A 55304-nucleotide genomic window follows, 5' to 3' on the forward strand; every position below is an offset into this window, starting at 1 on the left:
AGAATCTCCCGTTCAACTGGCAGCCGAAACCAATTTGCGGGATATCCTCACCACGCTAGAGGCCGAAAAACCCGGCCTCGCCATCATCGACTCGATCCAGACCATGTGGGCAGACAATGTAGACAGCGCACCAGGCTCAGTTTCACAGGTTCGTGCCGCCGCGCATGAACTGACCACTTTTGCCAAACGCCACGGCGTTTCGATCATCATGGTCGGCCATGTCACCAAAGAAGGCCAGATCGCAGGTCCGCGTGTGGTCGAACATATGGTCGACACAGTGCTCTATTTCGAAGGCGAACGCGGCCATCAATTTCGTATTCTGCGCGCGGTAAAGAACCGCTTTGGCCCTGCAGATGAGATTGGCGTTTTTGAGATGACCGGCAAGGGCTTGGCGCAGGTCACCAACCCCTCGGCCCTCTTCCTTTCCGAACGCGGCACACCGAGCCCCGGTTCGGCGGTGTTCGCAGGCATTGAAGGTACCCGCCCCGTGCTGGTCGAGTTGCAAGCGCTGGTTGCTCCATCGCCTCATTCGCAGCCCCGCCGTACCGTTGTGGGCTGGGATAGCGGACGTCTTGCGATGATCCTTGCGGTGCTCGAGGCCCGCTGCGGCATCCCCTTTGCTGGGCTCGATGTCTATCTAAACGTCGCCGGAGGACTAAAAGTCAGCGAACCTGCCGCAGACCTCGCCGTGGCCGCAGCGCTGCTAAGTGCCCGTGAAGATACTGCCCTACCCGCCGATACCGTCGTTTTCGGAGAAATCTCGCTATCTGGGGCACTTAGACCGGCCCCTCAGACAGAAAACAGGTTGAAAGAAGCGCAAAAACTTGGTTTCACAGCGGCAATTGCTCCGGCGGGTGGCAAAACTGGCACTGTGGCAGGTCTGACACTCACCCGACCCTCTGATTTGGTGGGGTTTGTTGGCGAAACGTTCGGAGCAGGTTAAAGTCGCGCCTTGAGAGGCAGAAAACGAACAGGCGAGGGCCATGGAAGGTTTTACAATAATTGACGGGGTTGTGGCCCTGATCATCGTGCTGTCGGGCTTGTTGGCCTATTCGCGTGGTTTCATGCGCGAGGTTCTCGCCATCGCTGGCTGGGTTGCCGCTGCCGTCCTGGCCTTCATCTTCGCGCCGCAGGCCGTGCCACTGGTCAAAGAAGTGCCCGTCGTCGGAGAATTCCTGCGCGACAGTTGTGAGCTTTCGGTTATCACCGGCTTTGCCGCCGTTTTTGCTGTTGCCTTGATCGTGGTCAGTATCTTTACACCGCTGTTCTCTTCTCTGGTGCAGCGTTCGGCGATCGGTGGTCTGGATCAGGCACTTGGGTTCTTCTTCGGCATCGCACGCGGCATCCTGCTGGTTGCGATTGCCTTTTTTGTCTACGACACCGTAATGACCGGCCAGTCTTACACGATGGTCGACGAAAGCCGCTCGGCAAAAGTCTTTGAACAGTTCAGCGGCAAGATCGAAGAACAAAACCCCGAAGCCGCGCTGGGCTGGGTCACCGCTCAGTACGAGGAGCTGGTCGCAAGCTGCACTGCAGATAATTCAACGGACGCATCCGACGGCTGATCACGCCATTTAGGCCTGTAATAAGGAACGAAGTGATTAATCCACCCCGTTCCGGCTCTTGTCACAGACCATGCTAGCTGGTCTACGACAAGTGCGCAGTGTAGCTGTGAGCTCAATTGGACCAGTGTAGCGGTTGGTATTAGCGACTGCTGCACGTAATAAAGCGGACTTTTGAACGTCAAAGAAATAACCCTAACTGTTCAAAGCTGGCAGTTTGCGTTTTGGCTGCGGTTGTTTTGCCCTTCATTCGAAGGAAAAAACGGGTGATTTGTGAATTTCTACCTCCCAGTGGTTCAACAACAAGTGCTACCCTTCAAGAAGTTCACGAATATTGGCATCTAGCTGCGTCGTGAAGTCCTTGTCACTTCTTGGGTTTGCAGCGCAATGGCCCCAGGGCGAATGATGCGGGCGAAAGATGGCGTTGGGCATGAAGCTGGCTTCAATTTCATTGTCTTCTGGTGGAAAATATAAATCCTGCGTGCAAGGCATCAGGATGGCACGAGCTTTGATGGCACCCAGTGCCAGTTTGTAATCCCCATTGTAAAGCGGTCCGGCAGAGATATCGCCTGCCTGCCAAGTTGCAAGCTTTGCCAACAAATCGTTGGCATCCCAGCCCTGCTCATGATCACGCTCCCAATCCTGCAACAACTCCTCGATAGTTTCGAAACCCATCTGCCGATAAAGTCCCTCGCGATAAAAGGTCTGAGAGAAAGCCCAGCCTGCGTAAACTCGACCAAAGGCCTTCAGCCCTGCTTCGGGTGGGCTGTCATAATTGCCACCGTTCCAATTTTGATCCGCGCAAAGGGCAGCCTTAACCCCTTCGAGAAAGACGAAATTGTGTGGAGAAGTTTTGGCTGAGGCACAGAATGGCAGAATCGCCTGAACCATGTCCGGGTATTGCGCTGCCCACTGGTAGGACTGACAGCCCGCCATAGACCAACCCGCAACAAGGGCGATTTTTTCGATCCCCAGATGTTCGTGGACCAACCGGTGCTGGGCAGCAATGTTGTCCCACATCTGTACCAGTGGAAACCGCGGCCCGTCCTGCGGTGCAGGCGTATTCGATGGTGATGACGAACGTCCATTGCCAAACAGGTTGGGGCTAACGATGAAATGCCGCACCGGATCAATCGCGCGACCCGGACCAAAGAAGCCTTCGTTGCGGGTATTTGTGCCGGTGTAAAATGTCGGCAGAACGATGACATTGTCACCTGCCGCAGACAATGTGCCGTAGGTCTGATAGGCGAGCTTGGCATCCTTGAGCATCTCACCCGACAAGAGCGGAAGGTCACCCAACTCGTAGATCTGATAATCCGCCATTGTCTGGCACTTCCCGCTTTTAGTAGAGCCGAAGGTATTCCTGCACTTCCCAATCGGTGACCGATTGGTGGTATCGCTCCCACTCATCATTCTTGTATTCTAGGTAGGACTGACGCATCACGGGGCCCATCACATGTTCTGCCATGGTGTCGCCCCGTAAAGCCTCGATCGCATTGAACAGAGTGCGAGGCAATCGACGGATCCCCAGTTCAGCAAGTTCAGCTTCGGTTTTTGAGTAGAGATCAAAATCCGTTGGTTTGCCTGGGTCGATCTTGTGTTTGATCCCCTTAACACTGCAACTCAGATGCATCGCCATTGCCAGATAGACATTCATGGTCATATCGCAGGCGCGGTTTTCGATGCAATGGCGGCTTTGCGGCAGGCGGAACTGGGCAGAGCGATTGTTGAAACCATAGGTGATATTGGTCGGAGCCCAAGTGACAGTGCCACCCTCAAATCCACCTACGCGAGGCACGAGACCATTATAGGAATTCACGGTCGGACAGGTGATCGCGGTGATCGCTTCGGCGTGCTGCATCAACCCGCCAACGGCCCAGCGGCTTTCGTCGCTCCATTCCCCGTCGGGGGTTTCAAAGATGTTTTCACCGGGGCGGCTCTCATGTTGCATCGACATGTTGATATGCGCACCCGATCGCCAGTCGCCAACTGTCGGTTTTGGCATAAAGGTTACGAACATCCCGTGCTTTTTTGCCACCTCTTTCAAGGTGATCCGCAGAAACGCCAGACGGTCGGACATCTCCAGCATGTTGGTATAGTGAAAATCCAGTTCGAATTGTGAATACGCACCCTCGGCGACTACGTCATGCAGGTTCCAACCCAGACCTTCGATGATGTCGATCATGTCTTTCAAAAATGCCATCGAGTCGATCGAGTATTCAACGTCATAGCCAAATGCCTGACGGCGTGGACGGACCCCGATAGCAGGGTCGTCGTCAAAGGCCTTCACTGGTTGGCCGGCATCGTCATATTTCATCACGATGAACTCGGGTTCGACACCGGCATAGCCTGTGTATCCTTCCAGCGCAGCCTCGTGCATGGCGCGTTTCAGGGCCTGACGCGGGCAGACATTGTAAGGTGCGTCTTCCCAATACAGATCGGAGAAGATGATTGCCATCGATGTGTCCCACGGACAGACGTAGACGGCGTCAAGATCCGGCACCACCACCTGATCGCTGTCAGCGGGGCTGAGTTCGGGCACGTAAGAAATCGAATGCACCGCAAATTGCGGTCCTTTTCCAAGGCAAAGCGGTTCAAAATCGCTCATCGGGACGGGCTTGGTTTTTGGAATGCCGTGCAGGTCGATCCAGGCAGCCATCACATATTTGACGCCAGCCTCTTCCAAACGTTGTTGAACTTCTGGGATACGCGGGCGATTCCGCTCCACAGCGTTGTGAAATGTCTCGTAGTAAATACGGGCGTTGGCATTGTCCTTGGGCATTCGGCGTCCTCCCATCGAATAGCAATCGGATTTGCTTCACCGAGGTGACACCTCGGTGTTGGTTCAGGTTTCGTTTGCTCGGTCACACGGCGGAAAAATGTTCAGCCGGGAACAAAATCGTCAGGGTCGATGCCGGGAACTTGTGTGATCCCCGCCAGTTGTTTCCAGTTGTGTGGGTAGGCAGCATAGAAGATCACGCATTTGCCGTCCGCCTCGTAGGAAATGTGATTGTCCTTGGGTACAAACAGCACGTCACCACGATTGCAGACATAGCTTTTGCCGTCGCAAACCAGTCGGAAAGTCCCTTCAAGGCAATAAATGATCTCGTCGCAGGTCAGATCCCACGGCACCTTGATGTTGTTCAGAACGTTTATGCCACCGCACATCGACTTGCTGAACTCGCTGGTCACCATCGGTTTAATGTACGTATCGCTGTCGCCCATCGTGTCGTAGCGTTTCTGAACCAGGTCGAATTTAAAAAGTTGAGGTGTATCACCCATTGGGTCAGCCTTCCTGCGCCAAGTGTTTCAGTATGGATTCGTTCAATTCGACCTTGTAACCGTCAGGATCCTCGCAGAAGGCGATGACCCTTGTACCATTTTTCATTGGCCCCGGCGGGCGAGTGATGTTCACACCGGCTGCTGCCAGTTGCTCGCAGGCGGCGTAAACGTCTGGAGTTTCAATGCAGATATGACCCCAACCGTCGCCCTTGTCATAAGGCGTGTCCTGATCCCAATTGGCGGTCAGCTCCAGCGTAGGAAACTCCGCCTCGGGCCCATAACCGATAAACGTGTTGGTGAATTTCCCTTCGGGATAATCCGTGCGCCGCAGCACCTCCATGCCCAAGATTCTGCAATAGAAATCCAGCGACTTCTCCATGTCTGTGACCCGCATCATCGTATGGGCCAGACGAAACCCTTTGGATATGGAGTTGCTCATTGATCTTGTTCCTTCTTACTTATGCGCCGGCCACGTCACGCTCGATCAAATCCTGAAAGGCACGCACGCTATCTTCCCAGGCAGGCGATAACAGGCCCCCATCTTCGGCGACCGGGGATTTGCGGCCCTCAAACATGCGTTCAACCATCTCGTGATCTTCCTTGTGGACGTCCCACCAGAGGTCTCTGAGGGCCTCTATTTCCTCAGCGCTCAACTTTTGGCCTTCAGTGGTGTAAAGCGCTCGGTACTGGCGCATCTTTCCGGGGCCGACGGGCACGTTAAGATAGACGCCCAGCTGATCCGGGAAATAGCGACCCAGAATAAAGTTGGGATACAGCGTCAGATAGCGCGAGCTCACACCCAAGCTGCCGGATGTGCCTAATTCTTCCTCAAGGTCCACTGCGCTACCGATGCAGGTGCCATCAATGATAGTATAGTGATCCTCCAACGGCTGATCTGTCGTCGAGGAATGTACAAACTGGACGTGGTAAGGCTCGATAAAGTTCTCCATTATCAGCTTCCAGTTGGTGTCGATCTCACCAAAATCGAGCAGGCCAATGGGTTCTAATTTGCTGTAATCCATCCCCGACAACTGGTTGATCAATGGCGCGGCATAGTCTTCGAATTCTGACGCGCTCCCATCCAGATTGACGAAAATCCAGTCATGCCAGACATAAGTGCGTACGGGTTTCAGCCGATGCTCTTTGATGTCAAATCCGTCGAACTCTTGCTTGCCGGTGCCTGCAAAATGTGGAGCGGCCCGCAGGCGGCCATCCAGATCATAGGCCCAGGCATGATAGGGGCAGCGGATCAGTTTGCCGACATTCTTGGGCCTGTCGACCAGTGTCATGCAGCGGTGCAGGCAAACATTGTGAAACACCTGAATGTCGCCATCACGACCTCGTACCGCCAGCAGTGGCAAACCAGCACAGGTGATAGGTTGTGCATCGCCTGGGTTACTCATCTGGTGGGCAAATCCAACAAACACCCAGTTCTTGGCCAGAACCGTCTGGCATTCCCGTTGCCAGAACTCCTCGCTGCGATATGCGTCGGCGGTCAGACCATGCTGAGGCCCGCAAGAAGCCTGTGCTTTTCGCTCGGCAATTGTCATTTATCCTCCCTTCGACACTGACACCAGCGTCCGCCGGTCCAACGGCATGCGCATGGATTCACCGTTTCTCGCGGATGGCCTGTTTGCAGGCTCTGTACCGCCGCGACGGGCTTAGATTTTCAATCTACGAATATCGCATTATTTTGGCTATTAAACTTCGATATTCGCTTATGAATTGGAGTATCGAGTAAGAATCAGAAGTGATCTGGTCAAAAAACGGCATTGCGATACGAATTTCGAATATTTTGGTTGCTTTGGCTGTTAGATCCACAAATTCAGCATTAAATTATAGAAATTTCGGCGATCTGGCCTTCGGAAACTGTGGCGAGAAGATCAAAGCATGTCGTTTTCCGCACTTCCTTCCAGAGGATTCCTAAGAGTTAATTGCGGATTTCGATGCGCTCTCTTAACCTTGACTGCGAATACAGCAATCGAGCATCAGGCCTATGTCAGTCAAAAAGCAACCGAACGCGCGTGCCGCCCAGAGCATTCGATCCCCCAAGGATGATTTAAACCAGCAGATCATCCGGCTCTTACAGCAGGATGGTCGGATGGCATTTTCTGAAATTGCGCAGCAACTGGATGTGTCGGAGGGAACTATTCGCAACAGGGTGAGCGGACTGCGAGACAACAACATGCTGCGGATTGTTGCGATGTCGGATCCGGTGGCAACGGAATACACGACTGACGCGATGATTGGCTTGAACGTGGCGACCGGCGTGACCCCAAGACAGGTGGCCGAACGACTTGAAAGAAACCCACGTGTTGTTTTCATCCTGTGGGTCGCAGGTCGTTATGATCTGATTATCGAGTTGGTGAGCGACGATAGCGACGCACTAGAAGATTTTCTGGAACATGAAATCCACGGAAGCAACGATATTGCGAATGCCGACGTCATGCCGGGGCTGAAGAATTTCAAGAACCAGTTCCTCCTAAAGCAGGGTGCAAAGGAGTGATTAGGAAGAAGTCGATCGCTAAAAGTGATAGAGCGAGAGGACTTCAACAAAATTCTTTTTCTAGGTACTCAGCGCTGATCATAGTGCCGGCCCCGACAATAGCCGGTTTTTGAATTTTGCGTTCGATTTTTGCCAAACAAGTCATTTTGAATGTCGAAGCCAGCAGCAAGCAACTGTTTCGCGTTGGCGAGTGGTCATCGAACTAAAGCAAGTGAACAGCCGGTAAGCGCAACAATGCGGATATCAATTGCTGAACTTGGATCACCAGATCTCCCAAAGATCATTCCAGCGTTTGGGCTGGACTCATTTGTAAGAAAAACCTGTCGGAAACGGAAAAACAGCGCGCCTTACAACATTCTCAGCATTAAAATTCGGCGCTCGCATATTCTGTGTCAGATTCATCCAAAATCAAACGAACCCTTCACCGCCGCAGATATTGCAGCGAATGGCTTTCAATCCAAAGCACCCGTCGCAGCGGCTTGAGATTGGTTTGCCATACTGGTCGCGGCTTTTGACGACCATTCCAGATCCTTTGCAAATCTCACAGGGTGCACGGCCTGATCCTCGGCATCGGTGACACCGACGCTTGACGGGCTTTTCCTTGGGATTGTTTTGCTTGTGCTGCCACATGGCTATTTTCCATCCCAAACTATCGGGCATCTGGAGCAGACACCTGACCTAAAGCACAGCACAGGTCGGCTCATTTGTCATCTTAAACCCGCGAGCGGCGCATTTCAGGCCTGCGGCAAATCGCGAATGTGATCCTTTGGTGACACGCGCGGCAATAGGCAGTATGTCGGAGCCGAACCGACATGGAATCGGAGCTGCCGATCTTGCTGTATTTGTTCTATTCTGCATTGGCCGCTTTGGCGCTTGTGCATGCATGCCATACATTCCGGCTGCAACAACCCAATCAGATACGCAGTAGCAGTCGATCCGACCTGAACACCAGCCAGATCAAGTCATAGAAATTGGAGCCCGTGTATGTGTGGGATTTTGGGGATCGCAAGCCGGACACATGATGTCTTTGCGGAAATCTATGACGGGTTGCTGATGCTGCAGCACCGGGGTCAGGACGCCTCGGGGATCGTCACCTACAACGGCGAATTCTTCCGCGAGAAAAAAGCCAATGGTCTGGTCAAGGACGTCTTCAACGCCAGCGATGCTGAAACCCTACTGGGCAAGATCGGCATGGGTCACGTCCGCTATCCCACCGCAGGATCGCTGAGCGCCACCGAGGCCCAGCCTTTCTTTGTGAACGCGCCCTACGGAATTTACCTTGTCCATAACGGCAATATCACCAACACCGAAGAACAGCGCGAAAAAGTGACCGCGAAATACAGCCGTCACCTGCGCACCACTTCGGATTCCGAAGTGTTGCTAAACGTGTTGGCCGACAAGGTAGCGGACGCCATCAAGGTCAATGGCAACGCCGATCCGATCCGCAACTTGTTTGCAGGTGTGAAGATGACCATGGAGCGGGTGCAGGGTGCTTATTCTGTGATCTGTCTGGTCGCCGGTGTTGGTATGCTCGCCTTCCGCGATCCGTATGGTATCCGGCCCCTGTCGGTCGCCAAACGAGAAGCGCCCGGTGACGGTGATGATTTCGCCTTTGCCTCGGAAGACGTAGCGTTTGGCATCAATGGTTTCGACAAATTGCGCGATCTGCGACCCGGTGAGGCGATCCTGATCGATCTCGACGGGAATATGCATGAGTTCCAGGCCGTCGAAGGCAAACTGACGCCCTGCATTTTCGAGTATGTCTATCTGGCACGCCCGGATTCGCTGCTTGATGGCGTGTCGGTATACAAAACTCAGATGCGCATGGGTCAAACACTCGCCAAGCAGATTCAGGATTCGGGGCTAGATATCGACCGGATCATCCCTGTGCCAGATAGCGCCCGCCCCGTCGCACTTGAAGCCGCCAAGATTACCGGCATTCCCTATCGTGAGGGGCTGGTCAAGAACCGCTATGTAGGCCGAACCTTCATCATGCCAGGTCAGGCCGAGCGCCAAAAATCCGTGCGCCGTAAGCTGAACGCCGTGCCGTTGGAATTCGACGGACATAATGTGCTGCTGATCGATGACTCGATCGTGCGCGGCAATACGATCAAGAAGATCGTCCAGATGTGCCGCGAGGCTGGTGCAAAGAAGGTGTACATCGCCAGCGCTTCTCCACCAGTGAAATACCCCAATGTCTACGGAATCGACATGCCCACCAAGGCCGAACTGGTTGCCAATGGTAAAGAGATCGAAGAAATCCGTGAAGAGTTGGGTGCGGATGCGCTGTTCTACCAGAATCTAGACGATCTGATCTGGGCCGCCAAGGAAGGCAATCCCGAGATCGAATCCTTTGACTGTTCGTGCTTTGATGGAAACTACATCACCGGTGTAGATGAGGACTATCTGGACAGTCTTGAAAACAGCAGCCGAGTCAGCAAGAAACGCGAGGATATGCAGGTCGTTGGCGGTTCGTGGAACGCAGCCAAACTGGCGTCGGGCTGATCAGGCGAATCAAATGATAGCGACAGGTCATTTCCCTGAGGTGGGGCGGCAGTCATAGGTCAGAATCCGCCGACAACTCTCTGTTGAACGAGATGCGTTTGCAAAGGGTTGGGCGACCTCGATTAGCGACCTATTGAAAATGGGATTGCAACCCTTTTGGATCGAACGGCCGCATGATACCTGATCGCCGAAAACCACTCACAAGGCAGGGCCCGGGCACACGATCCGGCCACAGATCATGGCAAATTCAACGGTCAAAAGCGCCGCAACGCAAGCGGGTGCGCTAAAGAAAAACTCGGTCTCTGTGCTGGGCATTTTTGGCCCTAAGTCCGAGTTGCGCGCTCTGGTTCGTCTGTCCTCGGGGCGGGTAAAGAAAGTAAAGCCAGGCAGCCGTGTCGCCTCGGGCAAGGTGATCGCCATTGATGAGGAAGGTGTCGTGCTGCGACAAAGCGGCCAGAACCGCAGGATCGACATACCTGGCAGTTGATCCAGACTTGACGCCTTGTGCGCACGGGTTCAAACCCCACCTATGACCGATCAGACCAAAATCGCCCTGATTACTGGGGCCTCACGCGGGCTGGGCGCGGCACTGGCCGAAGCCCTTTCCCCCGAGTATCACATCGTTGCCGTCGCCCGCACCCAAGGCGGACTGGAAGAGCTGGACGATCGCATTCAGGCCAAGGGTGGCTCGGCCACTTTGGCCCCGATGGACATCACCGATCCCAATGCAATGGCGACACTTTGCCGTGGCATTCACGACCGCTGGGGTAAGGTTGACCTTTGGCTGCATACAGCTGTCCATACCTCGGCCCTGACACCAGCAAACTTTGTTGACCCCAAGGAATGGACCAAAGCGGTCAGCACTAACGCGACAGCCACCTCGGTTCTGATTCCCTATGTGTCGCCCCTTTTAGGCGATGCAGGTCACGCGGTGTTCTTTGATGATCCCAAGGCAGGTGAAAAGTTCTATGGCATCTACGGTGCCACCAAAGCCGCGCAAATGGCTTTGGCCCGTAGTTGGGCAGCCGAGACAGCTCGCACAGGTCCACGGGTTACGATCCTTGAACCCGCGCCGATGCCTACAGCGGTGCGTGCACGATTCCATCCCGGTGAAGACCGCGAGGCGCTGACCAGTCCCGCGGATGAGGCGGCGCGGATTGTGGCCGGGTTTTGATTGGCCCTGACGGGCCATGCCTCCGGCGGGGATATTTGTGGCCAGTTGAAGCAGGCGGTTTACGCGATGTGGACACCGTTGCGCCCGGCGAGATCGACAAAGAACTGCCAGGCCACGCGACCTGATCGAGCCCCTCGCGTGGCTTGCCATTCGATGGCCTCGGCGCGCAGGATTTCCTGGTCGATCGTGACGCCATGGGCGGCACAGTAGCGGTCGATCATGGCGAGATATTCGTCCTGATCGCAGGGGTGAAAGCCTAACCACAGGCCGAAGCGGTCCGACAAGGATACCTTTTCTTCAACAGCCTCAGACGGATTAATAGCGCTGGAGCGTTCGTTTTCAATCATGTCGCGCGGCATCAAGTGGCGGCGGTTGGAGGTGGCGTAAAACACGACATTCTCCGGGCGACCTTCGATGCCGCCATCCAGTACAGCCTTAAGCGATTTGTAATGCTGGTCATCGTGGCTGAACGAGAGGTCATCGCAAAACAGAATGAACCGATGACGAGCTGATCTAAGGTGGTTCAGCAGACGCGCGACTGAGGACATGTCTTCCCGTTGTAGTTCGACAAGTTTCAAATCCGGGTGATCTGCTTGCAAAGTGCCGTGCACTGCCTTGACAAGGCTGGATTTTCCCATACCTCGCGCGCCCCAGAGCAGCGCGTTGTTGGCCTTGTACCCAGCCGCGAACCGGCGGGTGTTGTCTAGCAGCGTATCGCGGGATCGGTTGATGCCGACCAACAGATCCAGATCGACGCGGTTAACCTCAGAGACGGGCACCAGCCGGTCCGGATCCACATGCCAGACAAATGCAGGGGCCGTGTTGAAATCGGGTGCGTCCAGCGGCGCGGGCGCCATGCGTTCCAACGCGTCGGCGATACGGTTCAGGGCTTGATCGTCCATCGGCTCCTCCGGGTATTCCGGCGGAGTTGAACCATGTTCCGAACTACACAACAAGGCCCGCGCATGAAAAAGGCGCGCCGAATGTGGACGCGCCTTTTGAAATCAGGATACAGGCTACTTTGTCTCGTCGTAATCCTGCATCATTTCCGCATCCGCCTCGGCCTCTTCATCGTCATAGTAGCCGTCGGCGCGCAGTTGTTCTTCGCGCTTTCTCTCGACGCGGGCGACAAGGAAGATTGACACTTCGTATAGTCCATAGACCACAGTGAACAGGATCAGCTGCGTGATCACATCTGGTGGTGTCACTAAAGCAGCCAGAACCAGAATACCGACCATCGCGTATTTGCGAACGGCACCCAGACCCTCGGCCGAGACCAGCCCAGCCTTGCCCATCAGTGTCAGCAGAACCGGCAACTGAAAGCACAGGCCAAAGGCAAGAATAAACTTTAGCGTAATATCCAGAGATTCATTGACCTTCCCGAAGAAGGTGATTTTCACGCCTTCGGTTGTTTCGGGAACAACAATGATCTCTTCCGGGACATCATCGGCCGCCGGGGCCAGCAGGTTTGCAAAGATCGAACTGACATCCGCGAACCCAAGAAAAAACTGCATTGCCAACGGTGTCACAACAAACTGCGCAAAAGCCGCCCCCAACAGGAACATAAACGGCGATGCGATCAGAAACGGCAGGAAAGCTCCCTTCTCGGACTTGTAAAGCCCAGGAGCTACAAACCGCCACAGCTGATATGAGATCACGGGGAATGCCAGTGCAAACCCGAAGACCATCGATATCCGAAACAGTGTGAACAGGTATTCCTGTGGAGAGGTGTATTGCAGTGTTGGTGACGGATCACCAAGCTCACGCAGGGTCGCCTCGATCGGACGCACTAAGAACTGCAGGATCGGTTCGGCCACTATGAAGGCAAGAACAATCCCCACGATAAAGGCAAGCACCGACCGGATCAGCCGGGTACGAAGCTCGGCTAGATGCTCGATCAGAGGCGCCGAGCTGTCCTCGATCTCGTCGGTTTTAGTCATGACTTGCTTTCAGTTTTCAACGCGGCTTCGGCCTCTTCCGCCTTTGCAAGCGCATCTGCGGCTTCCTTAGCCTTGCGTTCAGCGGCCGCACGGGCCGTGGAGGCTTGGATCTTCTTTGCCTGCTCTGCCCGTTCAGCAGCCAGTTTGCCGGTCTCGCTATCAGGGTCGAACTTGGTCGGGTCAATGGATTTGGCCACGTCACGCGCGGCCTCGTTGATCCCGTCCATCGCGGTACTAACCGGATTAGTCGCCGCGTTCAGGCCCTTCTTGATATCATTGACGCCAGCTTCATCCGCCGCTTCGTTCATCGCAGTGCTGAACTCACGCGCCATACCGCGTGCCTTGCCGACGAACCGCCCGACATTGCGAAACAGCACTGGCAGGTCCTTCGGCCCCACCACGATCAGCGCAACGATGCCGATGACCAGAAGCTCGGTCCAGCCCAGATCAAACATCTAAGCTCAGACCTTGTCTTTGTCGGTCTCAGGGGTGACGTCTTTAGCCAGCTCGGAGGCGTCCTGTTCCAGCTCTTCCGAACCTTCCTTGATGCCTTTCTTGAACGAGGTGATGCCTTTACCCACTTCACCCATCAACGAGCTGATCTTGCCACGTCCAAATAGTACGAGAACCACAACAGCAATGAGCAGGATACCCGGAAGGCCAATATTGTTGAGCATGTCTTGTCTCCTTCTACGTCGGCGCAGCGCGCCGGGAATATGTCTGGCCCCGTGTCTACGCCCGTAAGGGCCATTGCAAAAGTGCGCCAGATCAAATCCGCGTGCGAATTTGAACGGATCGCACATTTTTTGCGGGCTGGCATTTCTCAACTGACAGGTTTATGTCAGTTGTAGTGGCCTAGAAGGACGATATCGAAACTTGGTCAACGGAGAACCAAATGACCCATGTCGCAGAAATCGTCACTTTCACACTTGCCGAGGGCACAAAACCCGAACAGTTCGTGAAACTGAGCCAAGCATCCGAAGCATTTGTCCGCGCCGCCCCCGGCTTTGCCCATCGCCAACTGAGTCAGGGCGAAGATGGACGCTGGACGGATTATGTTGTCTGGGCAGATATGAAATCCGCCAAAGATGCGGCTGCTGCTTTCATGCAACAAGATTTTGCACCCGCTCTGATGGCGGCAATCAATCCCGAAAGCGCTCAGATGCGCCACGAGACCGTACTATGGAACATGACCGCCTAACCGCGGCTCAGACGGCGTGTCATGCGCCGTACTGACCGCCTGTTCGATATCATCCAGATCCTGCGCGACGGCAAGCTGCACCGCGCGCAGGACATAGCGGACCGGCTCGAAGTGTCGGTCCGTACGATCTATCGCGACATGGATACGCTGGTAGCCTCGGGCGTTCCGGTCGAAGGCGAACGCGGCGTGGGTTACATGGTGCGTGAACAGATCACACTGCCCCCGCTGAACCTGACACCCGCCGAGCTTGAGGCTCTGAACCTCGGCATGGCCATCGTGGCTGAAGCCGCCGATCCCGATCTCAAGTCCGCCGCTGAATCTCTGGCCGACAAGATTGACGCCGTACTGCCCACTCAAGTCTTGGCAGAGGCCGACACCTGGAAATTCGCCGTCTACCCGTTTGCCGATGCTGCGCGCGGATTGGCCCACATGGCCCCGATCCGCGCTGCGATCAAATCGCGCCAGAAATTACAACTGAGTTACCGCCGCATTGACGGGATCTTGACCGACCGCACCATCCGCCCGTTGCACATGGAATACTGGGGCCGCGTCTGGACCCTCACCGCATGGTGCGAACTTCGCAATAGCTTCCGCGTCTTCCGCATCGACCTGATCGAGGCCATCACACCCTTGCCAGAGCTCTTTTCAGACGAACCCGGAAAACGGCTGAGCGACTATGACCCCTATGGGTGAACCGACCTTCATCTGGCCACAAATATCCCCGCCGGAGGCATGGCCCGGAACGGGCCATTCAGGTCACTTCAGATAGGGCTCAGGATCAACCGACTCGAACCCCTGACGCACCTCAAAATGCACATAGGCATTATCGCCACCACGCAGCGCGGCGATTTTCTGACCCCGTCGCACCCTGTCACCCTTCTTCACGGTGATATTGTCGACATTGGCGTAGACGGTCAGTAAATCATTGTTGTGCTTGACCACAATGATCGGAACCTGATCGGCGTCTTCCGTAATCGCTGCAACTGTGCCCGCCTCGGCCGCCGTTACAGAAGCACCTGGAGACGCCGCAATGTCGATCCCTTCGTTCTTGCCTTTGGCATAAGTGCGAATGATCCTCCCGTTCACAGGCGCTGCCAATGCTGAACTGCCTGAATTCGTAGGGGCTTCGGCAGTTACATCTGGTGCAGGTGTTGCAGCGGCAACCTTCTCATCCGGCAATGGCTGTGTCGCGCTTGGCGGTGTTGGCGTCGGAGAGCCCTCTCCCGGCTGTGTCACAGCCGTCGCGGTTGCTGCTGGTGCGGCAGCGCGCGGCGCTGCCTGATCCTTGACGGGGATCAGCAGATACTGGTCCTCACGCACGGTGAAATCCGATCCTAACCCGTTCCATTCAGCAAGCGATTCTACAGACACCTGATAGAGACGCGAAATCGTATAGGCGGTTTCGCCTCGTTTTACCTTATGCCGAATGGGCTCTGGCCCGGATGCAGCAGGCGCAGGGGTCGCGGCGGGTTGCGCAGGTTGCAGGGTGGATGTCTGAACCGAACCGGTATCGGGTGCGTCATCAATCGCAGTCCCAGCTATGGTTGCAATATCAACACCACTCGAAGCACCGACTGAACGCGGCAGTGCAAGCACTTCGCCGTCCCGTAGAGAGTCATTCGGCTGCAAACCGTTAAATCGCGCCAGTTCGGCCACTGGCATGCCGATACGGGCAGCGACATCACCAACCGTATCCCCCCTGCGAGCCACTGCCACTTGATAGTTTGGATAGGTTATCACTCCCCGTGCATCCGGCGACGGTCGGCTGGCGGTGGCTGCGAGAGCGGCATCTGTCGTAGAAAACCCGCCAACATTCCCGCGCAAGTCATAGTCGAACGGTCCTTCGCACCCGGCCAGAATTGCCAGCGCGGCCACGCCCGTTACACAACGGCGCATTGCTGAATTGGAAACTGCTCTCATTTTTTTGTCCTCAACACCTGCCCCTGTTCTCCGGGGTTCCGGCGCCTTTTAATATACCTTTACGCTCCGTCTTTTCCCAGCCCCTCAAGCAGAGGCACAAAACGGACCGGCAACAATTCGTCGTAATCCAGACCGGTCTCGGTACGCGTGACCCGGATCAGGGTCTGCACCGCATCCGACTGGCCCACGGGTAACACCATGATACCGCCGATTTTCAACTGCGCCAAGAGTGGCCCCGGAGGATCTTCGGCGGCAGCGGTTACAATGATACGGTCGAACGGTGCCTGTTCGGACAATCCAAAAGAACCATCCGACAGCATCGCCGTCACATTTGTCAGCCCCAACTCACGAAACAGCTCACCAGTTTCACGCACCAGCCGTTTATGGCGTTCAACAGTATAAACCCGGCGCGCCAGTTTGGACAGAATCGCCGCCTGATAACCCGATCCAGTGCCCACCTCCAGAACCGTGTCACGCGGGCGCACTTGCAAAGCTTGTGTCATCAGACCCACAACCGACGGTTGGCTGATGGTCTGACCACAGGCAATCGGCAACGGTGTGTCCTCATAAGCCCGCTGGGCAAACAGGCCCCTCACAAACTGCCCCCTGTCGATTTGCTCCATTGCGGCCAGAACGCGCGCATCAGTGACCCCGCGCGAACGCAGCGCAAATAGGAACTGCATGATGGTTTCAGCGCTTGGTCCTGTCATTCGATGACCTTCAACGCCTCAAGCGTGTCGTGGGCGGTCAGATCGGCTCGCATCGGTGTCACCGAGATATACCCTTCAAGGTTAACGGCGGCATCCGTACCCGGAGCAGTTGGGTTGTGCTGATATCCGCCCTTGATCCACAGGAACCGCCGCCCCGACGGCGAGCTGTGGGGTTCGACCGAGAAATGCGTATCGCGGCGGAAACCCTGCGGTGCTACCCGGGCACCCAGCACTTCATCAGCGGGAACCGGTGGAAAATTTACGTTGTAGAACAGGCGGTAATCGCCCGATTCTGGCGGGGTGGCATCCAAAATGCGCCGAACAAGCCCCGCTCCATAACGGGCTGCTGCCTCAAACGGATCTTCCAGCCCCAAATTGCGCGGGCCAAAATACTGTGACAAGGCAATCGCGGGCAGACCCTGCAGGGCAGCCTCCATCGCCCCACCGATCGTACCGGAATACAAGGTGTTTTCAGCCGAGTTATTGCCCCGGTTCACCCCGGACAACACCAGATCGGGCGGAGCGTCTTTCATCACGTCGTGCAGGCCGGCCAAAACGCAATCCGCGGGAGACCCTTCGGCGGCAAAGCGACGCTCACCCAGTTTGGCCACCATCATCGGGTGGGTATAGCTGATGCAATGACCGACGCCCGATTGCTCAAATGCAGGTGCGACCACCCAAACCTCGCCTTCGGGGCCAGCCAGTTCAGCTGCAATCGCTTCCAGCACGATCAGTCCCGGCGCGTTGATGCCGTCATCATTGGTCAGAAGAATTCGCATGCCCGGTCCACCCCTCGTTTTGCCCTTGATAGACCCGCCTCTGCGCTGCGACAAGCAATGCGCATACGCAATCTGAGGCTTTCACGCACCACTTGGGTGAAAATGCAGGGTCTGAGCGTCAGGCCGAGAACACAAAACACCGGTCGCGGCGAATTGTCAGCCACATGACCCGGCCCTCTTTGGGCACAAACACGTTCGGAACCGTGGCCTTCAGGATCGAGCCATCGTAGTCCATGCGAAACTCGACAAGGCTTTCATTTCCCAGAAATCGAGCACGCTCAACCACGCCTCGGGCTGCAACACCGTCTGTAGGTGTCGGCGCAGGCCCTTTGCCATTGCGGTCGAAATCCAGTTTGACATGCTGGGGCCGGAACACGATTTCAACATCGGTTGCGTCCGGCACACCTGGCGCGAGAAAACGGCCAAACGGAGTATGCGCCAAAGCACCATTAACTTGGGACTTCAACACATTGACATCACTAAAGAATGCAACTGCAGCCTTGTCTGCAGGACGGGTATAGACATTGTACGGCGCCCCTTGCTGCACAATCTTGCCGCGCCGCATCAGCGCGATCTCATCGGCCATCCGCATCGCCTCGTCTGGCTCATGCGTGACCAACAGAACGGCAGCATCCTCTTCCTTAAGGACTGCCAGCGTCTCATCTCGAATACCGTCTCGTAGGCGGTTATCGAGGCCCGAGAACGGCTCATCCATCAACATGATCCGTGGACGTGGTGCAAGCGCCCGCGCCAGAGCCACACGCTGTTGCTCCCCTCCCGACAACTGATGCGGAAATCCATCAATAAACCGCATCAAATCGACTTTGGTCAGCAACTCTTCGACCCGTGCGCGTTTCTGTTCTTTGCTGCCCTTCAGGCCAAACGCGACGTTGTCTGCCACGCTGAGGTGCGGAAACAGGGCAAAATCCTGAAACATCAGCCCAATCTCGCGCCGCTCAGGGGGCACTCGAAACACAGTGTCGCAAATCAATTTGCCATCGACATAAATCTCGCCCGAGGTCTGCATCTCGACGCCAGCGATCATGCGCAAGGTGGTTGACTTGCCACAACCCGACGGCCCCAGCAGACAGGTCACCTGCCCTGCCTGAACGGTCAAGGACACATCATCCACAACCGTCCGCCCAGCAAAGCGCGCAACCAGATTGCGGATTTCCAATCGAGGAGGAGTTGTCGTCACTGTCACCGATGGACCCCGTTGCCTTTCCCGATCAATTCCATCGGGCTTAGGCGGGGATAGCAACCCCGCCCTTCAGGCGCAAGGGATCAGCAACACCCAGTTGACGCAGCTTCGCCCTGTACAACAAACGGGCTATCACCACCGCATCCTTCGAAGATCCCATAGTGGGTTGAGAAATCGCCGATGAATTCGAAATGTCGTGCAAAACGAGTGTCTTGCAACATCATCCATGTATTGCCACAGACCGGGAACACTTTGCCAGCCTCAATCGTGTGGTGATCATCCAGCACAAATTCATGCGGCGCATGCAGCACTGTGCCCTTGTAGATCACAGCCTGACCGTAGTCTTCGCAAGCCGGCTCAAGCTCGGGCAGCTTGAACAGACGGTATGTGGCCGAAATAAAGCTGAGCGGTGCCACCCTTTCCTCCAGAGCAGAGTTCTCGATCGTCAAAGGACGATGCGTGACCCTACGCGGATCACCAAACCCGGCAGCGCGCGACATCGACAGGAAGTCATTCCAATAGAGCGCCCCCGACAAGCACTCACCGTACAGCACCTCATCTTCGGCCATGGCTTTGGGCACCCGGCGGTCGGCATAGACGTCCGAGAAATACATCTCACCGCCTTTTTTCAGCAAACGATGGGCCCCGCGCAGTACAGCAGCCTTGTCAGTCGCCAGATTGATTACGCAGTTCGAGACAATGATATCGAACGATCCCGGTTCTAGGTCCAGCTCATCCAGCTTTTCGATAAAACCGTGATGAAACTCTACATTGCTTTTGGAATGCCCAAATGCCTCAGCGTGATAATCCTGTTGAGCGCGCGCAACATCCAACTGTTCTGGCGTCATGTCGACGCCGACAACACGGCCATTCTCACCAACCATCGCCGACAGAGCATACACATCCCGCCCCGCACCACAGCCCAGATCAAGGATGTGCATTCCTTCCAGATCCAGCGGAGCAATTAGCCCACACCCATAGTAACGTGTCAGCACATCATCATGAATTTGCGATAGAATTTTCTTGACGTGATCCGGCATATCATCCGGGGTACAGCATGCATTTGTTTGCAAATCCGCACTGCCTTGCAGCACTTCGCCATAGTAGTTCTGCACAGCTTCATGCTTCATCGCGGCATTCCTTTTATCACTGGTTGCACTGCAGTTAATGCAGCAAGCCGAACCGTGCAATCCAACACCATCCGATTTGACGATACCGTGACTGCGCTCAGCCCAGCAGTTCGAAATCCACGCCCGTACGCACCCGTCCGTTCACCTGAATCTCTAACCGATGTGGCCCGGGCACCAGTTTGAATGTGGTCGCGTTGCCCTTGAGCTTGTGGCGCTTTGTGACGACCAATCGTCCTTCTTCCAAACTGGTTTGTTTGAACTTGTGAACTTTAGGTGAAACCTTCCCCCCAGGCCTTTGAAAATGTACGATATAATCGATCAACACAGGCTGTCCGTTCGCACCCTTCAATCGCGCTTCGAAATCAAGCGCCTCACCAATCCGAGCCGGACCATTCACCTGAACTTCGACCGCGATATCAGCATCGGGATCATACCCAAGAGCTCTCATCGCGCCCGGGTGCCCAGACTTTACCAGACCCCGCAAAGCGTGCGCTGTCATCCACTGCAACTCTTCCGGATCCTGTTGCTGTTCCTCCTCCCACTTACGCAGTCGTTCCAGCACCAGACCGGGGTCTTTCTTGGTGATGTCATTCAGATGGTTGGCGACTGAACGTGTCACGTACCGCGTCTGATCCCCATGCAGCTGGTCAAGCAACGGCAAAGGATCGGACACGTCCAAGCCAACGGCCTGCCCCCAAGGCAAACGTGGTCGCGTCCCTTCACTGACCAAACGACGCACGTGGTAGCTGGGATGGCAACACCAGTTCTGCATACGCTCAAAAACTTTCTCGGGATGGTGGTTCAGGAAAGGGCGGATCGCCCATTCCATAGAAAAGCGTTGCGTAAGCTCTTCCAAGACGTCCAGCGACAATTCAGGGTGATCCAGCCCGATCGCGCAGACCCAATCGCCCAGAGGCGCAAAAATGAAATCGCCGAAGTCATTATCACTCTGGCCGGGATCAAGCGGCGGCGGCAGCGCATCCAAAATGACCGGGGCAACCGTTGGAAGATCACCCGGAACGGTTTCTTGCAAACATTCTGCAATCCAGGCCATCCGCTCTTTCAATTCCAGCTCAAGCAATCGCGACATTATTCGTGCTTCGAGTGCACCTGCGTCGAAATGAGGGTCAGCTTCCGCGAACAAACCCGCAAGATAGCTTACTTTTTCAGCGTTGAAGAGTTGATCTTTCAGAGAAAAGTTTTGCGCCATGCTTACATCGTCAGATTAGTGCCCCCACCATCCAGCAAAATATTCTGCCCGACGATGAAACCGGCATGTTGTGAACATAAAAACGCGCAAGTCGCCCCGAATTCTTCCCGCGTTCCATAGCGGCGCGCTGGAATGGTCGCGGCGCGCTCTGCCCGTGCATCATCGATCGAGATCCCCTTCTGCGCCGACACGCCGCCATCCAGTGCGTCCGCCCGATCGGTTGCATGGATTCCTGGCAGCAGATTGTTAATTGTTACCCCATGCGGGGCCACCTGACGCGAAGTGCCCGCCACGTATCCGGTCAGACCAGTACGCGCTGCATTTGACAAACCCAAAACAGCGATCGGTGCACGTACGGATTGTGAGGTGATATTCACCACACGGCCCCAGCCTTTATCCATCATTCCCGGAAGCAGAGCCTTCATGAACGCAATCGGTGTCAGCATGTTTGCATCCAGCGCTTTGATGAAGTCGTCGCGTTCCCAATCAGACCAAAGCCCCGGAGGTGGCCCACCTGCGTTTGTAACAAGGATATCAACTCCCTGCGCGGCGTTTATCACCTCAGCCTGACCCTCAGATGTAGTGACGTCACAAGCGACGGTCTGTACGGCAACGCCATATGACGACCGTAAACGCGTTGCCTCGGCTTCCAGCGCCTCAGCCCCGCGTGCGTTCATCACCAGGTCGACACCGGCTTCGGCCAACGCCTCGGCGCAGCCCAGACCCAAACCTTTGCTGCTGGCGCAAACCAACGCACGTTTTCCACGAATTCCAAGATCCATTCTGACCCTCCCTATCTTTGCCCTCATTTAGCATCGGCCCGACAAGGAAGGCCAGAAACGGATCAGTGGCTCAATAGAAGAACTCTTCCCGCACGATCTTGCCGTCGGCGACGTGATAAACAGCAACTTCGCGCATATCAAAGCTCTCACCAGACTCCTTCACCTTGCCCTGAACTTCGAAGATGACGGCAAAGCGGTCTTCGCCATGCGGGAACGGATCACTCACCGACGCGCCTGAAACCTCGTGTGCGCCTTCCCACCACTCATGTTTGCCTCGTATTGCGTCACGGCCATGAGTTTCACGCCCCATGCCCATTGCATCCGCAGCCTCGACCGAGACAGCATCCGCTGCGTAAAGCTTGTCCAGATTTTCTTTGGCTCGGTTTTCTCGGCAACCCGCAACCAATTCGTCTGCGATTTCTTTCAAATTCATTGGTCCACTCCATATTTTGTTCACTATATGTTCTTATTGCCATACCCCCACGATTCGAACCACCCCCTTTGTCTTGCCTCGGCAGGATTCCCCGCCTATACGCGCGTTTATGCTTGATACCTCGAACCAACCCTCCCTGCCGCCCGAGATTGCCCGACGCCGGACATTCGCGATCATCTCGCACCCGGATGCAGGCAAAACGACGCTGACTGAAAAGTTCCTGCTGTACGGCGGTGCGATCCAGATGGCCGGACAGGTCCGCGCCAAAGGTGAGGCGCGGCGCACGCGGTCGGACTTCATGCAGATGGAGAAGGATCGGGGTATCTCGGTCTCGGCCTCTGCGATGTCGTTCGACTATGGCGATTTCCGGTTCAATCTGGTGGACACGCCCGGCCACAGCGATTTTTCGGAAGACACCTATCGCACCCTGACTGCCGTGGACGCGGCGGTGATGGTGATCGACGGTGCAAAGGGCGTGGAAAGCCAGACGCAAAAGCTTTTCGAGGTTTGCCGCCTGCGCGATCTGCCGATCCTGACCTTCTGTAACAAGATGGATCGCGAAAGCCGCGATACGTTCGAGATCATCGACGAAATTCAGGAAATGCTGGCCATCGATGTCACACCTGCATCATGGCCGATTGGCGTGGGTCGCGATTTCATCGGCTGCTATGACATGCTGCGCGACCGGCTGGAGCTGATGGACCGCGCCGACCGTAACAAGGTGGCCGAGAGCATTCAGATCGACGGGCTGGACGATCCAAAACTGGCCGAGCACGTCCCCGAACATCTGCTGGACAAGCTGCTGGAAGAGGTCGAGATGGCGCGCGAATTGCTGCCCAAGCTTGACCCGCAGGCGGTTTTGGAGGGGCACATGACCCCGATCTGGTTCGGCTCGGCGATCAACTCGTTTGGCGTCAAGGAACTGATGGAAGGCATCGGCGCTTATGGCCCGCAACCTCAGGTTCAGTCGGCTGAACCGCGTCAGATCGCGCCCGATGAAAAGAAAGTCGCCGGTTTTGTTTTCAAGGTGCAGGCCAACATGGACCCCAAGCACCGCGACCGGGTGGCCTTTGTTCGCATGGCGTCGGGCCATTTCAAACGTGGCATGAAGCTGACCCATGTGCGGTCAAAGAAGCCGATGGCAATCTCGAACCCTGTGCTGTTCCTCGCTTCTGACCGCGAATTGGCCGAAGAGGCTTGGGCCGGTGATATCATCGGCATTCCCAACCATGGCCAGTTGCGCATCGGTGACACGCTTACCGAAGGCGAAGCGATCCGCGTGACTGGCATCCCTTCCTTCGCACCGGAATTGCTGCAAACGGTGCGCGCGGGTGATCCAATGAAAGCCAAGCATCTGGAAAAAGCCCTGATGCAGTTTGCCGAGGAAGGCGCGGCCAAGGTCTTTAAACCCTCGATCGGCTCAGGCTTTATCGTCGGGGTTGTCGGTGCGCTGCAATTCGAAGTGCTCGCCAGTAGGATCGAGATGGAATACGGTCTCCCTGTGCGGTTTGAGGCGTCTCAATTCACCTCGGCCCGCTGGGTCAGCGGTGACAAGCCCGAGGTCGACAAATTCGTTAACGCCAACAAACAGCACATCGCGCATGACCATGACGGCGACATCGTCTATCTGACGCGTCTGCAATGGGATATTGACCGGGTGGTTCGTGACTATCCAGCGCTGAACCTGACCGCGACGAAGGAAATGATGACCTGACGGATTCCGCGGCCAATCCAGATAAGACCACATGGGGGATTGTGTCCACGATCCGCGCCCCGCGTGAAGATATTCTGCGCTTTGCCGCCCACCACCTCGATATCGGCGCGGACCGGATTCACATCTTTCTGGATGAGCCGGTCCAAGGCGACATCACCGCCCTGCGCGAACACCCCCGGATCCGGGTGCGTACTTGCGATGCGGCGTTCTGGAAACGACGCGGGCGCGAGAGGCCGGACAAACATCAGGTCCGGCAATCGTCGAATGCCAATTTGATCTATAATCGGACCGATCTGGACTGGGTCGCGCATATCGACGTCGACGAGTTCCTTTGGCCGATGTCCCCGATCCCAGATCTGCTGAGCCAAATTCCGGATGACACCCCCGCCGTCCGCGTCCGCCCGATAGAGGCTCTGGCGGGGGGCGAGGACCTCTACAAAGCCTTCATTCCCGAAGGAAAGAACAGACAGGCGCTGGTCGAGTCGCTCTACCCCAAATTCGGCGCTTATGTTCTGGCCGGTTTCATGAGCCACATTCAGGGCAAACTGTTCGTGCGCAGTGGCCTCAAGAAACTGAGCGACCGCATCCACAATCTTTATCAGCACGGCGAATTTCTACCGGTCAGAATAGAACTGCCGCAGATCGATCTCTGCCACCGCCACGCCCCGGATTGGGAGCATTGGCTGGCGCATTACCGCTTCCGCCTTGAACGCGGCTCGTACCAGGCCAGCCCGGATCGCCCGCGAAAGATCGGCGCGCTCGACAGGTTCGAATTGTTCACACTTCTGGAAGCCGAATACGGGCTAGATGGTCTTAAGGAATTCTATGATGAAATCAGTGCCGCTGACCCTGAGGTTCTAGAACGGCTTGAAGATAATGACATGATGCGCCACCGCCCGCTGGATCTGGACCGGAAAGTCGCGAAACACTTTCCCGGAAGCATCTGAATTGTTGCGGAAATCCCTGTTATCGGCGGATATGGAACAGGTTAAGTCGACTTCATTTGACCCTGCCCCACGTTTTTGTTATGCCCGCGCCACAGCCGAAACGCGCATGAGGCGCATGGCCATCCGGGCCCGGCATATTCTGACGCGCGGGCCAGGTCGAGTGTCCGCATGAACCGGACATACATGACAAAATTTAACGAACTGAACCTGAACCCGAAGGTCCTCAAAGCCATTGAGGAAGCCGGATACGAAACTCCGACCCCGATCCAGGAAGGCGCAATTCCAGCCGCACTGGAAGGGCGCGATGTTCTTGGGATCGCCCAGACTGGCACCGGCAAAACCGCCAGCTTCACCCTGCCGATGATCACTCTGTTGGCCCGTGGGCGTGCCCGCGCACGTATGCCTCGCTCGCTAGTGCTGTGCCCGACTCGGGAACTGGCGGCACAGGTGGCCGAAAATTTCGACACCTACGCCAAGCACCTTAAGCTGACCAAAGCGCTGCTGATCGGTGGCGTTTCGTTCAAGGAACAAGATGCCCTGATCGATCGCGGTGTTGACGTGTTGATCGCCACTCCGGGCCGTCTGCTGGACCATTTCGAGCGTGGCAAGCTGCTGCTGACCGGCGTTCAGATCATGGTGGTGGACGAAGCCGACCGGATGCTCGATATGGGTTTCATCCCTGATATCGAACGCATCTTTTCACTAACGCCATTTACCCGCCAGACCCTGTTCTTCTCGGCCACCATGGCGCCCGAGATCGAACGGATCACCGACACGTTCCTTTCTGCACCGACCCGGGTCGAAGTTGCGCGTCAGGCCACTGCCTCGGAAACCATCGAACAGGGAGTGGTGATGTTCAAAGGCGGTCGCCGGGATCGTGAGGCCAGCCAGAAACGCAAAACCCTGCGCGCTCTGATCGATTCCGAAGGTGAAAAGTGCACCAACGCTATTATCTTCTGCAACCGCAAAACAGATGTAGATATTTGCGCCAAATCGCTGAAGAAATACGGCTATAACGCTGCCGCGATCCATGGTGATCTAGACCAGTCGCAGCGAATGAAAACACTGGACGGGTTCCGCGATGGATCGTTGCGGTTGCTTGTTGCATCAGACGTCGCGGCGCGGGGCCTGGATATCCCCTCGGTCAGCCATGTGTTCAACTTCGACGTTCCCGGCCATGCCGAGGATTACGTCCACCGCATCGGCCGCACTGGTCGCGCCGGGCGCGAAGGCAAGGCAATCACGATTTGCTCGGGCCGCGATGAAAAGGCTCTGGCCGCGATTGAAAGCCTGATCCAAAAAGACATTCCGCGCATCGACAATCCGGTTAAGGCCGATGAGCCGAAGCCAGACGCGCCGAAGCCCGAGAAAAAGGCCAAAACCTCGGAAAGCAAGAAAAGCGAAAGCCGTAAAGAGCGTGAGCCGAAATCCCGTGGCCGTAGTCGTCGCGAAGATGGCGGGCCAGCAGTTGTGGGCATGGGCGATCACCTACCCAGCTTTATTGCGCTCAGCTTTGATGAGCGTCGCGCTGGCTAGATCGTCAGCACAAGCGCCAGTATCGACAGGCCAAGTAATGTCATCCCGGCGACCTCTCGCCGGGTAATGGTTTCGCGGAAAAACAGCAGCGATGCGAACAGGCTGAGGATCAGTTCGATCTGACCCAGCGCCTTCACATAGGCCGCGTTCTGTAGTGTAAATGCAAAGAACCAGCAGAACGAACCGCATAGGCTGGTCAGACCTACGAAGATCCCGGTCTGACGGGTTTCCCACACTGCGCGCAGCTCGGCCCGGTCTCGCCACAGCAGCCATAGCCACATGCTGAGGAACTGGAACGTGACCACCGCAGCCAGCGTCACCAGTGCCCGGAACCACGCGTCGATATCGCCCAGTTGCAGTGAAGCACCACGATAGCTGACAGAGGAAAAGGCGAACAATACGCCTGAGCCCAGACCAAGGCGCGAGGCTTTGTTTGTTAGATGTTGCCACCAAGCCCCGGTGCCTCCGGGTGTTTTTGACAGCAGCAGAACGGCCAGCAATCCAAGCAGAATTGCTCCAAGCGCCCCGGTTGACACCTGATCGCCGAGGATGAGGAACCCAACGATAGCAGTTTGAATAACCTCGGTTTTCTTGAACGTAATCCCAACTGCAAAGTTACGCTGCTTGAACAGCGCCACCACGCAGATCGTGGCCAATATCTGCGAGGTCCCGCCGATTACCGCAAAGATCCAGAACTTCGTCGTCAACGCTGGTAATTCGTACCCTGTCGCGCCCAAGGCTATAATAAGCCCCAGCAAGGCCAACGGCATCGAATAGGCAAATCGTGCAAATGTCGCCCCGGCAGCCGTAAGTTTCGCACTGCTCAGCGATTTCTGCAGCATGAACCGCACCGTCTGGAACGATGCGGCTGCGATGGTGACGGGAATCCATAAACTCATGGTTTCCCTTCTGTCGTTAAATCAAGGCTTTGGCCAGAGCGGATGCGCCACCGGATCCTTGGCGCGCCAGAAATATTCCCGAAATATCTGCGCATATGAACGGTATACATAGGCCTCGTTACAAGCCAGATAGCGCTCTTTTCCTGCACGGTAGAGTGTCGGCAAACGGTACCACGGCGCGGCTGGATTCATATGATGAACGACGTGCAGATTGTTGTTAAGAAACAGAAATGCAAGGATGCCACGGTCTTCAACAATCACGGTCCGGGCACGGGATTTCTCATGGGCGCGATGCTCCAGGAATGTGCGGATCTTGACCAGACCCAGCCCGATATAGGCAGATAAGGCAAAGGCCCAAATCGGCATTTGCGAAAATGTGACGATCCAAAGCACCGCAACAACGCCGGGCAAATGTAACGCCCATGCCAACAGAATCTCCCGATCCCCGTGCAATGCACCTCGTATTTCATCCCTCAGGAACGCAATCTGCCCAATTGCAGGCCCCAGAACCATCCGCCCAAGCAGAGTATTGTTCACCTGATACATCCGCCTCTGCCAACCGGCCAGAGACGCCCAGACCTGCGGGTCAAGATAGTTGGTCTCAGGGTCATCGTAAGGATCGGTCAGGTTCGCATCACAGTGATGCGCCAGATGCAGGTCCCGAAACCGATTGTATGGAATGAACAAGGTCAGCGGCAGTGCCATCAGCGCCTCATTTAGCCATTTCTGGCGAAAGGGATGCCCGTGCAGCGCCTCATGGGTCAGCGAGGAATGCAAAGCGGCCACCAGCCCCATGACTGGGATTGCCAGCCAAAGAGACACATCAGCCAGCCAGAAGATCACGCCAAGCCAAACGGAATAACACGCGAGGATCAGGGCAAATGTCGCCCACTCGGGCGATTTGGGTGTGGTGGGATCAGCCATTGCGGCCCCACGAAATCCCGGCCCATACGCGTTCGTAAATCACGTACATCGTCAGACCAATGGCCGTGTTGACCAGAGCAACCATTCCCCCAAGCGCTGCCGAGCCTGTAGCGATCAAACCAACCAGCGTCATCATTGCCAGTCCCATCGCATTCCACACCAGCGCTTTCACGACCGACCTGCGTCGCGTTTCCATTCCAGACCCCATTCTTGTTTTTGTAACACCAGCGTTACAGACACATCCAAGGGTCGGGAATTCTGAATATGATTAACAATTCACAACATAGGTGATATAAATCACCATATGATTGAAAAAATCGACAAACGGGATCGTGCCTCGCAGTTCCGGCAGCGCCTGGCCAGGGCGATGCAAGATCGCGACGTCAGTCAGAGTGCGCTGGCACGTAGCATCGGTGTTGACCGATCAACTGTCTCACAATTGCTGACCGGAGCAGGCGCACGCCTGCCTAATGCGCATGTGGTTGGCAGCTGCGCCTCGGCGCTCGGGGTATCCGCCGACTGGTTGTTGGGCCTCTCCAACCGACCTGAAAGCGCGGCGGAATTGCTGGCCAGCTCCCTTACGCTGACTGAGGCTGCGCGAGCGCTTGTAGATGAGCGAATCTTTGAATGGCACCAAGAAGCCGCCGGCTACAAAATACGTTATGTCCCCGCCACCCTGCCCGACATGCTCAAGACCCGTGCAGTTTTGGAATGGGAATACGCTCCGCATTTGGGCCGTACTGCGGATCAAGCCATTGGCGCTTCGGCGGACCGGCTGGCCTGGATGCGTAGCGCACAGTCCGATTATGAAATTGCGATGCCGCTTTATGAGCTCCACAGCTTTGCTCATGCCACCGGATACTACGAGGGGCTGCCCCTGCAGGTCCGGCTGGATCAGATCGACCATCTGCTAAGCCTATGCAAACAGCTCTACCCCCGCCTTCGCATCTATCTATTTGATGCCAAACGGCTTTACTCTGCACCGGTCACTATATTCGGTCCGCTTCTATGTGTATTCTATGCTGGAAGCCACTATATGGCCTTCCGCGACCGCGACCGGATTGAGGTGTTCACTCTTCATTTCGATCGGCTTGTGCGCGAGGCGGAGATGACCGCCCGTGATTTCCCAACGCATTTGCAGCAATTGCGTGCCGAAATTACACAGACATGACCTGAGGGATATCTTGTTGTATAGTCACTTGGCGCGAACCCATAGACATTCCGATCTGAGATGGAGGATGACGGGAATGGACGCACTCAAAACCGCAGAATACGCACGTGCCCTTTACACGGCTCATGGAGATCGGGCCGAGGCCGAAGCTGCGCAGAAAATGCGCGAAAGCCAAGCCGCCGGAAACCAGCAGGAGGCGCAGGACTGGAAAGCCGTCCGCAGCGCCATCCGCCAGATCCGCGGCCCCAATCAGGGCTGATCTACAGTTTCGGGTCAGGATTGACTGTATGACCATCCACCGCGATCACCTGACCCGACACCAGCCGCGCCGCATCTGACGCCAAAAATACAGCCATGTTTGCAATGTCCCGCCCCTCGACGAAGCGGCCCATGGACGTGCCCGAGGCGTAACCGTTGTAAACCTGATCCCGGGTCATGCCCTTTGCAACGGCTTCGCGTTGCAGCACGCCCTCCATGCGTGGTCCTTCTACTGAACCGGGGCAGATTACATTACATCGGATTCCGTGCGGCCCCAATTCCATCGCCAGCGTTTTGCCCAAGCCCACCATGCCCCATTTCGCCGCCGCATAAGGTGCGCGGTTGGGATAGCCGTATTGGCCTGCAGTCGAAGACGTGATTAGGATCGCACCACTCCTCTGCCGCTTCATTATTGGAGCAGCATATTTGGAACACAAAAACGCCCCTTCCAGATTTACTGAAAGGCAAGAACGCCAATCAGTTAGAGGCACATCCTCAACCGCAGCGGTCGGCCCGGCGACCCCTGCATTCGCGCACAGCACGTCGAGCCCACCCCACGCGGCCTCAACTTCTTTGAATGTAGATGAAACAGCGGTTTCATCCGAAACGTCCAATAGGCTTTGCTTCCAGTCTGATGGGCATTCTGCCAGCGCATCTGCGTCAATATCCGCCACCCAGACCTGCGCCCCGGCAGCATCAAACGCTTCCGCCATCGCGCGACCGACACCCGAGGCGCCGGCAGTAATCAGAACCCGGCTGGTCATGCAGGCTTGCGGATCGCAGCGCCCGCACCTTCCGGATAAGGCAATCCGGCCTGCGCCTCAGCAATCCGCGCCATTGCGGCCTCGATTTCGGGTGATGGCGGGCTGGGGCGGCGGGTTTCAAGGCTGACATGCAGCAAAAAGCTTTCGCCCGTGGCCAACAACGTCTCACCTTCGTACATGCTGTGGAAGACATGCAGCTTTTTGCCCTGCCCCAACAGCATCTGTGTACGGCACTCGATCCGCGAACCGGCATGGGTCTCTTGCATATAACGGATGTGGTTCTCAGCGGTGAAATAGCTGCCGCCAGTCGAGATATACTCCATGTCGCAGCCAATTATCTCCATGAACCGATCCGTGGCGGCTGCAAAAGCTTCAAGGTATTTGGCCTCGTTCATATGGCCGTTGTAGTCCGTCCAATCCAGCGGCACGGCGCGCGATAGCGTCAGAATGGGCTGGCTCAGATCCGCTTGATCCAGGGTCGGCAAGGCTCCCGGTTTCAGCGCAGCGTCATGTTGGTTCAACACCGCCCCGGCCCCGTAGTTCTGCGCCTTCAACGCCCGCATCATGCCCACAAGGTTGTTGTCGCGAATGCGCTCCAACTCACGGATTGAGTGCATGCCCGATTGTGCATCCGACTGATCCGCGATCATGTCGACCAATTCATCGGTGAACTCGGGTACATCCATCAGCTTGGTCCAGGGCCATTTCAGCGCCGGGCCGAACTGCGCCATGAAATGCCGCATCCCGGCTTCGCCCCCGGCCACGCGATAGGTTTCGAACAGCCCCATCTGCGCCCAGCGGATGCCAAACCCCATACGGATGGCTTCGTCGATCTCCTCGGTTGTTGCGATACCGTCCTTGACCAGCCACAGCGCCTCGCGCCAGACGGCCTCAAGGAAACGGTCCGCGATATGCGCGTCGATCTCTTTTTTGACGTGCAACGGAAAGAACCCGACCGAGGTCAGCAGTTCCTTCGCCTTCGCGACCATCTCAGGTATATTTTTGTCAGTCGGCACAAGTTCGATCAACGGCAACAGATAAACCGGGTTGAATGGATGCGTGACCACGATTTGCTCGGGCCGCGACGCACCTTCCTGCAGCTCAGACGGTTTGAACCCGCTTGTCGAGGACCCAATGATGGCACCGGGGTCACATGCCTCCTGCAGACTTTTGTAGACCTTCAGTTTCAGGTCGAGCCGCTCCGGCACGCTTTCCTGAATCCATATGGCGCCGTCTACGGCGTCACCAATCTCATCATGAAAACTCAGCGCCCCCTCCGGCGGCAGGGGCACATCGCTCAAGCCCGGCAGAGAGCGGCGTGCATTGTCCAGCACCTCGCCAATCTTGCGTTCCGCCTCTGGATCCGGATCAAACACTCGAACATCCCAGCCATTCAGGAGAAACCGCGCAGCCCATCCGCCGCCGATCACACCGCCACCAATGATTGCAGCAATCTTTTTCATATCGCTTGACCTTACTCGTAGTGCGGGCCTCAGCCCGCCACTCCTGCCGGTGCCCGCTTGACCAGACCCAGTTTCTCACGCACTTCCTGCGGCCCGATCACGCGCGCACCCATGTTTTCGATGATGCTGCCCGCACGCTCGACCAACTGCCAGTTCTCGGCCAATACACCCTTCTCGAGCCACAGATTGTCCTCCAACCCGACACGGACATTGCCACCCGCCAGAACCGAGGCCGCCACATAGGCCATCTCGTTCCGACCCAAAGAAAACGCACTGAACGTCCAGTCTTCTGGCACGTTGTTTACCATCGCCATGAAGGTGTTCAGATCATCCGGCGCGCCCCAGGGCACACCCATGCACAGTTGCACCAGCGCATTCGGTTCCAGAACACCCTCTTTCACCAGTTGTTTGGCAAACCACAGATGACCGGTATCAAAGGCCTCGATCTCTTGCTTCACACCCAGATCGGTCATCATTTGCCCCATCGCGCGCAAAGCGCCGGGGGTATTGGTCATCACATAGTCGGCCTCGGCAAAGTTCATCGTGCCACAATCCAAGGTGCAGATTTCCGGCAAACACTCGGCCACGTGTGCCACACGCTCAGTGGCACCAACCAGATCGGTTCCGGCCTCCGCCAATGGCAGCGGATTTTCGATCCCGCCGAACACCATGTCTCCGCCCATGCCAGCCGTCAGGTTCAGCACTGCATCAACCTCAGCATCACGTATACGGTCCGTCACCTCACGATACAGCGCCAGATCGCGCGACGGTGCACCCGTCTCAGGGTCGCGCACATGGCAGTGCACCACCGCCGCACCGGCCTTGGCTGCAGCAATCGCGCTGTCGGCGATTTGCTTGGGTGAGCGCGGGACATGAGGGCTGCGATCCTGTGTTCCGCCCGACCCAGTCACGGCACAGGTGATAAAGACTTCGCGGTTCATTTCCAAAGGCATGGCGTTTTCCCCAGCTTATACCCGGTTTTACCTAAGGTTTTCCCCAGGCTTCTCCCCGGATTCCGATTTGCGTCAACGCCAACTCTGGCGCAGCCTTGGACAAACCACTTGGCAGAATGCGAATCAGACTTGATGAAATCCGCAAAAAACATACTCCAACCTGAACATCGCGCCCTGAAAACGGCGGTGCTGGTGCTGGACGAATGCAACACGCTCAGCTTTGCTGCTGCGGTCGACCCGATGCGCGCGGCCAACCGATTGGCAGACCGGCCCGCTTTTGACTGGGACTACGTCACCGCCACTGTCGAGCCCGCGATGTTGACGAGCGCTCTGAATGTACAAGGCATCCCATTGGCACGCCTGCAAGGCTGCGACCTGATGATTGTCGTTGCGGGCTTCCAACTCGCGCGTCACGCAACGCCTAGCCTACTTGCCGGTCTTCGCAGGGTCGCCGCCTCTGGCGCTACAATGGCTGGGATAGATGGCGGCCCCTGGTTGCTGGCCGAAGCTGGACTGCTGGATGGTCACGCTGCGACGACGCATTGGGAGGACTTGGAGAATTTTTCCGCCCGCTTCCCGAATGTCGATGTGCGACCCGACCGGTTCACCGTGTCCGAAAACCGCCTGACCTCGGGCGGTGCTGTCCCAGCGATCGATATGATGCTGCACATCATCGCCGCCCGCCATGGTGCTGGATTTGCTGCCCGGGTCTCCGGACTGTTCCTCTACGAAGGCACATCCGAACCCTCAAAACCGCAAAGCCGTACCGGAGCGCCGCATCGCCATACTGCCCTGACCGCCAAGGCAAACTCGCTGATGGAATCATCTCTGGACGAACCCCTTCCACTGGCTGACATCGCTGACGCTCTCGGCACCAGCGCCCGCACCCTACAGCAGCAATTCCGGCTACGCCTGAATACCACACCGCAAGACCACTACCTGCAACTCAGACTGGCCGAGGCACGCCGACTCGTAACCGATACCGACATTCCCTTGATGGATGTGGCACTCGCCACAGGCTTCGCGTCACAATCCAGCTTCGCCCGCGCCTTCCGCACCGCGCATGGCCTATCGGCCCGCGACCTCAGGCAAGACCGCACACAACCCACCCATCACTGAGGCGATCCAGCTTCATCTGGCCAAAAATACCTCGGGAGAGTAGCCAAAGGCGATGGGGGCAGAGCCTCTATCCCTTCAATATGGCATCGGAAACGCCCGGTGCGCCGCACTGATCTCGGCCATCACTTCGGACGACAGCTTCAGATCCTTGCCCACCAGAATATGCTCCAACTGCGCCACCGTCGTCGCGCCAAAAATGGTCGATCCCATAAACGGCCGGCTGCAACACCACGCCAGGGACATGTGCACCGGATCCAACCCGTGTCGCTGCGCGATATCCAGATAAGCAGCCACAGCATCATACACGCGATCCGTTTTGCGCCCGCCCATATTCGGGACTAACGCCATGCGTGATCCTTCTGGAATAGCACCACCTTGATATTTCCCCGTGAGAAAACCCGCCGCCAAGGGTGAGAACGACAGCAACCCGACATCTTCGAGCAGACACAATTCAGCCAGATCCGTATCGAACAACCGGCAGAGCAGCGAATACTCGTTCTGGATCGACGCGACCCGAGGTCCGCCGACCTCGTCCGATGCCCGCAACCATTGCGCGGTGCCCCATGCGCTCTCGTTCGACAGGCCAAAGGCGCGGATATTTCCTTTATCCACCTGTGCTTGCAGCGCCACCAGACTCTCGCGCATCTCGTCCACGATCTCATTTCGGTTGTGCCCCAAGGGCGCATAGTCCCAGTTCTGCCGGAACATGTAGCTGCCGCGATTTGGCCAATGGAACTGATAGAGGTCGATGACATCCGTCTGCAATCGACGTAATGATCCTTCAATCGCCTCAGGAATGGTTTCTTTCGAGATCGGAGCCCCATTGCGCGCATGCACGAACCCCTCACCGGAATGCTTCGTGGCCAGCACATAGTCCCCACGCCGCGAGGGATTGGCGGCATTCCAGTTGCCCAGAATCTCTTCAGTCCGCCCGATTGTTTCCTTGGAAATTGGATTCACCGGATACATCTCGGCGGCGTCGACAAAGTTGATTCCACCCGCAAGCGCCATATCCATCTGGCGGTGCGCCTCAGCTTCCGATGTTTGTGTGCCAAAGGTCATTGTGCCCAGACATAAATCCGACACCATGATCCCGGTACGCCCCAAAGGCTTCATATCCATTTAAAATCTCCCAAAAAAATTAATGCTGCCGATCAAGCCTCGGCCTTCTTCTCCCATCGTCCGGATTCCTCGGACCAATATTGAGCCGCGCATCCTGAGCCGGTCAGGGATTTCCATTGCCCACGCGCATGTTGCACCGCCTCCGGGTCGTTGCCGTCAAACAGAATACAGACACGCTCCAACGCCGAAACCTCTTCCGCCTCAATCGGTGCCCCATCGACGGCCATCACGCAAGTCGCCCCATTGGCGGCCTCTGGTCCGGTCGTCAGCAAAATCGGCTGCGCCGCGTCATGCGGGCCACCTTCACGGCCATGTGGCAGGAACCCCTCTTCGGGACCCAGCCACAGTTTTTCATCCAGCCAGTCCATCCGCGCTGGGTCAGTCCCCCGCACGGCAATCCGCCACCCGGCCTGCCGCGCCTTGTCCAACAGCACAGGCAGGGTGTGCTCCAACGGCTGACGAGTCAGGTGGTAGAAATAGACCGCGCCCACGGATCTATTCGCCCGTGGTCTCGAAATTGTCCTGTACGAAGCGGCTTAGCGCACGGACGCCCCAGCCGGTGGCCCCTTTGGGCGCATAAGACGTCTCGGAGGACACAGAGGCCACACCAGCGATATCGAGGTGAATCCAAGGTGTCTCTTCCTTGACAAAGCGCTGCAGGAACTGCGCCGCGGTGATCGAACCGGCTGGCCGTCCCCCTACGTTCTTCATATCCGCAATGCGTGATTTTAGCTGCTTGTCATAACCTTCGCCCAATGGCAGCCGCCATGCGCCCTCATCCTCGGCCTTGGCGGATTTCAGGAAGGCATCACAGAACGTGTCATTGTTCGAAAACACGCCGGCATTCTCATGCCCAAGTCCGATGATCACTGCCCCTGTCAAAGTGGCCAGATCGATCATGCCCACCGGCTGGAACCGATCCTGCGCGTACCACATGACGTCGCACAGAACCAAACGACCCTCGGCGTCGGTGTTGATGATCTCAACAGTGTCGCCTTTCATCGATTTGACGACATCACCGGGGCGTGAAGCATTGCCCGACGGCATGTTCTCGACCAACCCGACCAGCCCCACGACATTGGCCTTTGCCTTGCGCTTGGCCAGCGCTCGCATGGTTCCGGCAACAACACCCGCGCCGCCCATGTCCATGGTCATGTCTTCCATGCCACCCGCGGGCTTCAGCGAGATACCCCCGGTATCGAACACAACACCCTTGCCGACCAAGGCCAGCGGCGCGTCATCCTTGTCACCACCATCCCACTGCATCACCACAACTTTCGAGGGGCTGACTGAGCCCTGCCCGACGCTCAGCAGCGTGCGCATGCCCAGTTCGGCCAACTTGTCTTCTTCCAGAACCTCGACCTTCAGGCCCAGCGATTCCATCTCGACCAACCTGTCCGCGAATTCGGTTGTCGTCAGCACATTTGCGGGTTCATTTGTCAGATCCCGTGTCATGCGCACTCCATCAGCCACGGCATAGAGCGGCGCAAATTTGGCCTCGGCCTCTTCCGGTTTAGAATGACCGATAACGATCTCGCCTGTCGGATCAGAATCTTTGGTTTTGTGGACATCAAAATCGTAGGCCCTCAGAACCATGCCCAAAGCCAACTCTTCGATTCGCGCGTGGTTGGCGGCCATGACCAGCACGGATTTACCAGCAGACAGCTTTGCCAGATTAGCCCCGGCCTTTCGTGCTTCGTCGAAATCGGGTCGGCGCGGCAGGACCAAAATATCCAGCGCCTCCGCCTCCATTCCTGCCGGCCATGCCAGCGAAATCACATCACCCGATTTCACTTTGCTGAAACGCTCGCTTTCGACCAGCCGCGCAATACCACCTTTGGTCAAACGATTGGCCCGTCGCGCGGCAGGGCTCATCTTGCCATCGGCGGGAATGAGAATGGCCACGCGCCCTTCGGCCTGCGCCATCGCATCAAGGTCAAAAGGGGTGAAACGGACGGGCATGAGACTGCTCATATCATTCTCCTGAAAATTGCGTTGCCCAAGACCTAGCCCGCGCAGCCACCGTTGACCAGATAGCAGTTTTCCCCGCCGGGCAATTGCATTATGGTCGCGCGAAAACAACGGCAGGCTCGGGGGAGAGAACGTGACACCAATCGGCAGTTACAGGCCGTCGCGCATGATTCCATGCCCGATCGTGATTCTTGGATGCCGGGGTTTGACGGGGATGCCCACGTGATCCTCGACCGCTATTTTGCCCGCCGCTTTATCCAAAGCTTTCTCATAATCGGCGGAATCTTTCTGACTTTGATGATCCTGATCGATCTGATCGAGCAGGTGCGCCGGTTCGATGGTACTGGCCTGTCCTTTGGTCAGCTATTGCAGTTGACGCTTCTAAACACGCCAGCCGCGATTAGCGAGATGCTACCGCTTTTGATGATCTTGGCCACTATTGCATTGTTCGTTGGCCTTGCCCGCAGTTCCGAATTGGTCGTGACCCGAGCCATCGGCCGGTCTGGAATCCGCGCGTTATTGGCCCCGGTATTGCTGGCGTTGACAATTGGAACACTCGCGGTTGCTTTGCTGAACCCGATTGCCGCTGCCACCTCAGAAGAATTTCAGCGTCTGTCGGATGGTTACCGAAACCAAGGCAGTTCGGCCCTTTCGATCAGCCGCGAAGGGCTATGGCTGCGCCAGGGTTCAGCCAATGGCCAGTCAGTGATCCACGCAACCGGCACGGTCAACGGAGACAGGTTCGCCTTGAAAGACGTAACCATCACCACATTCGCACCCGACGGTAAACCGAACCAACAAATTTCAGCCCAAAAGGCCAATCTTGAGGATGGGTTCTGGACCCTGCATCAGGCCAAGATCTGGCCTATTCAGGATGACCTTAACCCCGAAGCAAATTCCAGCACGCACGAGGTACTGAACCTCCCGACAACGCTGACTCGAGAACGGATTCTGGACACTTTGGGGCAGCAGGATTCAGTATCCGTCTACGACTTGCCGCAATTGATCCGAGATCTGGAAGAGGCCGGATTTTCCACCAAACAATATGAAGTCTGGTTGCAGGTACAGCTCGCCCGTCCGCTGTTTCTGGTCTCGATGGTTCTGATCGGTGCGGCCTTTACAATGCGCCATGTCCGGTTTGGTGGCACGGGTGTTGCCGTACTAACTGCCGTTTTGCTGGGGTTCGGCATTTATTTCATTCGAAACTTTGCGCAAATTCTTGGCGAGAATGGACAATTGCCGATCCTTGTTGCGGCCTGGGCTCCACCTTTTGCGGGTATCCTTTTGTCACTGGGTCTCTTGCTTCATGCGGAGGACGGCTGATGCGCCCCATCCTCTCCTTACTACTTTCGACCGCATTGATCCTGTCTCTGCCTGCTGTTGCTATGGCACAGTCGGAAGTGTCAGGCGCCACCAACGACACCGGTGCGACTGAGCAAAATCAACCAGCCCTACTTGTGGCCGATGAGATTTTCATCACCCCGGACCGCAAACTGGTCGCCGAAGGAAATATCGAAGCTTTTCAGGGCGACGTGAAACTCACGGCCCAAAGCGTCACCTATGATCGTGAAACAGGTGAGCTGACTCTGGTCGGCCCGATCCGGATCGATCAAGGTGGGGACAGCACATTGCTGGCCGATTCTGCACAATTGGATAGCGGCATCCAGAATGGCCTGTTGATGGGCGCGCGTATGGTATTTGAGCAGCAGGTTCAGATCGCTTCGGTCCAAGCTACCCGCGCGGCGGGGCGATACACACAGTTCAGCAAAGTGGCGGCAACCTCATGTCATGTCTGCTCAAACGGCACCCCTCCGATCTGGCAAATTCGCGCACGCAAAGTCACGCATGATCAGCTCGAAAGGCAGCTGTATTTCGAAGGCGCCCAGTTCCGCATTCTGGATGTACCTGTCTTCTATTTCCCCACCCTGCGCCTGCCCGATCCAACTCTCGAACGCGCGACAGGTTTTCTGGTGCCATCAATCCGCACGACCTCACAATTGAGTACCGGAGTACAGGTTCCCTACTTCTTCAAGATCGGAGACCACAAAGACCTGACGTTGACCCCCTATCTGTCATCCAAAACCCGTACCCTCGGGTTTCGCTATAGGCAGGCCTTCAAAGCCGGCGGCATCCGTCTGAGAGGGGCCTATACCCGAGACGATTTGCAACCCGGTGAAGATCGCGGATACCTATTTGCTGATGGTCGCTTCAGCCTGGGAAACAGCTATCGACTGACGTTTGACATCAAGACAACCTCGGATGACTCATATCTGGCTGACTATGGCCTGCCCGATTTTGATCGCCTGCGCAGCGAAATCGCCCTTGAAAGGATCAAGCGCGACACTGCGTTCAAAACCGGCTTCATCCATTACAAAAGCCTGCGGGATAGCGAAAATGAGGAAGAGATCCCCTCTCGCGTCTTCGATCTCAACTATCGAAAACGTTTGTTCCCAAAGGCGCTCGGGGGCGAAGTTCAGCTGGCCTTTCTTGGCCACACTCACACACGCACCAGTGATGAAGATATTGTTGGGCGCGATGTCGCCCGCGCGACTTTTGACGCAGAATGGCTGCGCAACTGGACTTTCGCAACCGGGCTACGTGCCGAGGCCCAGCTGGGCGCAGCAATTGACACGTTCAACATCAGAAATGACAGCAGTTATCCGAACAATGTGACGCGCTCGACGCCGCGCGCGGCCTTTACTTTGCGCTACCCAATGTTGCGACGCGAGCAATCTGGCGCGACGCAAATCCTGGAACCTATTGCACAAATCGGCTGGACACATGTTTCAGATAACGATGTGCCCAACGACGAAAGCACATTTCAAGAGCTCGATCAGGGCAATTTGCTGGCACTTTCGCGATTTCCTGCGCCTGACCGGCGTGAAGATGGCACAACCGCCGTGGTCGGCTTGAATTGGTCCCGCTACAACGCTGATGGTTGGCGTGCGCTCGCAACAATTGGGCAAGTTTTTCGGTCTGACGCCGATCCGGATTTCACGCTGACATCAGGATTGCAGGGGACCAAATCGGACATTCTTTTGGCCGGTCAACTTAACAATGGCAAAGGTTTGACACTGGCGGCACGTGGACTGCTGAATAATGACTTCAGTTTTACGAAAGCCGAGTTGCGCGCAGCGTGGGTCAAAGGAGATACGGCACTATCTGGCGGCTATATCTGGCTGGAACCGGACCCGGCTGAAGCTAACAATGACGAAATATCAGAGCTGCGCATATCGGGTCGCTATCGCGTAGATCAGAACTGGCTGACCCGCGCCAGCGCGCGATATGATTTCAGCGAATCTGAGCCACTCCGCCTGGGGTTTGGTTTGACCTACCAGAATGAGTGCGTGCAGGTGAATGTGAACGTCAACAGACGCTTTACCTCCACATCAAGTATTGAGCCTTCGACGGAATTCGGCTTTACCGTAGCCCTGACAGGGTACTCCGTCGAAGGCAATGGACAAAAGTTTAAGAGAAGATGCAGTTGATCTCAGGTTTCACAAAATCTCTTCGCTCAGGCTATCGTAATTCGGTCCTGCCGGTGTTGGCCGCCGCGTTTGTTGCCCTGGCGACACCCCCGGCCCAGAGTCAAAGCCTTTTCTCTCCTGCAATCCGGGTCAATCAAGACATTGTCACTTGGTATGAACTGCAACAGCGCCAACAGTTTCTGGATCTTCTGGGTATCCCAGGCAGTTCCGAAACAGAAGTTCGTAATGCATTGATCGATGACAGGCTGCGTAAACAGGCCATGCGTGATGCCGGGATACAGGCGACGCCGGAAGATGTTCAATCTGGAATTGATGAATTCGCCTCACGCGGTAACCTAAGCACGGACGAGTTTCTAAGACTACTGAACGAAGAGGGTGTTTCCACGGAAACCGTACGGGATTTCGTGGCCGACCAATTATCCTGGCGGGATTATGTCGCCACTCGCTTTTTGTCGCAGGCCCGGCCAAGCGAGGATGAAATCAATCGCGCACTGGGACAGGGCGGCGGCGGCGGCTTGCAGGTTTTATTGTCAGAAATCATCATTCCAGTAACCCCACAAACACTGGCTCAAGCCGAGGCTCTGGCCGACGAAATTGCATTGCTCCCCGATCAGGAGAGCTTTTCGGCCGCCGCAACACAGTACTCAGCAGCGGCTACACGTGAAAATGGTGGGCGGCTCGAATGGCTTTCGATCACAAATCTGCCACCCGCTCTGCAGCCAGTCATCCTGGGCCTGAAAAACGGCGAGATTACCGATCCGCTTGCGCTGCCAAACGCTGTGGCGCTATTCCAGATGAGGGGTATCCGTGAAACAGCGGGCAGCGCGCCGCGATACTCCGAAATCGACTACGCCATCTATTACCTCCCAGGTGGCCGCAATACAGATACGCTCGCAAAAGCCACCAAACTCAAGGAAGAGATCGACACCTGCGATGATCTCTATGGATTGGCCAAGGGTCAGTCGCCGGATATTCTTGATCGTAACACCGCTAAACCGTCTGAGATACCACGCGATGTTGCATTGGAACTGGCCAAACTTGATCCAAATGAGGTTTCAACTGCACTGACGCGAAACAACGGTCAGACGCTGATGTTCCTGATGCTGTGCAACAGAACCCGCGATCTGGGTGAAGAAACGACCCGAGTGGACGTAGCCAACGCGCTGACACAACAACGCTTGCAGGCTCTTGCAGACAGCCTGCTGGAACAGCTCCGAGCCGAAGCCGTCATCATCGAGCAATGACACCACCTATCGCACTCAGCTGCGGCGAACCTGCAGGAATAGGCCCCGAGATCGCGGCCAAAGCCTGGCAATCATTGCGCGATGCATGCCCGTTCTTCTATATCGGCGATGCCTCGCACCTCCCGGCAGGCACTCCGATCACTCGGATATCCGACCCAGCAGAAGCCCGTGCAGCAAGCGCCACTGCCCTGCCCGTTCTGCATGTCGAGTTTTCGTCTATTAATACACCCGGACATCCCGAAGCCAAAAATGCGCCCGCTGTCGTTGATGCTATTGAACGGGGTGTCGAGTTGGTCCAATCCGGTGCAGCATCGGCGCTTTGTACAGCACCGATCCACAAGAAGGCACTGATCGATGGGGCTGGATTTGCGTTTCCGGGACATACCGAATTCCTAGCCTCACTGGCGGGACAGTCGCGCGTCGTGATGATGCTCGCGAGCGATCAATTGCGGGTGGTACCAGCCACCATCCATATTCCGCTATCGCAAGTCACAAGCGCGCTCACTCCAGAAGTTTTGCGTGAAACGATCGAGATCACCGCACGGGGTTTGCGCGACCAGTTTGGCATCCCCAATCCCAGAATCGCCGTGGCTGGATTGAACCCCCACGCGGGCGAAGAGGGAAAGATGGGGACTGAGGAGCTCGACTGGATCGCGCCGCTGATCGCCGATATGTCACCCAATGGCTATTCAGTGACCGGCCCGCACCCCGCAGATACCATGTTCCACGCCGCGGCACGTGCGCGCTACGACGCGGCGATTGCAATGTATCACGACCAGGCGCTGATCCCGATCAAAACGCTGGATTTTGACCGAGGTGTAAACGTGACGCTGGGCCTGCCCTTCGTCAGAACCTCGCCAGATCACGGCACGGCCTTGGACATTGCAGGCCAAGGCATCGCAAACCCAACCAGCCTGATCGAGGCGCTCAGACTGGCCCAGAAGATGGCGCAATCTCGCTAATGCTTCATCTGGCCAAAAATATCCCCGCCGGAGGCAAAAAATATCTGGCGCACCAAATCCAATCCGAACAACGATAAAGCAATGAGCGCCATCGACTCCCTCCCCCCGCTGCGCGAGGTTATCGCCACCCATCAGCTCTCGGCCCGCAAATCGCTGGGTCAGAACTTTCTGCTCGACCTCAACCTGACGGCAAAGATCGCGCGGCAGGCCGGAGACCTGGACGAATGCGATGTCCTTGAGATCGGGCCGGGACCTGGTGGTTTGACCCGTGGCCTGCTGTCTGAGGGGGCCCGCAAAGTCGTCGCCGTTGAAAAAGACACTCGCTGCATCGCAGCCTTGAACGATATTGCCGCCGCTTATCCCGGCAGGCTCGAGGTCATCAACGGTGATGCGCTGGAAATCGATCCACTGGCCCATCTGACGCCTCCGATTCGCGTGGCCGCGAACCTGCCTTATAATGTCGGAACCGAGCTTCTGGTCCGCTGGCTCACCCCGCCCGATTGGCCACCATTCTGGCAAAGCCTGACCCTTATGTTCCAGCGCGAAGTGGCCGAGCGGATCGTAGCCCAACCCGGCAGCAAGGCCTATGGCCGCCTTGCCATCCTCGCCCAATGGCGGGCCGAAGCGCGCATCGCGATGTCCCTGCCGCCCGGAGCGTTCACACCTCCGCCCAAGGTCTCCAGCGCGGTGGTTCACCTGACAGCGTTGCCCGAGCCCCGGTATCCAGCGGACGCCCGCACCCTGTCCCGCGTGGTCGCGGCGGCCTTCAATCAACGTCGCAAGATGCTGCGTGCCTCGCTCAAAGGTACGGCCCCGGATATCGAAGACCGCCTGCTTGCCGCTGGTATCAAACCCACTGAACGCGCCGAGCAGATTCCGCTGGAAGCTTTCTGTGCCTTGGCTCGCGAAATTCAGAAACCCTGATCGCAATAAAAAGCCCCGGGTAAAAACCTCGGGGCTTTTGTCGGCGTGAGCCGATCTTATTCGGCCGCTTCTGGTGCGTCGCCTGTATCGGCGGGCGTATCCTCAGCTGCAGGCGGTGCTTTGGGCTTGCGCGCCCGCGGTTTACGCGCCGGCTTTTCCTTCTTCTCCTGAGCCGGAGCTTCGGCACCTTTGCTTTCGGGTGTCTCGACCAACCCGCTTTCAGGTGTCGGTTCGGCCGAGGCGAAATCCATCACATCAGGTTGCGGAGCTTCGGCAGGGTCCGCCTGACGAGCCGCTTCGCGCTCCTGACGTTCGGCACGCTCACGGTCACGTTCAGCTTGCCGTTCGCGGTTCTGGCGCTCTTGCTCTTCGCGGCGCGCTTCGATCTCGCGCTGCGCCTCGCTCAGCATGCGCAGGTAATGCTCGGCGTGTTGCTGAAAGTTCTCGGCCGCCACACGGTCATTCGACAGCTGTGCGTCGCGCGCCAGTTGGTTGTATTTGTCAATGATCTGCTGCGGTGTGCCACGCACTTTGCCCTCAGGGCCCGAGCTGTCAAAAACCCGGTTTACGACGTTGCCGCCAGAAGGACGATTGCGGTTGTTCTTGGCCCGCGAGCGGGATTTGGAAGATCTCATCTTACTTTACGTCAGCCTTATCAATTCACTGTCGATCAACCCGTATCTAACGCTGCTCAGTGGCTTTGTGCCGTTACGCGCTATCGACTTTTTGGGCTTGGCGTCAGGGGTGCGCTGAAACAGCGTCAACCTCGCCGACTAATCCTGAGTAAACATGTCCTGAGCGCTCAGACAAGAGGATTCTCACAATTGTCGCAGCTTTTTTACATCAATCGGCATTTTTCAGCTTCAGATTCCCCTGGATGGTGGCATTCTTGCCCCTACAACCCGGTCACGCCCGTCCAGGTCAGGGATCACCTGCGTGCGCGTCAGTCCAGCGGCATCAAATAACGCTGATACATAAGCGCCTTGTGTTGGACCGATTTCTACCAAAATACGCCCGCCAGGCATCAGATAATCTGGGGCCGAGGCCGCTATACGACGGTACGCATCCAATCCGTCGCCCTCATCCGTCAAAGCCATGCGCGGCTCATGCTCACGTACTTCCGGCGAAAGTTCATTCATTTCTTCCGCCGAAATATAAGGCGGATTCGAAACAATCAGGTCAAATTGCCCCTGAATGTTTTCAAACCAATCCGACCGCCGAATCTCCAAACGCGCCTGAACTTGATGCTGAACAGCATTGGCGCTGGCCTGCAGGCAGGCCGCTTCGCTCAAATCCACCCCGACGCCCGAGGCGCTCGCCCGTTCAGCTAGCAAAGTAATCAAGATACAGCCCGAGCCCAAACCCAGGTCCAGAACATGATCAAACGGTTCACTTAGAGCTGCTTCGATCAAAGCTTCGGTTTCGGGACGAGGGTCAAGTACATCACGGCTGACCCGGAACCGACGACCATAGAATTCGCGCTCGCCCAGAAGGTGCGACACCGGCACCCGGATGGCACGAAGAGAAATCAACTGGTCATAGCGCTCTGCGATATCAACGGGCAGTTCCTCGGGTGCGATCAGCGTCACACGGCTGGCCTCGATCCGTGCCGCATGGGCCAGCAGCACCCGCGCATCCCGCGCCGGATCGGGCACCCCTGCCGCGCGCAAACGCGCGGTGGCGGCTACCATGGCCTGCGCAGCTGTCAGTGCCGCAATCATTGCGCCATCTCGGCCAGCAGCCGGGCCTGATCATCTGCGGTTAGCGCATCAATCACCTCATCCAGATCGCCCTGCATCACCTGATCCAGCTTATAGAGCGTCAGGTTGATGCGGTGATCCGTCATACGACCCTGTGGGAAATTATAAGTCCTGATCCGTTCCGACCGGTCACCCGAGCCCACTTGGCTGGCGCGATCCGCTGACCGCTCACTGTCGATCCGCTGCCGCTCCAGATCGTAAAGGCGCGTTTTCAGCACCTGCATCGCAATCTCACGGTTGCGATGTTGCGATTTCTCGGAGCTGGTCACCACGATACCGCTGGGCAGATGCGTGATCCGCACCGCCGAATCCGTCGTATTAACATGCTGCCCACCCGCGCCGGAACTGCGCATCGTGTCGATGCGGATGTCATTCGCGTCGATCTGGATGTCTACATCCTCAGCCTCAGGCAAAACCGCGACGGTCGCTGCCGAAGTGTGAATACGCCCGCCGCTTTCGGTTTCGGGCACACGCTGTACCCGATGCACGCCAGATTCATATTTCATCCGCGCAAAGACGTTGTCGCCCTTGATATGAGCCACTACTTCTTTGATCCCGCCGAGATCCGAGGCCTGTTCCTCGATGATTTCAAACTGCCAGCCACGCGCCTCGGAGTATCGCTGGTACATCCGCAGCAGGTCTCCGGCGAACAGAGCCGCCTCATCGCCACCTGTACCGGGCCGTATCTCCAGCATCGCCGGGCGCGCATCCGCCGCGTCTTTGGGCAATAATGCCAGCTGTAGCGCATGCTCGGCTTCGGGGATACGGGCCTGCAGTTCGGGTATTTCCTCCTCGGCCAGCTCTTTCATGTCTGGGTCGGCCAGCATCGCTTCGGCCTCGGCCAAATCGGAGACCAACAAACGCCATGCCATGATCTGATCAACCACCGGTTTGAGGTCCGAGTATTCTTTAGCCAAGGCCGCAATATCTCCGCCCGATGCGCCATCAGCCATGGCCGCTTCGAGGTATTGGAATCGCTGGGTGATCTGTTCTAGGCGTTCTTCGGGGATCATCCGCGCGGTGTCTATCATCCGGGGGCTTTGGTCAAGGCCTTGCCTTGTGCTAGGCTTAGCGCATGAAACGACTGATCCTGGCCCTGACACTTGTTGCAACCCCTGGTATGGCCGACGTTGTTGGCCCCGGGGGCAAGGTGCAGGACTGCTATTGCACCGACAAATCAGGCACCCGCGTCGAATTGGGAGAGATGATCTGTCTGCAGGTCGACGGCCGCATGTTCATGGCCCAATGCCAGATGTCACTGAACGTGCCCATGTGGCGTGAGGTGCAGGAGGGGTGTTTGTCGTCAGGGTTGCAGCAAAGCAAGCCAGTGGGTGACCCGTTGTCGATTGACGCCGAAATCTTTCCGACCAAATCTTGAGCGCGCACAGATGCGCAGCTTGTCCCCGTCATGCTGCACGGTGGTGTAGTCGGGAAATCCGAATACCCTGGAACGGGTGACATAGGTTATCATTCCCTCTTCGATCGAACCTGCCAGCACGGTCGTGCGCGGCGTCGAGCGGGCGATATGATCGAGTTGCTCCATCGCTTCCGGGGCTGCCTCAACGACCCGCACTACGCCGTTCCCAAAATCTCGATCCAATCCTTCGGGGGCAACATGCCAGCGCGTCGGGTCAGACGGCGCAAGACGAACATATGCGCCCATCGCAATGCCCACCGAAATCAACAGCCAAAGCACCATTTTCATCTGCCCTTCGATCCCTTTGCGCAAAGCCTACCCGGTCCGAGGGCGACCAACACCCCTATCGTGGCGTCACGCCCGGCAGAATGCACAGCATCTCGAACAGCAGATTTGCTGCCGTCAGCGCCGTATTGCCCGACGGGTCATAGGGCGGAGAGACCTCGACCAGATCGCAGCCAACCACGTTCATGCCCGCCAGCGCATGGATCAGTTGCAGCGCCTGTGGCGTTGTCAGACCCGCGATCTCGGGAGTGCCGGTGCCGGGCGCATAAGCCGGGTCGAGGCTGTCAATGTCATAGGTGATATAGACCGGATGATCGTTGACCGTCTTGCGGATAATTGAGCCGATCTCGGTCAGGTTTTGCTGCCACAACTCCCACGCGGGGTATTGGCGAAACCCCCAGCCCTGCGCCTCGGTAAAGTCGCTGGCGGCATAGCCTGATCCGCGAATGCCGATCTGGAAGGTCTTGTCAGGGACAATCAGTCTTTCCTCATAGGCTCGTCGAAAGACGGTGCCATGGGTCTCTTTCTCGCCAAACATCTCGTCATTGACATCGGCATGAGCGTCCACATGCACCAGAGCCACCGGCCCGTGTTTGGCCGCCATTGCCCGCAGGATCGGCAGGGTGATCGAATGATCCCCTCCCATCGCCACCGGGGTCACGCCCTGCGCCAGAATACCGTCATAGCTGTCCTTGATGATCTTAAGACTATCAGCCAGCGAGAAGGTGTTGATCGCCAAATCTCCAATATCAGCGATCTGCAGATGTTCGAACGGGGCCACGCCATTGGCCATGTTATAGGGCCGTATCATCGCACTTTCGCTGCGGATCTGCTTGGGTCCGAACCGAGTGCCCGACCGCCAAGAAGTGCCGATATCCATCGGAACCCCGAGGATCGCCACATCCAGCCCTTCAAGCGACGACGCCTGCGGCAGACGCATGAATGTATTCGGCCCCGAAAACCGCGCCAGATCATTGCCTCCAATGGGTTGGTTATATTCGGTCATGTACTGTCTCCGATCCGGTGCCTTACCAAGCAGATACCGGGATTATGCCTAACCAAAGGTTAAGGCTTCACCAGCTTGTTCCACCCCAACAGGCATATGATCTGCGTCGCCACATGGGCCCCCGCAATCGCCGTCGCACCAGATGTGTCGTATGGCGGAGAGACCTCGACCACGTCACCACCCTTGATGTTGATCCCAGCAATGTCCCGCAGGATGATCTGAGCCTGAATCGAACTCAGACCACCCCAAACCGGCGTGCCTGTTCCAGGGGCAAAGGCCGGATCAAGACCGTCGATGTCGAAACTCAGATAAACGGGTCTATCGCCCAGTATTCCTTTGATCTTCTGCGCCACAGCGGCGGGTCCGGATTCATAAACCTCGCGTGCATCGATGATGTTGACGCCCAGCGTGTCCTCGTTCGTCGTGCGTATCCCAACCTGAACCGAGCGTTTCGGGTCCACGATCCCCGATTTCACCGCTTTGTAGAACATCGTCCCATGATCTACGCGGGACATGTCGTCATCGGCCCAAGTGTCCGTGTGCGCATCGAATTGCAGCAGGGACATCGGCCCATATTTCTCGGCATAAGCCTTGAGGATCGGGAAGCTGATATAGTGATCCCCGCCCAGTGTGACCGAGGCGACATCCGCCTTCAGAATGGTGCGAATGTGGTCGGTCAGCGTAGCGGGAAAGGCTGGGATATTGGCGTAGTCATAAGCCATGTCGCCGTAATCCACGATCGCCAGTTCACTCAGCGCATCAAACGGCCAGCCATAGGGCGCATCGGGCGATTGCAGGGCGCTCGCCTCGCGGATCGCGCGGGGCCCGAGGCGCGTTCCGGGCCGATTGGTCACCGCCTGATCGAAGGGCACGCCGGTAACAGCGATATCAACGCCCGTCAGGTCTTTGGTATAGAGCCGCCGCAGAAATGAGGTCGCGCCGCCAAAGGTGTTCTCATAGGACAGCCCCTTGAGATCGGGGTTGGTGAACGCCTCATCCACCTGGTTCTTTGCATCTTCCAGTGCCATGTCTTTTCCCTGTCAGCCCAACGGCTGTGCCTTTTCGACGATCCGCGCAAAGAAGGACGCTCCAATCGGCGCGACGTCGTCATTGAAGTTGTATTTCGGATGGTGCAGTCCTGCGCCCTCTCCTTGTCCCATGAACAGATAAGCACCGGGTCGGGCCTGCAGCATATAGGAAAAATCCTCTGCCCCCATCTCGCGTCCAGCATTATCCTTCACACGTTCCGCACCGGAAACATCCCGCGCCACTTCGGCCGCAAACGCGGCCTTGTCGGCATCATTGATGGTGGCAGGATAACCCTCTTGATACTCCAGTTTGGCCTCAACACCGTACGAGGCCGCCTGCCCTGCCACAATCTGCGCCATCCGTTCTTTGACCATTTTCTGCACTACAGGATCAAAGGTGCGGACAGTGCCGTTCAAATAAGCGGTGTCGGGAATGACATTGTTCACCGTTCCGGTGTGAATCTGCGTCACTGATACCACCAGATCGTCAAGCGCATAGTGATTGCGACTGACAATTGTCTGGATTGCCTGCGCCATCCCGCAGGCCGCCATCACCGGGTCTTTCGTTTCGTGTGGCATGGCCCCGTGGCCGCCAACACCTTGAATATGGATCTCGAACGTATCCACAGCTGCCATTAGCGGCCCCGGCGTGGTCTCGAACAGACCTTCAGGCCGACCCGGAGTGTTATGGATGCCATAGACCTGAGAGATATCGAACCGATCCATGATGCCTTCTTCGACCATGACGCCCGCGCCGCCACCTTCTTCCTCGGCAGGTTGAAAGATCAGGGCAACGCGACCTGCGAAATTCCGTGTCTCGGCAAGATAGCGCGCTGCGCCCAACAGCATGGTGGTGTGGCCGTCATGACCGCACGCATGCATCATGCCGGGGTTCTTCGAAGCGTAGTCTACGCCCGTCTCCTCGGTAATCGGCAGCGCATCCATATCGGCACGCAGACCAATGGTCGGACCCTCACCCTGCCCATTGATGATCGCGACCATGCCCGTTTTGGCGATCCCTTCGTGCAGCTCATCCACGCCGAACTCGCGCAGACGCTCAGCCACGAATGCAGCGGTCTCATAGCATTCGAATTCCAGTTCGGGGATGGTGTGAAGGTGCTGGCGCCACTTGGCCATATCGGCGGCGTAATCGGCAATTCGGTTGACGACGGGCATCTGGGGTGGACTCCTGATCCTGACTGCGGGATGGATGCATCTGACACCGGAACGAAAGGGTTCGCAATGGCCGAAAATCCTCTGATCCACGACACGGACGCGGGTATCGAGCGTTTGCTGGAAATCATGCGCCGTCTGCGCGACCCTGAAACTGGCTGCCCGTGGGATATCGAACAGGATTTTTCGACAATTGCCCCCTATACGATCGAAGAAGCCTATGAGGTCGCAGATGCCATCGAACGCAAGGCCTATGACGAGTTGAAAGGGGAGCTGGGTGACCTGCTGTTCCAATCCGTCTTCCACGCGCAAATGGCTGAAGAGGCTGGGCATTTCACCTTTCAAGACGTAGTGCGCACCATGTCGGACAAGATGGTTGACCGCCACCCGCATGTGTTCGGTGACGAATCCCGTGACAAGTCCGCCGACCAACAGACGAAGGATTGGGAGACCATCAAAGCCGCCGAACGCGCGGGCAAAGAACAGAAAGGCGCACTGGACGGCGTCGCCACCAACCTGCCTGCTTTGCTACGTGCGCATAAACTGCAGAAACGTGCCGCGCGTGTGGGCTTTGACTGGCCCGACGCCAGCCATGTGCTGGCAAAGATCACTGAAGAGGCCGCCGAGCTGGAAGAGGCGCGCGACAGCATGGATGCCGATGCGCTGGAAGATGAATTCGGTGATCTGCTGTTCGTGATCGTCAACCTCGGCCGCCACTTAGATATCGAACCCGAGGCCGCCCTGCGCCGCACAAACGCCAAGTTCACCCGCCGCTTCGAGAAGGTCGAAGCCCGGCTGGCCGAGCGCGGAAGAACGCCCTCTCAAAGTGATCTGGCCGAGATGGACGCGCTCTGGGATGAGGTGAAAATCGAAGAACATCGCGCCAATGGCAAACTCCCGCCGGTGGATGCCCCGACAGGGGCGTAATTCGGCTAGACAAGTCCCGCAACACTTGCGAGTGTCCCACCTTCACGGCCCTCGGAGATCCCCATGCCCCGTAAAATCATCATCGATACCGATCCCGGTCAGGACGACGCCGTTGCGATACTTCTGGCCCTTGCCAGCCCTGAAGAGATCGAGGTTCTGGGCATCACCGCCGTCGCCGGAAACGTTCCGCTGGAACTTACCGCCAAGAATGCACGCATCGTGTGTGAATTGGCGGGCCATACCGATATCCCCGTCTATGCCGGATGCGACCGACCGCTGAAACGCCCGCTTGTCACCGCCGAACATGTTCATGGCAAAACCGGGCTCGACGGTCCTGTTCTCCCCGATCCTGAAATGCCTCTGGCCGAAGGACACGCGGTCGATTTCATCATCGAAACCCTGCGCGCGCATGAGCCCGGCACGGTCACGCTCTGCCCGCTGGGGCCGCTGACCAACATCGCCTCGGCCTTTCTGAAGGCGCCCGATATCATCGACCGGGTGCAAGAGATCGTCTTAATGGGTGGCGCCTATTTCGAGGTTGGAAATATCACTCCGGCGGCCGAGTTCAACATCTATGTCGATCCGGAAGCGGCTGATATCGTGTTTAAATCCGGAATACACATCGTAGTCATGCCGCTGGACGTGACCCATGACGCGCTGGTCACGCCTCATCGCAACGATGCATTCCGGGCATTGGACAGCAAGGTCGGTCATGCGGTGGCAGAAATGACCGATTTCTTCGAACGCTTCGACAAAGAAAAATACGGCTCGGAAGGCGCGCCCCTGCACGACCCCTGCGTGACCGCCTATCTGATCCGGCCCAATCTGTTCTCGGGCCGCCACATCAATGTTGAGATCGAAACCCAATCAGAACTGACTTTGGGCATGACCGTGGCCGACTGGTGGCGAGTCACCGACCGCGCACCAAATGCTATGTTCATAGGCGACGTAGACGCTCAGGGCTTCTTCGACCTGCTTACAGAAAGGCTTGCCCGCCTATGACTGCCGCACTCCGCCTTGCCCGTCCCGACGATCTGGATCGCCTGATGGCACTGGTCGCAGCGTTTCATTCGGAATCCGGCATCGCGCAGGATGACGAGAAGCGCCGCAACGCGCTGGCCCCTCTGCTGGATGGAATACCGCATGGCTGCATCTATCTGATCGGGCCGGGCCGTGCGCCGCTGGGCTATGTCATCCTCACCTTCGGCTGGTCAGTCGAGTTTGGTGGCATGGACGCATTTGTGGATGAGATTTACATCCGCCCTGCTGTCCGAGGCCGCGGTATCGCAACCGAAGTGCTGCATGATCTCCCCAAAGCGCTGGCCGAAGCTGGCCTGACCGCCCTGCATCTTGAAGTCGACCGCACCAATGAGACTGCGCAGAAACTTTATCTGCGGTCAGGTTTCAAACCGCGCGAACGCTATATGCTGATGAGCAAATTGCTCTAGCGCGATTCACCCCGGAAGATCACAGCGGGATTCACCATGTCCTGCACCGGATCATCCTGCGAGACCTCCATCCCCGTGATCGGATAGGTCCCCGGCTCCGAGCAAGCGGCCAGAAGCCCGACGGAAAGCATTGAAATTACAAGAAAGATCTTTGAAGCAGACATATCGTCCCCCTTTCTGCAATACAGGCAGAATATCGGGGCTTGTTCCGCCGCAATAGGAACAAGTTCACACATAATGATTTTTATGTCGGAATATTCTAGCTTAGAGGCAATTCTTGTTGAACGTCTGTTCCATGGTTTTTAGTTGCCTTGGCACCCGCTTGGGCTGCGGCAACGCGTTGAGCTGCTCGGTTATGTTCTCGCCAGTGTACCAGGAGTCGAACAAAAGGGCTTTGATGTCATCGTCCAGCACCGTATCGGCGACGTTATAAGTACACAGACATTCCTCCATCGTGATCTGCCCGCTGGGATCACCTTCCACCATCTTCTGACACACGGCTTCTGGCGGTCGATCAGCCAACACCAATTGAGGCGAGATTAACAGCGAAACTGCACCCACGATGAGTTTTAGATGGCTCATATGACGTCCTCTCCCATCGACCACCGCGTGATGGCCTATCTCACACAGATTAGACGGAACGACGACAAGACAAAGAAAAAAATAGCCCCGGCGATGACGCCGAGGCCCATTCAAGTCCAAATGTAGAGACGCAGATCAGCGTTTCAGGACAGACGAACCTGCATATTCCGCGACCTCGCCCAGCGATTCCTCAATACGGATCAACTGGTTATATTTCGCCAACCGGTCCGAGCGCGCCAGCGAGCCGGTTTTGATCTGGCCACAGTTTGTCGCGACCGCCAGATCGGCAATCGTGGCGTCTTCGGTCTCGCCCGAGCGGTGCGACATTACGTTGGTGTATCGCGCGCGGTGGGCCATATCGACGGCACGAAGGGTCTCGGTCAGCGAACCGATCTGGTTCACCTTGACCAGCATCGAGTTCGCACAGCCACGCTCGATTCCTTCGGCCAGACGCGCCGGATTGGTCACGAACAGATCGTCGCCGACCAGCTGCACCTTGTCACCGATAGCGTCGGTCAGGGCCTTCCAGCCATCCCAGTCATCTTCGGACATACCGTCTTCGATCGAGATGATCGGGTAATCGTTGACCAGTGCGGCCAGATAGGCGGCGTTTTCATCGGATGTCAGCGAAATGCCCTCACCCGCCAGCACGTACTTACCGTCCTTGAAATACTCGGTCGCGGCGCAATCCAGCGCCAGATGGATTTCCTCACCCGGCTTGTAGCCCGCTTTTTCGATGGATTTCAGAATGAAATCCAGTGCCTCACGAGTCGACGCGATGTTCGGAGCAAAGCCGCCCTCATCGCCCACACCAGTGGCCAGACCAGCCGCTGAGAGTTCTTTCTTCAACGTGTGAAATACCTCAGACCCCATGCGCACGGCCTCACGGATATTCGCGGCCGAGGTCGGCATGATCATGAATTCCTGAATGTCGATCGGGTTATCGGCGTGTTCTCCACCATTGATGATGTTCATCATCGGCACTGGCAATACGCGAGCCGAAGTACCGCCTACGTAGCGATACAGAGGCTGTGTGGTGAAATCCGCCGCCGCCTTGGCCGTCGCCAGCGAGACACCAAGAATGGCGTTCGCACCCAGACGGCCCTTGTTCTCGGTCCCGTCGAGTTCAATCATCGCCTGATCAATGGCCACCTGCTCAGTCGCATCAAAGCCCACCAGTTCTTCGGCTATCTCACCGTTAACGGCAGCGACCGCTTCCAGCACGCCCTTGCCCATATAGCGGGCCTTGTCGCCATCACGCTTTTCCACTGCCTCATAGGCACCGGTTGACGCGCCCGAGGGTACGGCAGCGCGGCCCATAGTGCCGTCTTCCAGAATCACGTCCACCTCGACCGTCGGGTTACCCCGGCTGTCCAGAATTTCGCGTGCGTGGATGTCGATGATCGTGCTCATGATATGGGTCCCGATGATGCCAACAGTTGCATGCCTCATAGCAGCACGCGGCAAAAAGTAAACCGTTTCCGTTATCGCTAACACGTATATTTTTCAGCCTTTAGGGCTAACAGTTTGCTGTTTGCGCCAACAGATCGTGGGTGCTTAGGCGACTGCCAGCGTCCGCGCCAACTGGCGTTCGCGAATGAAGGTGTACAGACCCGACCCGATAATCAGACCGGCACCGGCCAAAGTCATGCTGTCAGGGCGTTCGCCGAACATCAGCATCCCGGCCATGATCGAAAACACCAACCGGGTATATCGAAACGGCGTCAGCGCTGAAGCTTCACCAATCCGCATCGCGGTAACGATGCCATAATAGCCCAAAACGCCGAACCCGATGGCACCCAGATGAGGCCCGATCTGCGCAGGCTGCAGCGGCACGATGGGCTGTGCTGTGAACACCATCAGGGCCGCACCAGCCAGCGCTAC

62 protein-coding genes (2 of these 62 only partly in view) are annotated in these 55304 nt (G+C 56.9%); 25 read left to right on the forward strand and 37 right to left on the reverse strand.

Going from position 1 to position 55304, the window contains the following annotated elements:
* Together radA and ACR0MQ_RS03610 are read left to right on the forward strand one after the other, a co-directional pair.
* Positions 1-943, forward strand: partial view of a DNA repair protein RadA gene (gene radA / locus ACR0MQ_RS03605; protein WP_170470696.1) — the 3' portion only. It extends 422 nt beyond the left edge of the window; 943 of the gene's 1365 nt are visible here — the last part of the coding sequence; its start codon lies beyond the left edge, outside the window; its stop codon occupies positions 941-943.
* Between the two features lie 40 nt (positions 944-983).
* Positions 984-1565 (forward strand): CvpA family protein, encoded by a 582-nt coding sequence (locus ACR0MQ_RS03610; RefSeq protein ID WP_010440366.1) that lies wholly within the window; start codon positions 984-986, stop codon positions 1563-1565.
* Between the two features lie 306 nt (positions 1566-1871).
* On the opposite strand, the gene ACR0MQ_RS03615 is transcribed toward ACR0MQ_RS03610, so the two are convergent.
* From ACR0MQ_RS03615 to ACR0MQ_RS03635, 5 genes are all read right to left on the reverse strand, one after another.
* Entirely contained in the window at positions 1872-2885 is a 1014-nt protein-coding gene (locus ACR0MQ_RS03615) for an alpha/beta fold hydrolase (RefSeq protein WP_480605987.1), read from the reverse strand.
* 19 nt (positions 2886-2904) lie between these two features.
* Positions 2905-4344: a glutamine synthetase family protein gene (locus ACR0MQ_RS03620; protein ID WP_480605990.1), complete on the reverse strand. Its 1440-nt coding sequence runs from the start codon at positions 4342-4344 to the stop codon at positions 2905-2907.
* 101 nt (positions 4345-4445) lie between these two features.
* A complete protein-coding gene (locus tag ACR0MQ_RS03625) occupies positions 4446-4844 on the reverse strand; it encodes a cupin domain-containing protein (protein ID WP_010440369.1) in 399 nt (132 codons plus the stop codon).
* Between the two features lie 4 nt (positions 4845-4848).
* On the reverse strand, positions 4849-5283 hold the full coding sequence (gloA, locus tag ACR0MQ_RS03630; RefSeq protein WP_480605994.1) for a lactoylglutathione lyase: 435 nt from the start codon (positions 5281-5283) through the stop codon (positions 4849-4851).
* Positions 5284-5302: 19 nt separating this feature from the next.
* Complete coding sequence (locus ACR0MQ_RS03635) at positions 5303-6394, reverse strand: aromatic ring-hydroxylating oxygenase subunit alpha (RefSeq protein WP_480605997.1); 1092 nt, start codon at positions 6392-6394, stop codon at positions 5303-5305.
* 488 nt (positions 6395-6882) lie between these two features.
* On the opposite strand from ACR0MQ_RS03635, the gene ACR0MQ_RS03640 reads away from it, so the two are divergent.
* From ACR0MQ_RS03640 to ACR0MQ_RS03665, 6 genes are all read left to right on the forward strand, one after another.
* A complete protein-coding gene (locus ACR0MQ_RS03640) occupies positions 6883-7350 on the forward strand; it encodes an Lrp/AsnC family transcriptional regulator (protein WP_480606173.1) in 468 nt (155 codons plus the stop codon).
* A gap of 150 nt (positions 7351-7500) precedes the next feature.
* Positions 7501-7833: a hypothetical protein gene (locus tag ACR0MQ_RS03645; protein ID WP_480606000.1), complete on the forward strand. Its 333-nt coding sequence runs from the start codon at positions 7501-7503 to the stop codon at positions 7831-7833.
* A 329-nt stretch (positions 7834-8162) separates the two neighbouring features.
* Entirely contained in the window at positions 8163-8318 is a 156-nt protein-coding gene (locus ACR0MQ_RS03650) for a hypothetical protein (RefSeq protein WP_010440374.1), read from the forward strand.
* 16 nt (positions 8319-8334) lie between these two features.
* Complete coding sequence (gene purF / locus ACR0MQ_RS03655) at positions 8335-9855, forward strand: amidophosphoribosyltransferase (RefSeq protein ID WP_170773953.1); 1521 nt, start codon at positions 8335-8337, stop codon at positions 9853-9855.
* Between the two features lie 238 nt (positions 9856-10093).
* Positions 10094-10342: a hypothetical protein gene (locus ACR0MQ_RS03660; protein ID WP_029621843.1), complete on the forward strand. Its 249-nt coding sequence runs from the start codon at positions 10094-10096 to the stop codon at positions 10340-10342.
* Positions 10343-10384: 42 nt separating this feature from the next.
* Positions 10385-11029 carry an SDR family NAD(P)-dependent oxidoreductase gene (locus tag ACR0MQ_RS03665; RefSeq protein WP_170773951.1) on the forward strand — a complete coding sequence of 215 codons (645 nt, stop codon included), beginning with the start codon at positions 10385-10387 and terminating at the stop codon, positions 11027-11029.
* Between the two features lie 59 nt (positions 11030-11088).
* Here ACR0MQ_RS03665 and ACR0MQ_RS03670 read toward each other — a convergent pair whose 3' ends face one another.
* The 4 genes from ACR0MQ_RS03670 to ACR0MQ_RS03685 form a co-directional block, all read right to left on the reverse strand.
* A complete protein-coding gene (locus tag ACR0MQ_RS03670; RefSeq protein ID WP_170773949.1) occupies positions 11089-11931 on the reverse strand; it encodes an ATP-binding protein in 843 nt (280 codons plus the stop codon).
* 114 nt (positions 11932-12045) lie between these two features.
* Positions 12046-12969: a twin-arginine translocase subunit TatC gene (gene tatC, locus ACR0MQ_RS03675; protein ID WP_170773947.1), complete on the reverse strand. Its 924-nt coding sequence runs from the start codon at positions 12967-12969 to the stop codon at positions 12046-12048.
* Entirely contained in the window at positions 12966-13424 is a 459-nt protein-coding gene (gene tatB, locus ACR0MQ_RS03680; protein ID WP_170470712.1) for a Sec-independent protein translocase protein TatB, read from the reverse strand. Before tatB ends, tatC begins: the two co-directional genes overlap by 4 nt.
* Positions 13425-13430: 6 nt before the next feature.
* Positions 13431-13646 (reverse strand): twin-arginine translocase TatA/TatE family subunit, encoded by a 216-nt coding sequence (locus tag ACR0MQ_RS03685; protein ID WP_010440381.1) that lies wholly within the window; start codon positions 13644-13646, stop codon positions 13431-13433.
* Positions 13647-13864: 218 nt separating this feature from the next.
* Between ACR0MQ_RS03685 and ACR0MQ_RS03690 the strand changes: the two genes are divergently transcribed.
* Both ACR0MQ_RS03690 and ACR0MQ_RS03695 read left to right on the forward strand, forming a co-directional pair.
* Positions 13865-14170 carry a hypothetical protein gene (locus ACR0MQ_RS03690; protein ID WP_010440382.1) on the forward strand — a complete coding sequence of 102 codons (306 nt, stop codon included), beginning with the start codon at positions 13865-13867 and terminating at the stop codon, positions 14168-14170.
* 21 nt (positions 14171-14191) lie between these two features.
* Complete coding sequence (locus tag ACR0MQ_RS03695; RefSeq protein ID WP_480606006.1) at positions 14192-14863, forward strand: helix-turn-helix transcriptional regulator; 672 nt, start codon at positions 14192-14194, stop codon at positions 14861-14863.
* A 63-nt stretch (positions 14864-14926) separates the two neighbouring features.
* Here the strand turns inward: ACR0MQ_RS03695 and ACR0MQ_RS03700 are convergent, their stop codons facing one another.
* From ACR0MQ_RS03700 to ACR0MQ_RS03735, 8 genes are all read right to left on the reverse strand, one after another.
* A complete protein-coding gene (locus ACR0MQ_RS03700) occupies positions 14927-16090 on the reverse strand; it encodes a peptidoglycan DD-metalloendopeptidase family protein (protein WP_480606009.1) in 1164 nt (387 codons plus the stop codon).
* A 59-nt stretch (positions 16091-16149) separates the two neighbouring features.
* Positions 16150-16800, reverse strand: coding sequence for a protein-L-isoaspartate(D-aspartate) O-methyltransferase (locus ACR0MQ_RS03705; protein ID WP_010440386.1), 651 nt, complete (start codon positions 16798-16800; stop codon positions 16150-16152).
* Positions 16797-17579, reverse strand: coding sequence for a 5'/3'-nucleotidase SurE (gene surE / locus ACR0MQ_RS03710; RefSeq protein WP_170470720.1), 783 nt, complete (start codon positions 17577-17579; stop codon positions 16797-16799). The genes ACR0MQ_RS03705 and surE overlap by 4 nt, the downstream gene beginning before the upstream one ends.
* Positions 17580-17697: 118 nt before the next feature.
* Entirely contained in the window at positions 17698-18783 is a 1086-nt protein-coding gene (locus tag ACR0MQ_RS03715; RefSeq protein ID WP_170773939.1) for an ABC transporter ATP-binding protein, read from the reverse strand.
* Positions 18784-18863: 80 nt separating this feature from the next.
* A complete protein-coding gene (locus tag ACR0MQ_RS03720; RefSeq protein WP_480606013.1) occupies positions 18864-19910 on the reverse strand; it encodes a methyltransferase domain-containing protein in 1047 nt (348 codons plus the stop codon).
* A 97-nt stretch (positions 19911-20007) separates the two neighbouring features.
* Entirely contained in the window at positions 20008-21120 is a 1113-nt protein-coding gene (locus ACR0MQ_RS03725) for a hypothetical protein (protein WP_480606016.1), read from the reverse strand.
* Positions 21121-21122: 2 nt separating this feature from the next.
* Positions 21123-21902: an SDR family oxidoreductase gene (locus tag ACR0MQ_RS03730; RefSeq protein WP_170540158.1), complete on the reverse strand. Its 780-nt coding sequence runs from the start codon at positions 21900-21902 to the stop codon at positions 21123-21125.
* Between the two features lie 70 nt (positions 21903-21972).
* The gene (locus tag ACR0MQ_RS03735; protein WP_010440398.1) at positions 21973-22335 is read right to left on the reverse strand and encodes a SnoaL-like domain-containing protein; all 363 of its coding nucleotides are present in this window, start codon (positions 22333-22335) and stop codon (positions 21973-21975) included.
* A 109-nt stretch (positions 22336-22444) separates the two neighbouring features.
* Between ACR0MQ_RS03735 and ACR0MQ_RS03740 the strand changes: the two genes are divergently transcribed.
* The 3 genes from ACR0MQ_RS03740 (at position 22445) to ACR0MQ_RS03750 (ending at position 26532) form a co-directional block, all read left to right on the forward strand.
* Entirely contained in the window at positions 22445-24049 is a 1605-nt protein-coding gene (locus ACR0MQ_RS03740) for a peptide chain release factor 3 (RefSeq protein WP_480606019.1), read from the forward strand.
* Between the two features lie 41 nt (positions 24050-24090).
* Positions 24091-24996, forward strand: a complete 906-nt coding sequence (locus tag ACR0MQ_RS03745; RefSeq protein ID WP_480606022.1) for a glycosyltransferase family 2 protein — start codon at positions 24091-24093, stop codon at positions 24994-24996.
* Positions 24997-25179: 183 nt separating this feature from the next.
* Positions 25180-26532, forward strand: a complete 1353-nt coding sequence (locus ACR0MQ_RS03750) for a DEAD/DEAH box helicase (protein WP_029621847.1) — start codon at positions 25180-25182, stop codon at positions 26530-26532.
* On the opposite strand, the gene ACR0MQ_RS03755 is transcribed toward ACR0MQ_RS03750, so the two are convergent.
* From ACR0MQ_RS03755 to ACR0MQ_RS03765, 3 genes are read right to left on the reverse strand one after another with little or no spacing between them, the layout of a single operon-like run.
* Positions 26529-27431 carry an EamA family transporter gene (locus ACR0MQ_RS03755; RefSeq protein ID WP_010440406.1) on the reverse strand — a complete coding sequence of 301 codons (903 nt, stop codon included), beginning with the start codon at positions 27429-27431 and terminating at the stop codon, positions 26529-26531. The two genes, ACR0MQ_RS03750 and ACR0MQ_RS03755, sit on opposite strands and share 4 nt — an antisense overlap.
* 21 nt (positions 27432-27452) lie before the next feature.
* A complete protein-coding gene (locus tag ACR0MQ_RS03760; RefSeq protein WP_170773928.1) occupies positions 27453-28355 on the reverse strand; it encodes a fatty acid desaturase in 903 nt (300 codons plus the stop codon).
* Positions 28348-28551 carry a DUF2061 domain-containing protein gene (locus tag ACR0MQ_RS03765; protein WP_010440411.1) on the reverse strand — a complete coding sequence of 68 codons (204 nt, stop codon included), beginning with the start codon at positions 28549-28551 and terminating at the stop codon, positions 28348-28350. The genes ACR0MQ_RS03760 and ACR0MQ_RS03765 overlap by 8 nt, the downstream gene beginning before the upstream one ends.
* A gap of 108 nt (positions 28552-28659) precedes the next feature.
* On the opposite strand from ACR0MQ_RS03765, the gene ACR0MQ_RS03770 reads away from it, so the two are divergent.
* Positions 28660-29526, forward strand: a complete 867-nt coding sequence (locus ACR0MQ_RS03770) for a helix-turn-helix domain-containing protein (RefSeq protein ID WP_010440414.1) — start codon at positions 28660-28662, stop codon at positions 29524-29526.
* 76 nt (positions 29527-29602) lie between these two features.
* Positions 29603-29785, forward strand: a complete 183-nt coding sequence (locus ACR0MQ_RS03775) for a hypothetical protein (RefSeq protein WP_010440418.1) — start codon at positions 29603-29605, stop codon at positions 29783-29785.
* Position 29786: 1 nt separating this feature from the next.
* On the opposite strand, the gene ACR0MQ_RS03780 is transcribed toward ACR0MQ_RS03775, so the two are convergent.
* From ACR0MQ_RS03780 to bcoG, 3 genes are read right to left on the reverse strand one after another with little or no spacing between them, the layout of a single operon-like run.
* Positions 29787-30548 carry an SDR family oxidoreductase gene (locus tag ACR0MQ_RS03780; protein ID WP_480606026.1) on the reverse strand — a complete coding sequence of 254 codons (762 nt, stop codon included), beginning with the start codon at positions 30546-30548 and terminating at the stop codon, positions 29787-29789.
* Complete coding sequence (locus ACR0MQ_RS03785) at positions 30545-32011, reverse strand: carnitine 3-dehydrogenase (RefSeq protein ID WP_480606029.1); 1467 nt, start codon at positions 32009-32011, stop codon at positions 30545-30547. Before ACR0MQ_RS03785 ends, ACR0MQ_RS03780 begins: the two co-directional genes overlap by 4 nt.
* Positions 32012-32040: 29 nt before the next feature.
* On the reverse strand, positions 32041-32964 hold the full coding sequence (gene bcoG, locus ACR0MQ_RS03790) for a 3-dehydrocarnitine:acetyl-CoA trimethylamine transferase BcoG (protein WP_480606032.1): 924 nt from the start codon (positions 32962-32964) through the stop codon (positions 32041-32043).
* Positions 32965-33096: 132 nt separating this feature from the next.
* Between bcoG and ACR0MQ_RS03795 the strand changes: the two genes are divergently transcribed.
* Positions 33097-34083, forward strand: coding sequence for a GlxA family transcriptional regulator (locus ACR0MQ_RS03795; protein ID WP_170773918.1), 987 nt, complete (start codon positions 33097-33099; stop codon positions 34081-34083).
* Positions 34084-34158: 75 nt separating this feature from the next.
* On the opposite strand, the gene ACR0MQ_RS03800 is transcribed toward ACR0MQ_RS03795, so the two are convergent.
* Genes ACR0MQ_RS03800 through ACR0MQ_RS03810 form a run of 3 tightly spaced genes read right to left on the reverse strand, consistent with a single transcriptional unit; the run spans position 34159 to position 37179 of the window.
* Entirely contained in the window at positions 34159-35205 is a 1047-nt protein-coding gene (locus tag ACR0MQ_RS03800; protein WP_170773916.1) for an aldo/keto reductase, read from the reverse strand.
* A 32-nt stretch (positions 35206-35237) separates the two neighbouring features.
* The gene (locus ACR0MQ_RS03805; RefSeq protein WP_170773914.1) at positions 35238-35696 is read right to left on the reverse strand and encodes a DNA polymerase III subunit chi; all 459 of its coding nucleotides are present in this window, start codon (positions 35694-35696) and stop codon (positions 35238-35240) included.
* A gap of 4 nt (positions 35697-35700) precedes the next feature.
* Entirely contained in the window at positions 35701-37179 is a 1479-nt protein-coding gene (locus ACR0MQ_RS03810; RefSeq protein ID WP_170773912.1) for a leucyl aminopeptidase, read from the reverse strand.
* 219 nt (positions 37180-37398) lie between these two features.
* Here ACR0MQ_RS03810 and lptG point away from each other — a divergent pair, with 219 nt between their 5' ends.
* From lptG to rsmA, 5 genes are all read left to right on the forward strand, one after another.
* Positions 37399-38499: an LPS export ABC transporter permease LptG gene (gene lptG / locus ACR0MQ_RS03815; protein ID WP_170774192.1), complete on the forward strand. Its 1101-nt coding sequence runs from the start codon at positions 37399-37401 to the stop codon at positions 38497-38499.
* Positions 38499-40664, forward strand: coding sequence for an LPS-assembly protein LptD (locus ACR0MQ_RS03820; RefSeq protein WP_480606036.1), 2166 nt, complete (start codon positions 38499-38501; stop codon positions 40662-40664). The genes lptG and ACR0MQ_RS03820 overlap by 1 nt, the downstream gene beginning before the upstream one ends.
* Positions 40655-41908 carry a peptidylprolyl isomerase gene (locus tag ACR0MQ_RS03825; RefSeq protein ID WP_170773908.1) on the forward strand — a complete coding sequence of 418 codons (1254 nt, stop codon included), beginning with the start codon at positions 40655-40657 and terminating at the stop codon, positions 41906-41908. The genes ACR0MQ_RS03820 and ACR0MQ_RS03825 overlap by 10 nt, the downstream gene beginning before the upstream one ends.
* Positions 41905-42870 (forward strand): 4-hydroxythreonine-4-phosphate dehydrogenase PdxA, encoded by a 966-nt coding sequence (pdxA, locus tag ACR0MQ_RS03830; RefSeq protein WP_170773906.1) that lies wholly within the window; start codon positions 41905-41907, stop codon positions 42868-42870. Before ACR0MQ_RS03825 ends, pdxA begins: the two co-directional genes overlap by 4 nt.
* 81 nt (positions 42871-42951) lie before the next feature.
* A complete protein-coding gene (gene rsmA / locus ACR0MQ_RS03835) occupies positions 42952-43794 on the forward strand; it encodes a 16S rRNA (adenine(1518)-N(6)/adenine(1519)-N(6))-dimethyltransferase RsmA (RefSeq protein WP_170773904.1) in 843 nt (280 codons plus the stop codon).
* A gap of 56 nt (positions 43795-43850) precedes the next feature.
* On the opposite strand, the gene ACR0MQ_RS03840 is transcribed toward rsmA, so the two are convergent.
* The 3 genes from ACR0MQ_RS03840 to prfA form a co-directional block, all read right to left on the reverse strand.
* Positions 43851-44429 (reverse strand): DUF4167 domain-containing protein, encoded by a 579-nt coding sequence (locus ACR0MQ_RS03840; RefSeq protein ID WP_010440450.1) that lies wholly within the window; start codon positions 44427-44429, stop codon positions 43851-43853.
* A 228-nt stretch (positions 44430-44657) separates the two neighbouring features.
* Positions 44658-45515: a peptide chain release factor N(5)-glutamine methyltransferase gene (prmC, locus tag ACR0MQ_RS03845; RefSeq protein WP_480606041.1), complete on the reverse strand. Its 858-nt coding sequence runs from the start codon at positions 45513-45515 to the stop codon at positions 44658-44660.
* Entirely contained in the window at positions 45512-46567 is a 1056-nt protein-coding gene (prfA, locus tag ACR0MQ_RS03850) for a peptide chain release factor 1 (protein ID WP_170540433.1), read from the reverse strand. Before prfA ends, prmC begins: the two co-directional genes overlap by 4 nt.
* A 62-nt stretch (positions 46568-46629) precedes the next feature.
* Between prfA and ACR0MQ_RS03855 the strand changes: the two genes are divergently transcribed.
* Positions 46630-46932 (forward strand): hypothetical protein, encoded by a 303-nt coding sequence (locus ACR0MQ_RS03855; RefSeq protein WP_170470763.1) that lies wholly within the window; start codon positions 46630-46632, stop codon positions 46930-46932.
* Here ACR0MQ_RS03855 and ACR0MQ_RS03860 read toward each other — a convergent pair.
* From ACR0MQ_RS03860 to ACR0MQ_RS03875, 4 genes are read right to left on the reverse strand one after another with little or no spacing between them, the layout of a single operon-like run.
* Positions 46858-47259, reverse strand: coding sequence for a DUF1499 domain-containing protein (locus ACR0MQ_RS03860; RefSeq protein WP_480606044.1), 402 nt, complete (start codon positions 47257-47259; stop codon positions 46858-46860). The genes ACR0MQ_RS03855 and ACR0MQ_RS03860 overlap by 75 nt on opposite strands.
* 55 nt (positions 47260-47314) lie before the next feature.
* Entirely contained in the window at positions 47315-48262 is a 948-nt protein-coding gene (gene speB / locus ACR0MQ_RS03865; RefSeq protein WP_170773896.1) for an agmatinase, read from the reverse strand.
* A gap of 59 nt (positions 48263-48321) precedes the next feature.
* Complete coding sequence (gene speB, locus ACR0MQ_RS03870) at positions 48322-49290, reverse strand: agmatinase (RefSeq protein ID WP_480606047.1); 969 nt, start codon at positions 49288-49290, stop codon at positions 48322-48324.
* 12 nt (positions 49291-49302) lie between these two features.
* Positions 49303-50466, reverse strand: a complete 1164-nt coding sequence (locus ACR0MQ_RS03875) for a M20 aminoacylase family protein (protein ID WP_170773894.1) — start codon at positions 50464-50466, stop codon at positions 49303-49305.
* Between the two features lie 66 nt (positions 50467-50532).
* On the opposite strand from ACR0MQ_RS03875, the gene mazG reads away from it, so the two are divergent.
* From mazG to ACR0MQ_RS03890, 3 genes are all read left to right on the forward strand, one after another.
* Positions 50533-51390: a nucleoside triphosphate pyrophosphohydrolase gene (gene mazG, locus ACR0MQ_RS03880; protein ID WP_170774188.1), complete on the forward strand. Its 858-nt coding sequence runs from the start codon at positions 50533-50535 to the stop codon at positions 51388-51390.
* A gap of 63 nt (positions 51391-51453) precedes the next feature.
* Entirely contained in the window at positions 51454-52392 is a 939-nt protein-coding gene (locus ACR0MQ_RS03885; RefSeq protein ID WP_170773892.1) for a nucleoside hydrolase, read from the forward strand.
* Entirely contained in the window at positions 52389-52838 is a 450-nt protein-coding gene (locus tag ACR0MQ_RS03890) for a GNAT family N-acetyltransferase (RefSeq protein ID WP_010440479.1), read from the forward strand. The genes ACR0MQ_RS03885 and ACR0MQ_RS03890 overlap by 4 nt, the downstream gene beginning before the upstream one ends.
* On the opposite strand, the gene ACR0MQ_RS03895 is transcribed toward ACR0MQ_RS03890, so the two are convergent.
* The 4 genes from ACR0MQ_RS03895 to ACR0MQ_RS03910 all read right to left on the reverse strand — a co-directional run.
* The gene (locus ACR0MQ_RS03895; RefSeq protein ID WP_010440483.1) at positions 52835-53002 is read right to left on the reverse strand and encodes a hypothetical protein; all 168 of its coding nucleotides are present in this window, start codon (positions 53000-53002) and stop codon (positions 52835-52837) included. The genes ACR0MQ_RS03890 and ACR0MQ_RS03895 overlap by 4 nt on opposite strands.
* A gap of 100 nt (positions 53003-53102) precedes the next feature.
* On the reverse strand, positions 53103-53420 hold the full coding sequence (locus tag ACR0MQ_RS03900) for a hypothetical protein (RefSeq protein ID WP_480606050.1): 318 nt from the start codon (positions 53418-53420) through the stop codon (positions 53103-53105).
* 135 nt (positions 53421-53555) lie between these two features.
* The gene (eno, locus tag ACR0MQ_RS03905; RefSeq protein WP_480606053.1) at positions 53556-54833 is read right to left on the reverse strand and encodes a phosphopyruvate hydratase; all 1278 of its coding nucleotides are present in this window, start codon (positions 54831-54833) and stop codon (positions 53556-53558) included.
* Between the two features lie 144 nt (positions 54834-54977).
* On the reverse strand, positions 54978-55304 hold the 3' end of the coding sequence (locus tag ACR0MQ_RS03910; RefSeq protein ID WP_480606056.1) for a DMT family transporter. The gene runs 552 nt beyond the window's last position; only the last 327 of its 879 coding nucleotides appear in the window; its start codon lies beyond the right edge, outside the window; the stop codon is at positions 54978-54980.

Source organism: Ruegeria sp. AN6 (genome assembly GCF_056540425.1).

Coding starts and splice junctions, on each gene's coding strand:
- ACR0MQ_RS03760 (WP_170773928.1), bottom strand. CDS start 28,355: ATGGCTGATCCCACCACACCCAAATCGCCCGAGTGGGCGACATTTGCC.
- ACR0MQ_RS03810 (WP_170773912.1), bottom strand. CDS start 37,179: ATGAGCAGTCTCATGCCCGTCCGTTTCACCCCTTTTGACCTTGATGCG.
- ACR0MQ_RS03855 (WP_170470763.1), top strand. CDS start 46,630: ATGAAACGACTGATCCTGGCCCTGACACTTGTTGCAACCCCTGGTATG.
- prmC (WP_480606041.1), bottom strand. CDS start 45,515: ATGATTGCGGCACTGACAGCTGCGCAGGCCATGGTAGCCGCCACCGCG.
- ACR0MQ_RS03840 (WP_010440450.1), bottom strand. CDS start 44,429: ATGAGATCTTCCAAATCCCGCTCGCGGGCCAAGAACAACCGCAATCGT.
- ACR0MQ_RS03690 (WP_010440382.1), top strand. CDS start 13,865: ATGACCCATGTCGCAGAAATCGTCACTTTCACACTTGCCGAGGGCACA.
- ACR0MQ_RS03650 (WP_010440374.1), top strand. CDS start 8,163: ATGGAATCGGAGCTGCCGATCTTGCTGTATTTGTTCTATTCTGCATTG.
- mazG (WP_170774188.1), top strand. CDS start 50,533: ATGGCCGAAAATCCTCTGATCCACGACACGGACGCGGGTATCGAGCGT.
- ACR0MQ_RS03775 (WP_010440418.1), top strand. CDS start 29,603: ATGGACGCACTCAAAACCGCAGAATACGCACGTGCCCTTTACACGGCT.
- ACR0MQ_RS03860 (WP_480606044.1), bottom strand. CDS start 47,259: ATGAAAATGGTGCTTTGGCTGTTGATTTCGGTGGGCATTGCGATGGGC.
- speB (WP_170773896.1), bottom strand. CDS start 48,262: ATGACCGAATATAACCAACCCATTGGAGGCAATGATCTGGCGCGGTTT.
- prfA (WP_170540433.1), bottom strand. CDS start 46,567: ATGATCCCCGAAGAACGCCTAGAACAGATCACCCAGCGATTCCAATAC.
- ACR0MQ_RS03740 (WP_480606019.1), top strand. CDS start 22,445: ATGCTTGATACCTCGAACCAACCCTCCCTGCCGCCCGAGATTGCCCGA.
- ACR0MQ_RS03750 (WP_029621847.1), top strand. CDS start 25,180: ATGACAAAATTTAACGAACTGAACCTGAACCCGAAGGTCCTCAAAGCC.
- ACR0MQ_RS03635 (WP_480605997.1), bottom strand. CDS start 6,394: ATGACAATTGCCGAGCGAAAAGCACAGGCTTCTTGCGGGCCTCAGCAT.
- ACR0MQ_RS03735 (WP_010440398.1), bottom strand. CDS start 22,335: ATGAATTTGAAAGAAATCGCAGACGAATTGGTTGCGGGTTGCCGAGAA.
- ACR0MQ_RS03665 (WP_170773951.1), top strand. CDS start 10,385: ATGACCGATCAGACCAAAATCGCCCTGATTACTGGGGCCTCACGCGGG.
- ACR0MQ_RS03820 (WP_480606036.1), top strand. CDS start 38,499: ATGCGCCCCATCCTCTCCTTACTACTTTCGACCGCATTGATCCTGTCT.
- ACR0MQ_RS03765 (WP_010440411.1), bottom strand. CDS start 28,551: ATGGAAACGCGACGCAGGTCGGTCGTGAAAGCGCTGGTGTGGAATGCG.
- ACR0MQ_RS03785 (WP_480606029.1), bottom strand. CDS start 32,011: ATGAAAAAGATTGCTGCAATCATTGGTGGCGGTGTGATCGGCGGCGGA.
- ACR0MQ_RS03610 (WP_010440366.1), top strand. CDS start 984: ATGGAAGGTTTTACAATAATTGACGGGGTTGTGGCCCTGATCATCGTG.
- ACR0MQ_RS03695 (WP_480606006.1), top strand. CDS start 14,192: ATGCGCCGTACTGACCGCCTGTTCGATATCATCCAGATCCTGCGCGAC.
- speB (WP_480606047.1), bottom strand. CDS start 49,290: ATGGCACTGGAAGATGCAAAGAACCAGGTGGATGAGGCGTTCACCAAC.
- ACR0MQ_RS03825 (WP_170773908.1), top strand. CDS start 40,655: ATGCAGTTGATCTCAGGTTTCACAAAATCTCTTCGCTCAGGCTATCGT.
- ACR0MQ_RS03660 (WP_029621843.1), top strand. CDS start 10,094: ATGGCAAATTCAACGGTCAAAAGCGCCGCAACGCAAGCGGGTGCGCTA.
- ACR0MQ_RS03705 (WP_010440386.1), bottom strand. CDS start 16,800: ATGACAGGACCAAGCGCTGAAACCATCATGCAGTTCCTATTTGCGCTG.
- tatC (WP_170773947.1), bottom strand. CDS start 12,969: ATGACTAAAACCGACGAGATCGAGGACAGCTCGGCGCCTCTGATCGAG.
- ACR0MQ_RS03725 (WP_480606016.1), bottom strand. CDS start 21,120: ATGGCGCAAAACTTTTCTCTGAAAGATCAACTCTTCAACGCTGAAAAA.
- ACR0MQ_RS03720 (WP_480606013.1), bottom strand. CDS start 19,910: ATGAAGCATGAAGCTGTGCAGAACTACTATGGCGAAGTGCTGCAAGGC.
- purF (WP_170773953.1), top strand. CDS start 8,335: ATGTGTGGGATTTTGGGGATCGCAAGCCGGACACATGATGTCTTTGCG.
- gloA (WP_480605994.1), bottom strand. CDS start 5,283: ATGAGCAACTCCATATCCAAAGGGTTTCGTCTGGCCCATACGATGATG.
- ACR0MQ_RS03780 (WP_480606026.1), bottom strand. CDS start 30,548: ATGACCAGCCGGGTTCTGATTACTGCCGGCGCCTCGGGTGTCGGTCGC.
- ACR0MQ_RS03770 (WP_010440414.1), top strand. CDS start 28,660: ATGATTGAAAAAATCGACAAACGGGATCGTGCCTCGCAGTTCCGGCAG.
- rsmA (WP_170773904.1), top strand. CDS start 42,952: ATGAGCGCCATCGACTCCCTCCCCCCGCTGCGCGAGGTTATCGCCACC.
- ACR0MQ_RS03875 (WP_170773894.1), bottom strand. CDS start 50,466: ATGCCCGTCGTCAACCGAATTGCCGATTACGCCGCCGATATGGCCAAG.
- pdxA (WP_170773906.1), top strand. CDS start 41,905: ATGACACCACCTATCGCACTCAGCTGCGGCGAACCTGCAGGAATAGGC.
- bcoG (WP_480606032.1), bottom strand. CDS start 32,964: ATGCCTTTGGAAATGAACCGCGAAGTCTTTATCACCTGTGCCGTGACT.
- ACR0MQ_RS03645 (WP_480606000.1), top strand. CDS start 7,501: ATGTCGAAGCCAGCAGCAAGCAACTGTTTCGCGTTGGCGAGTGGTCAT.
- ACR0MQ_RS03670 (WP_170773949.1), bottom strand. CDS start 11,931: ATGGACGATCAAGCCCTGAACCGTATCGCCGACGCGTTGGAACGCATG.
- ACR0MQ_RS03700 (WP_480606009.1), bottom strand. CDS start 16,090: ATGAGAGCAGTTTCCAATTCAGCAATGCGCCGTTGTGTAACGGGCGTG.
- eno (WP_480606053.1), bottom strand. CDS start 54,833: ATGAGCACGATCATCGACATCCACGCACGCGAAATTCTGGACAGCCGG.
- tatB (WP_170470712.1), bottom strand. CDS start 13,424: ATGTTTGATCTGGGCTGGACCGAGCTTCTGGTCATCGGCATCGTTGCG.
- ACR0MQ_RS03800 (WP_170773916.1), bottom strand. CDS start 35,205: ATGGATATGAAGCCTTTGGGGCGTACCGGGATCATGGTGTCGGATTTA.
- surE (WP_170470720.1), bottom strand. CDS start 17,579: ATGCGAATTCTTCTGACCAATGATGACGGCATCAACGCGCCGGGACTG.
- ACR0MQ_RS03625 (WP_010440369.1), bottom strand. CDS start 4,844: ATGGGTGATACACCTCAACTTTTTAAATTCGACCTGGTTCAGAAACGC.
- ACR0MQ_RS03685 (WP_010440381.1), bottom strand. CDS start 13,646: ATGCTCAACAATATTGGCCTTCCGGGTATCCTGCTCATTGCTGTTGTG.
- ACR0MQ_RS03885 (WP_170773892.1), top strand. CDS start 51,454: ATGCCCCGTAAAATCATCATCGATACCGATCCCGGTCAGGACGACGCC.
- ACR0MQ_RS03755 (WP_010440406.1), bottom strand. CDS start 27,431: ATGAGTTTATGGATTCCCGTCACCATCGCAGCCGCATCGTTCCAGACG.
- ACR0MQ_RS03615 (WP_480605987.1), bottom strand. CDS start 2,885: ATGGCGGATTATCAGATCTACGAGTTGGGTGACCTTCCGCTCTTGTCG.
- ACR0MQ_RS03620 (WP_480605990.1), bottom strand. CDS start 4,344: ATGCCCAAGGACAATGCCAACGCCCGTATTTACTACGAGACATTTCAC.
- ACR0MQ_RS03730 (WP_170540158.1), bottom strand. CDS start 21,902: ATGGATCTTGGAATTCGTGGAAAACGTGCGTTGGTTTGCGCCAGCAGC.
- ACR0MQ_RS03895 (WP_010440483.1), bottom strand. CDS start 53,002: ATGTCTGCTTCAAAGATCTTTCTTGTAATTTCAATGCTTTCCGTCGGG.
- ACR0MQ_RS03795 (WP_170773918.1), top strand. CDS start 33,097: ATGAAATCCGCAAAAAACATACTCCAACCTGAACATCGCGCCCTGAAA.
- ACR0MQ_RS03900 (WP_480606050.1), bottom strand. CDS start 53,420: ATGAGCCATCTAAAACTCATCGTGGGTGCAGTTTCGCTGTTAATCTCG.
- ACR0MQ_RS03890 (WP_010440479.1), top strand. CDS start 52,389: ATGACTGCCGCACTCCGCCTTGCCCGTCCCGACGATCTGGATCGCCTG.